The sequence below is a fragment of the Cobetia sp. 10Alg 146 genome, from assembly GCF_029846385.1.
Classification (GTDB): domain Bacteria; phylum Pseudomonadota; class Gammaproteobacteria; order Pseudomonadales; family Halomonadaceae; genus Cobetia; species Cobetia marina.
The window spans coordinates 230,687-288,357 of sequence record NZ_JARWKT010000002.1; the positions used below are offsets into that span (position 1 = coordinate 230,687).

The 57,671-nt window shown below is 63.1% G+C and carries 53 protein-coding genes (2 of these 53 running past the window's edge); 21 read left to right on the plus strand and 32 right to left on the minus strand.

Annotated features, from left to right (window positions below; translation table 11 throughout):
- The 8 genes from QD172_RS03960 to QD172_RS03995 form a co-directional block, all read right to left on the minus strand.
- Positions 1-54: the 5' end (the start) of an NAD(P) transhydrogenase subunit alpha gene (locus QD172_RS03960; RefSeq protein WP_279855068.1), read on the minus strand. Its footprint begins 1,179 nt before the window's first position; the window shows 54 of its 1,233 coding nt (coding positions 1-54); it begins with the start codon at positions 52-54; the stop codon falls past the left edge of the window.
- A 607-nt stretch (positions 55-661) separates the two neighbouring features.
- The gene (locus tag QD172_RS03965; RefSeq protein WP_279855069.1) at positions 662-2,308 is read right to left on the minus strand and encodes a protein adenylyltransferase SelO family protein; all 1,647 of its coding nucleotides are present in this window, start codon (positions 2,306-2,308) and stop codon (positions 662-664) included.
- Between the two features lie 34 nt (positions 2,309-2,342).
- Entirely contained in the window at positions 2,343-4,436 is a 2,094-nt protein-coding gene (locus QD172_RS03970; RefSeq protein ID WP_279855070.1) for an ATP-dependent helicase, read from the minus strand.
- A gap of 69 nt (positions 4,437-4,505) precedes the next feature.
- Positions 4,506-5,420, minus strand: coding sequence for a glucosaminidase domain-containing protein (locus QD172_RS03975; RefSeq protein WP_279855071.1), 915 nt, complete (start codon positions 5,418-5,420; stop codon positions 4,506-4,508).
- A gap of 350 nt (positions 5,421-5,770) precedes the next feature.
- Complete coding sequence (htpG, locus tag QD172_RS03980) at positions 5,771-7,654, minus strand: molecular chaperone HtpG (RefSeq protein ID WP_279855072.1); 1,884 nt, start codon at positions 7,652-7,654, stop codon at positions 5,771-5,773.
- Positions 7,655-7,940: 286 nt separating this feature from the next.
- The gene (locus tag QD172_RS03985) at positions 7,941-9,122 is read right to left on the minus strand and encodes a PaaI family thioesterase (RefSeq protein WP_279855073.1); all 1,182 of its coding nucleotides are present in this window, start codon (positions 9,120-9,122) and stop codon (positions 7,941-7,943) included.
- Positions 9,123-9,124: 2 nt separating this feature from the next.
- Positions 9,125-9,511, minus strand: coding sequence for an MAPEG family protein (locus QD172_RS03990; RefSeq protein ID WP_084209092.1), 387 nt, complete (start codon positions 9,509-9,511; stop codon positions 9,125-9,127).
- A gap of 180 nt (positions 9,512-9,691) precedes the next feature.
- Positions 9,692-10,030: a DUF1232 domain-containing protein gene (locus QD172_RS03995; protein ID WP_279855074.1), complete on the minus strand. Its 339-nt coding sequence runs from the start codon at positions 10,028-10,030 to the stop codon at positions 9,692-9,694.
- Positions 10,031-10,251: 221 nt separating this feature from the next.
- Between QD172_RS03995 and QD172_RS04000 the strand changes: the two genes are divergently transcribed.
- Complete coding sequence (locus QD172_RS04000; protein ID WP_279855075.1) at positions 10,252-12,246, plus strand: transglycosylase SLT domain-containing protein; 1,995 nt, start codon at positions 10,252-10,254, stop codon at positions 12,244-12,246.
- A gap of 110 nt (positions 12,247-12,356) precedes the next feature.
- Here the strand turns inward: QD172_RS04000 and QD172_RS04005 are convergent, their stop codons facing one another.
- From QD172_RS04005 to QD172_RS04040, 8 genes are all read right to left on the minus strand, one after another.
- On the minus strand, positions 12,357-13,304 hold the full coding sequence (locus tag QD172_RS04005) for a hypothetical protein (protein WP_191236714.1): 948 nt from the start codon (positions 13,302-13,304) through the stop codon (positions 12,357-12,359).
- A 154-nt stretch (positions 13,305-13,458) separates the two neighbouring features.
- Positions 13,459-13,995, minus strand: coding sequence for a hypothetical protein (locus tag QD172_RS04010; protein WP_077372307.1), 537 nt, complete (start codon positions 13,993-13,995; stop codon positions 13,459-13,461).
- A 96-nt stretch (positions 13,996-14,091) separates the two neighbouring features.
- On the minus strand, positions 14,092-14,736 hold the full coding sequence (locus QD172_RS04015) for a LysE family translocator (protein WP_077372304.1): 645 nt from the start codon (positions 14,734-14,736) through the stop codon (positions 14,092-14,094).
- A gap of 233 nt (positions 14,737-14,969) precedes the next feature.
- Positions 14,970-15,554 (minus strand): exopolysaccharide biosynthesis protein, encoded by a 585-nt coding sequence (locus QD172_RS04020; protein WP_084209094.1) that lies wholly within the window; start codon positions 15,552-15,554, stop codon positions 14,970-14,972.
- Between the two features lie 97 nt (positions 15,555-15,651).
- On the minus strand, positions 15,652-16,368 hold the full coding sequence (locus QD172_RS04025) for a divalent cation transporter (protein ID WP_240499571.1): 717 nt from the start codon (positions 16,366-16,368) through the stop codon (positions 15,652-15,654).
- Positions 16,365-16,790 (minus strand): hypothetical protein, encoded by a 426-nt coding sequence (locus QD172_RS04030; protein ID WP_077372298.1) that lies wholly within the window; start codon positions 16,788-16,790, stop codon positions 16,365-16,367. Before QD172_RS04030 ends, QD172_RS04025 begins: the two co-directional genes overlap by 4 nt.
- A gap of 109 nt (positions 16,791-16,899) precedes the next feature.
- Positions 16,900-17,304 (minus strand): TM2 domain-containing protein, encoded by a 405-nt coding sequence (locus tag QD172_RS04035; RefSeq protein ID WP_279855076.1) that lies wholly within the window; start codon positions 17,302-17,304, stop codon positions 16,900-16,902.
- A 169-nt stretch (positions 17,305-17,473) separates the two neighbouring features.
- Positions 17,474-18,313: a 2OG-Fe(II) oxygenase family protein gene (locus tag QD172_RS04040; RefSeq protein WP_077372292.1), complete on the minus strand. Its 840-nt coding sequence runs from the start codon at positions 18,311-18,313 to the stop codon at positions 17,474-17,476.
- Between the two features lie 248 nt (positions 18,314-18,561).
- Here QD172_RS04040 and QD172_RS04045 point away from each other — a divergent pair, with 248 nt between their 5' ends.
- Positions 18,562-18,765, plus strand: coding sequence for a cold-shock protein (locus QD172_RS04045; protein WP_043335501.1), 204 nt, complete (start codon positions 18,562-18,564; stop codon positions 18,763-18,765).
- A gap of 228 nt (positions 18,766-18,993) precedes the next feature.
- Here QD172_RS04045 and QD172_RS04050 read toward each other — a convergent pair whose 3' ends face one another.
- The 6 genes from QD172_RS04050 to QD172_RS04075 all read right to left on the minus strand — a co-directional run bounded on the left by QD172_RS04050 (position 18,994) and on the right by QD172_RS04075 (position 24,274).
- Complete coding sequence (locus tag QD172_RS04050; RefSeq protein WP_065392582.1) at positions 18,994-19,542, minus strand: hypothetical protein; 549 nt, start codon at positions 19,540-19,542, stop codon at positions 18,994-18,996.
- A 212-nt stretch (positions 19,543-19,754) separates the two neighbouring features.
- Positions 19,755-20,213 (minus strand): nucleoside deaminase, encoded by a 459-nt coding sequence (locus QD172_RS04055; RefSeq protein WP_077372290.1) that lies wholly within the window; start codon positions 20,211-20,213, stop codon positions 19,755-19,757.
- A gap of 118 nt (positions 20,214-20,331) precedes the next feature.
- The gene (locus QD172_RS04060; RefSeq protein ID WP_077372286.1) at positions 20,332-21,357 is read right to left on the minus strand and encodes an SPFH domain-containing protein; all 1,026 of its coding nucleotides are present in this window, start codon (positions 21,355-21,357) and stop codon (positions 20,332-20,334) included.
- Positions 21,358-21,460: 103 nt separating this feature from the next.
- Positions 21,461-21,898: an NfeD family protein gene (locus QD172_RS04065; RefSeq protein ID WP_141392150.1), complete on the minus strand. Its 438-nt coding sequence runs from the start codon at positions 21,896-21,898 to the stop codon at positions 21,461-21,463.
- Positions 21,899-22,040: 142 nt separating this feature from the next.
- Entirely contained in the window at positions 22,041-22,952 is a 912-nt protein-coding gene (yegS, locus tag QD172_RS04070; RefSeq protein ID WP_084209096.1) for a lipid kinase YegS, read from the minus strand.
- Positions 22,953-23,041: 89 nt separating this feature from the next.
- Complete coding sequence (locus QD172_RS04075) at positions 23,042-24,274, minus strand: multidrug effflux MFS transporter (RefSeq protein WP_176502746.1); 1,233 nt, start codon at positions 24,272-24,274, stop codon at positions 23,042-23,044.
- A 132-nt stretch (positions 24,275-24,406) separates the two neighbouring features.
- On the opposite strand from QD172_RS04075, the gene QD172_RS04080 reads away from it, so the two are divergent.
- Both QD172_RS04080 and QD172_RS04085 read left to right on the plus strand, forming a co-directional pair.
- Positions 24,407-25,426 carry a LysR family transcriptional regulator gene (locus QD172_RS04080; protein ID WP_279855078.1) on the plus strand — a complete coding sequence of 340 codons (1,020 nt, stop codon included), beginning with the start codon at positions 24,407-24,409 and terminating at the stop codon, positions 25,424-25,426.
- Between the two features lie 171 nt (positions 25,427-25,597).
- On the plus strand, positions 25,598-25,993 hold the full coding sequence (locus QD172_RS04085) for a glutathione S-transferase N-terminal domain-containing protein (protein ID WP_084209099.1): 396 nt from the start codon (positions 25,598-25,600) through the stop codon (positions 25,991-25,993).
- A 107-nt stretch (positions 25,994-26,100) separates the two neighbouring features.
- Here the strand turns inward: QD172_RS04085 and QD172_RS04090 are convergent, their stop codons facing one another.
- The 3 genes from QD172_RS04090 to QD172_RS04100 all read right to left on the minus strand — a co-directional run bounded on the left by QD172_RS04090 (position 26,101) and on the right by QD172_RS04100 (position 28,962).
- A complete protein-coding gene (locus tag QD172_RS04090) occupies positions 26,101-27,303 on the minus strand; it encodes a COX15/CtaA family protein (protein ID WP_279855237.1) in 1,203 nt (400 codons plus the stop codon).
- 301 nt (positions 27,304-27,604) lie between these two features.
- On the minus strand, positions 27,605-28,201 hold the full coding sequence (locus QD172_RS04095; RefSeq protein WP_279855079.1) for a hypothetical protein: 597 nt from the start codon (positions 28,199-28,201) through the stop codon (positions 27,605-27,607).
- A gap of 35 nt (positions 28,202-28,236) precedes the next feature.
- Positions 28,237-28,962 (minus strand): SURF1 family protein, encoded by a 726-nt coding sequence (locus QD172_RS04100; RefSeq protein WP_279855080.1) that lies wholly within the window; start codon positions 28,960-28,962, stop codon positions 28,237-28,239.
- Positions 28,963-29,062: 100 nt separating this feature from the next.
- Between QD172_RS04100 and QD172_RS04105 the strand changes: the two genes are divergently transcribed.
- A complete protein-coding gene (locus tag QD172_RS04105) occupies positions 29,063-29,254 on the plus strand; it encodes a DUF2909 domain-containing protein (protein WP_077372262.1) in 192 nt (63 codons plus the stop codon).
- Between the two features lie 27 nt (positions 29,255-29,281).
- Here QD172_RS04105 and QD172_RS04110 read toward each other — a convergent pair whose 3' ends face one another.
- Genes QD172_RS04110 through coxB form a run of 4 tightly spaced genes read right to left on the minus strand, consistent with a single transcriptional unit; the run spans position 29,282 to position 33,531 of the window.
- On the minus strand, positions 29,282-30,142 hold the full coding sequence (locus tag QD172_RS04110) for a cytochrome c oxidase subunit 3 (protein WP_279855081.1): 861 nt from the start codon (positions 30,140-30,142) through the stop codon (positions 29,282-29,284).
- A complete protein-coding gene (locus QD172_RS04115; protein ID WP_279855082.1) occupies positions 30,139-30,732 on the minus strand; it encodes a cytochrome c oxidase assembly protein in 594 nt (197 codons plus the stop codon). Before QD172_RS04115 ends, QD172_RS04110 begins: the two co-directional genes overlap by 4 nt.
- Before the next feature lie 27 nt (positions 30,733-30,759).
- Positions 30,760-32,424, minus strand: coding sequence for a cytochrome c oxidase subunit I (gene ctaD, locus QD172_RS04120; protein WP_279855083.1), 1,665 nt, complete (start codon positions 32,422-32,424; stop codon positions 30,760-30,762).
- 30 nt (positions 32,425-32,454) lie between these two features.
- Positions 32,455-33,531: a cytochrome c oxidase subunit II gene (gene coxB, locus QD172_RS04125; protein WP_240665568.1), complete on the minus strand. Its 1,077-nt coding sequence runs from the start codon at positions 33,529-33,531 to the stop codon at positions 32,455-32,457.
- Between the two features lie 481 nt (positions 33,532-34,012).
- Between coxB and QD172_RS04130 the strand changes: the two genes are divergently transcribed.
- The 8 genes from QD172_RS04130 (at position 34,013) to QD172_RS04165 (ending at position 46,282) form a co-directional block, all read left to right on the plus strand.
- Positions 34,013-35,761, plus strand: a complete 1,749-nt coding sequence (locus tag QD172_RS04130; protein WP_077372250.1) for a carbon starvation protein A — start codon at positions 34,013-34,015, stop codon at positions 35,759-35,761.
- The gene (locus tag QD172_RS04135; RefSeq protein ID WP_279855084.1) at positions 35,751-36,071 is read left to right on the plus strand and encodes a cory-CC-star protein; all 321 of its coding nucleotides are present in this window, start codon (positions 35,751-35,753) and stop codon (positions 36,069-36,071) included. The genes QD172_RS04130 and QD172_RS04135 overlap by 11 nt, the downstream gene beginning before the upstream one ends.
- Positions 36,072-36,148: 77 nt before the next feature.
- The gene (locus QD172_RS04140) at positions 36,149-37,246 is read left to right on the plus strand and encodes an ArsA family ATPase (protein WP_279855086.1); all 1,098 of its coding nucleotides are present in this window, start codon (positions 36,149-36,151) and stop codon (positions 37,244-37,246) included.
- Positions 37,247-37,676: 430 nt separating this feature from the next.
- Positions 37,677-38,972 (plus strand): efflux RND transporter periplasmic adaptor subunit, encoded by a 1,296-nt coding sequence (locus QD172_RS04145; protein ID WP_279855087.1) that lies wholly within the window; start codon positions 37,677-37,679, stop codon positions 38,970-38,972.
- A 103-nt stretch (positions 38,973-39,075) separates the two neighbouring features.
- Complete coding sequence (locus tag QD172_RS04150; protein ID WP_279855088.1) at positions 39,076-42,207, plus strand: efflux RND transporter permease subunit; 3,132 nt, start codon at positions 39,076-39,078, stop codon at positions 42,205-42,207.
- A 309-nt stretch (positions 42,208-42,516) separates the two neighbouring features.
- Positions 42,517-43,944, plus strand: coding sequence for a paraquat-inducible protein A (locus tag QD172_RS04155; protein WP_084209107.1), 1,428 nt, complete (start codon positions 42,517-42,519; stop codon positions 43,942-43,944).
- Entirely contained in the window at positions 43,941-45,575 is a 1,635-nt protein-coding gene (pqiB, locus tag QD172_RS04160; RefSeq protein WP_084209108.1) for an intermembrane transport protein PqiB, read from the plus strand. Before QD172_RS04155 ends, pqiB begins: the two co-directional genes overlap by 4 nt.
- Positions 45,576-45,586: 11 nt before the next feature.
- A complete protein-coding gene (locus tag QD172_RS04165; protein WP_279855090.1) occupies positions 45,587-46,282 on the plus strand; it encodes an ABC-type transport auxiliary lipoprotein family protein in 696 nt (231 codons plus the stop codon).
- Between the two features lie 191 nt (positions 46,283-46,473).
- Here the strand turns inward: QD172_RS04165 and QD172_RS04170 are convergent, their stop codons facing one another.
- From QD172_RS04170 to QD172_RS04180, 3 genes are all read right to left on the minus strand, one after another.
- A complete protein-coding gene (locus tag QD172_RS04170; protein ID WP_279855092.1) occupies positions 46,474-47,013 on the minus strand; it encodes a glycine zipper 2TM domain-containing protein in 540 nt (179 codons plus the stop codon).
- A 309-nt stretch (positions 47,014-47,322) separates the two neighbouring features.
- Entirely contained in the window at positions 47,323-47,931 is a 609-nt protein-coding gene (locus QD172_RS04175; protein ID WP_279855093.1) for a hypothetical protein, read from the minus strand.
- A gap of 97 nt (positions 47,932-48,028) precedes the next feature.
- Positions 48,029-49,333, minus strand: coding sequence for a GGDEF domain-containing protein (locus tag QD172_RS04180; RefSeq protein WP_279855094.1), 1,305 nt, complete (start codon positions 49,331-49,333; stop codon positions 48,029-48,031).
- 708 nt (positions 49,334-50,041) lie between these two features.
- Here QD172_RS04180 and QD172_RS04185 point away from each other — a divergent pair.
- The 8 genes from QD172_RS04185 to QD172_RS04220 form a co-directional block, all read left to right on the plus strand.
- Complete coding sequence (locus QD172_RS04185; protein ID WP_077372220.1) at positions 50,042-50,542, plus strand: hypothetical protein; 501 nt, start codon at positions 50,042-50,044, stop codon at positions 50,540-50,542.
- Positions 50,543-51,045: 503 nt separating this feature from the next.
- Positions 51,046-51,660, plus strand: coding sequence for a CBS domain-containing protein (locus QD172_RS04190; protein WP_065392490.1), 615 nt, complete (start codon positions 51,046-51,048; stop codon positions 51,658-51,660).
- Between the two features lie 219 nt (positions 51,661-51,879).
- Positions 51,880-52,500 carry a hypothetical protein gene (locus QD172_RS04195; RefSeq protein ID WP_176502757.1) on the plus strand — a complete coding sequence of 207 codons (621 nt, stop codon included), beginning with the start codon at positions 51,880-51,882 and terminating at the stop codon, positions 52,498-52,500.
- A 263-nt stretch (positions 52,501-52,763) separates the two neighbouring features.
- A complete protein-coding gene (locus QD172_RS04200; protein WP_077372213.1) occupies positions 52,764-53,963 on the plus strand; it encodes an MFS transporter in 1,200 nt (399 codons plus the stop codon).
- A 418-nt stretch (positions 53,964-54,381) separates the two neighbouring features.
- Positions 54,382-55,155, plus strand: a complete 774-nt coding sequence (locus tag QD172_RS04205; RefSeq protein WP_279855095.1) for a DUF969 domain-containing protein — start codon at positions 54,382-54,384, stop codon at positions 55,153-55,155.
- The gene (locus tag QD172_RS04210) at positions 55,152-56,063 is read left to right on the plus strand and encodes a DUF979 domain-containing protein (RefSeq protein WP_279855096.1); all 912 of its coding nucleotides are present in this window, start codon (positions 55,152-55,154) and stop codon (positions 56,061-56,063) included. Before QD172_RS04205 ends, QD172_RS04210 begins: the two co-directional genes overlap by 4 nt.
- A 78-nt stretch (positions 56,064-56,141) precedes the next feature.
- Positions 56,142-56,801 (plus strand): pyroglutamyl-peptidase I, encoded by a 660-nt coding sequence (pcp, locus tag QD172_RS04215; protein ID WP_279855097.1) that lies wholly within the window; start codon positions 56,142-56,144, stop codon positions 56,799-56,801.
- Between the two features lie 116 nt (positions 56,802-56,917).
- A protein-coding gene (locus QD172_RS04220; protein ID WP_279855098.1) for an asparaginase crosses the window boundary here: on the plus strand, positions 56,918-57,671 show its 5' portion. Its footprint extends 293 nt past the window's final position; only the first 754 of its 1,047 coding nucleotides appear in the window; it begins with the start codon at positions 56,918-56,920; its stop codon lies beyond the right edge, outside the window.

Sequence of the window (57,671 nt, forward strand, 5' to 3'; positions counted from 1 at the left end):
CTGCGAGACAATATCGGGCGCACGCATTTCACGCACGACAAGAATATTCAGCATCGCGCACCTCGTTTCACATCCATGTTCATGCCAGAGGCTGCCAGCCTTGAAAGGTTCATGGCGTCGTTCCTGTTGAGCGCTGATTCGCGTCATCCCTGCCTGCCCGATGCGCTTTCAGCGACGTTATTGTCTGTCACAGGTGAGGCGTGCCGGAATCGCAAGCCGCGGGTCACGCACGGCCAAGAGGCCTGACATCCCCTGTGACACGATGAGTGTCCAGTATCAGTCTTTTCTCGTCGGTGTATCAGGGTCAAGCGCTGCATTGCAAAAAAGGCAATAAAATCAATCATAAAGCTAACGTTATGCGCGACATAACAGTGAGCTTATGCCTGAACGACACTCCACATATCGCCAAGCGACTGATTTCCAATGGATTTGTGAATCAGGCCCTTCCAAGAATAGCTCAGCTTTGTGTTATGCATCGCATAATCTCGAGCTTATGGCTGTTGCCGACATTGCCACGGGAAACGGGATGCCGCCGAAGCAGCCTCCCCTCGTGATGGTGCCGACGTGAGTGCCAGCGCGTGATCCCGGCATTGCGCCCAGCGGATGCTCGGCCAGCGCTTGCACTGTCAGAAAGCGGTCCAGCCCTCTCGCCAGGCGCGGCTCAGGAAGAGCAGCTCATGCAGATCGGCGCGGCATTCGCCGCCGGCGGGCGTGTCCAGTCATCGGCGAGTTCCGCCTCGACACCCTGCGCCTGACCGAGTGCCTGCGCCGCCTCGAGACTGCCCTCTTCAGGACGATGGAACGGGGCACCCAGGCGCTCACGGAACGCTTCGAGCGTCGTGTCATCGCCCTGCTCGACCCGCGCGATCACTTCCAGCAACAGATGCGTGCGCGGCACGTAGAGCGGGTTCACACCCAGCATGGCGAGGCGCCGCTGGCGCTCATCATCGGCGGAGAGCCCGATGGCCATGACACGTGTCTGATAGCGTGCAAGCCAGGCCGAGGATTCATCGCGCGCCTGTGCCGAGTTGCCGTGCGGCCCACGCTCGCCCGCCAGGCGCACGACCAGCGCTTCCGGAGCGGCCTGCGTGACATCCCAATGGCTGAGCAGACGATAGGCGTGGGTGTGATCCACCTTGCCGGCCGCCAGCAGTTCACGCCATTGCTGCACCAGTGTCATGTCCTCATCCCGGGAATCCGGCAGCCCGAGACGCGCGCGCATCAGGCGAGCATATTCGCGCTGCAACTCGCCTTCATAGGCGCCCAGCGCAGCGGAGAGCGCTTCCACATCGATCAGCGGCGACAGCGCAATCCCGAGGCGCTCCAGATTCCAGAGCCCGATGCCCGGCTGCTGGGCAAACCCATAGCGCCCGGCCTGGTCGGTATGGTTGGGTATCAGATTCTCTTCGTAGCCATCGAGGAAGGCATAGGGGCCATAATCGAAGGTCAGCCCCAACAGCGACATGTTGTCGGTGTTCATCACGGCATGCACGAAGCCATACGCCTGCCAGGCCGCGATCAGTTTCGCGGTACGAGTGATCACTGTCTCGAACATCAAAAGCGCGGCGGCGATGCGCGTCTCATCCGCCAGCGGCGCGCTGGGCGCTTCACCTGCGCGCGATGCCCCTTTCTCCGTGTCGGGCAGACACTCAGGGAAGTGCTCACGCAGAGCGTGGTCGATCAGCGTCTTGAGGTCGGCGTGACGGCCGGAGTGCGCCAGCCACTCGAAATGTCCGAAACGCAGATGACTCTCGCAGACCCGCAGCACGGTGGCACCGGGCTCGAGCGTCTCGCGCTGGACCTGCTCGGCATTCACCGCCAATGCCAGCGCGCGACTGGTCGGGATGCCCAGCGCCGCCATGTACTCACTGGCCAGATACTCGCGCACGCTGGAGCGCACCACCGCCTGCCCATCACCGAAGCGGGAATATGGCGTACGCCCGGCTCCCTTGAGATGCAGGTCGAAGACGCTGCCGTTCTCGGTCTGAAGCTCACCGAGCAGCATGCCGCGCCCATCGCCCAGCTGCGGGTTGTAATGACCGAACTGGTGCCCGGTGTACTTCTGGGCCAGCGCGTCCATGCCCGGCAGCAGGCGCTCCCCCGCCATCAGCAGGCGAAGTGACTCGCGATCCTCCCGGCTTGACGCCATTTCCGCCACCAGCGAGTCCAGGCCCAGCAGGCGGGCGCAGTCAGGACTCACATCGGCCAGGCGAGTGCCTTGACGTGACTGCGGCGCAACACGACTGAAGAAGTGCTCCGGCAGACGGGCGTAGCGGTTGTTGAAGCTCAATGACATCAGATCAGGCACGTTATCTCCGACAGCCGGGCTGTCTTCGCTGGATTCATTCATCGGAAAGCGGGTCGCGCGGACGCGGGGGCGTGACGACCCCATCCGGGGATTCACGGGAGCTACGCTCCTCGTCACTGCCAATCCCAGGGGCTGTCGCGGGGGGCGCTTCAGGGGTCAACAGGCTACGCAGCCCCCCTGGCGGACGCCCCGGCGGCAACTGGCTGGCCATGTCATACAGCTTGCGCGCCGTGCTGTCCCTGTGCGCCTGACGCTCCAGCGCCTGGAGGCCGTCGTCGTGACGAGGCCGGGTCTGCACGTCGGGGGCCAGCTCGGCACCGGTCTGTCGGTGCTCGGCGGCGGCCCGAGTCGGTCGCACTGGTTCGTCGACGGCCTGATGAGCCCGCTTGAGCATCAGACGCTTGCGGGGCGTCAGGGCCAGTTCGGCCAGCCGCGCACGCCCCCACCAGGGGTGAGGAGCACGGCTGCCATGGGCAGCCCCCGCCGCCTGCCCCCCCACGCCCGGACGCCACATCGCCAGCATCTCGGCGGGCAACTCCTGGATCAGAGGGAAGCGCTCACTCTCGGCCTGCGCCTGCCACCAGTGGCTCAGCCGCTCGTTGAGCACCAGTAGCTGTCGTGCCCGCGTGGCAGCGGTGTAGGTCAGATTGGTGACCAGCACCTGATTGGCAAGCTGCTGTCGTTCACCGGGCAACATCAGGTCATCCGCCAGCACGACGCAATCGAACTCCAGGCCCTTGGCGCGGAAGACGGTCCCGAGCATGACGCAAGGCAGCATGACGGTCTGGTCGGCCAGGATGGCGGCCTGCAGATCACCATCCTGCCTGCGCAGCTCACCGATCCATTGATCCAGCGGCGCCTGCGCGTACCAAGAGGCCAGCTCGTGCAGGCTGCGCGCCTGATGATCATCGAGACGCGCGAGAGCCCCCAGCACCTGTGCCGGGGTCTGGCCAAGCCGCGTCAGTGTTGGCGGCAACTGACGCCACCATTGCTGCTGCTCGTGCCTGTCGCCCTGCTCCGCCAGCTGGTGGCAGCGCCACAGGCGCCAGTGGTCCAGCAGACCCGCCAACGGATAGCCTTCGATGCCGTCCAGCCATGCCACCGCGATGCCACGCTGATGCAGTGCCAGCGCTTCACCCAGCGCCGCGATGGGCCCGGCACTGATCACGGCATGTCGCGCGCCGGCGGTCAGCAAGGCCTCACGCACACCTGGTGCCGCCAGACGCGTGGCAGGCCCGAGACCGCTCATGGCCTGCTCACGCGAGGTCGGGGAACAGGCCGCCAGACGCGTTCCCAGCGCGGCCAGTGACGGCCCGAATCGCCAGGCCCCCGGCAGGGAGTAGACGGTGGCATCGCCAAGCAGCGGCGAATCCAGCGAGCTCAGTCCCTCGGCCTGGCGTGCCAGACTCTGGTGTGGGTCGCCGATCAGCAGCAGATCACAGCGCTGACGTCTCAGCATGGCCAGCAGCGCCGGCGTGGCGTCCTGGGCCTCATCCAGCATGACCAGATCGGCATCGAGCGACTGACCATGCTGGGACCACAGCTTGAGCAAGGCATTGAAGGACAGCGCCTGCTGATGGTCCGCCGGGTCCAGCAGGCACTCCCACACCAGTCGCATGCTCTCGACCAGCTGGCGCAGCTCATTGGCGCTCAAGCGGTCGGCGCAGCCCTCCGGCAGATGCTCCGGCATGGGCACGGCATCACTCAGCGTGAAGAAGGTATTGAGCCCCTGGGCGATCAGGCTGCGCGACTGACTGGACAGGCTGCCCAGCCAGTTGAGGCTCTGGGGCGATAGTCGGCGCGTGATGTCCGGCTGCCGCTTGAGCTTGTCGCCGTACTCCTCCTGCAGCGCCTGACGCGCCAGCTGGTGCAACGACAGGGACTGGACATTGGCCGGCAGCTGGCTGGCCGTACGTCCCGCGACCGCCGGGTTGAGTGAGGTATAGATGAGGATCTCATCGGCATAGGTCCGCGCCAGCTCCACCATCAGGACGGTCTTGCCGCTGCCGGCACAGGCTCGCACCACCACGCAATCGCTGTTCTCGGCACTGGTGGCCGGCGTGCGATCGCGCAGTCGCGAGGGAAAGGGGTGGGCGAGAATCCGCCGTTGATCATTGCTCAGATGCATCGGGGCATGATCCCTTCTGTCAGACCGTGGGACAAGCGATTCACGCAGGACGATATCCAGCACCAGGGCTCACGACAAGACACCATTGGCCGCCAGGCGCTCACGCACGGTACGGATCAGGCCGCGATTCCAGCGCAACAGCTCATTGAGCGTCGCGAAGTAGGCCTCGCCCCGGGTCGAATAGGCGCCCAGCATCGGGATGAGATCCTCGGCGCGCACCCGCTCGCCGGCATTGCGCAGGCGGGCCCGCAGCTGGCGCATCCTGGCATAACGCGGGTTGGCATTGAGGTTCTGGTAATAGCCCGCCAGCCCCGCCTCCAGACTCTCGAAGCGCTGATATTCACGCCCTGCCCGGCCGGTACCGCAGCCGGAGGTGAAGCAGCGCATGCCGAACAGATTGTTGGCGTTGCGGGCGTGACCGGACGTCCCCCAGCCGGACTCCTCGATGGCCTGCACCATCACCATGTCCAGTGGCAGGGTATCGATGCTCGCCAGCAGGTCGTCCCAGGGAATGCCGATGTCCGCGGCGCTGACGCTGCAGCGCTGCTGCGCCTGCTCGCACAGGGCATTCAATCGCTCCTGCTCACGCTCGCTGTAGTCTCTGCCGGCCTCGCCTGCTCGCCGACGCATCGCCTGCAGCCAGTCACGCTGCTCCGAAAGACGCTGATTCTGGGCCACCACCAGCGGGATCATCAGCTCGAAGAAGGCGACCTTGCGTGGATTGCCGGCAGCAAGGACACGCAGGTCCGGCATCTGATGGGTGGTGTCCCTGACCAGCAGCTCGTCATCCAGGCGTGCCGCCTCGGCGACCGAGCACACGGCCATCACCACCATCAAAAGGCAGAGGCCGGATCGACGTTGCATGCGTGACCTGGCAAAACGGCGCAGGAGTCGTTCGCCGGCGGCCAGCAGGCCACGAGCCATCGCGAGAGGCTGCAGGGACTGACGGCGGTTCGGGAGTCGACAGGAAAGCAGGTAGGTCATGCGCGGCGCTCATGTGATGAGACATGTGATGAGAATGGACACATCCAAGACGCATAATCACTGGCAGCGTATCTCATGAGGCTGCATGAAACCCCAAAAATGCCGTCTGGAGAAGCCCATCTCATCGCCAGCGACACGAAAGACTGACAGGCTGACAGGCACGGTTGCTGAAATACACGATGCCTGAAACACACGATGTCTGAAGCGCACGATGCCTGAAACGCACGATGCCCCCGCAGCCGGGGCTGCGGGGGCATCACGTCAAGTATGGCCGGTCACGAATGACCTGTCACGAATGACCTGTCACGACGGGCACTCGAGCCTCCACGTGACGTGTTCGGTCAGTCGTCTCAGGCGCTGAGCATGCCGTTCAGGCGACGCACGTAGGCGGCCGGGTCTTCCAGCGCGCCACCTTCGGCGATGATGGCCTGATCGAGCAGCACGTGGGCGAGGTCGGTGAAGTAGTCGCCTTCGCCGCCTTCCAGACGCGAGACCAGGGCGTGCTCCGGGTTCAGCTCGAGAATCGGCTTCACTTCCGGCAGCGGCTGGCCAGCGGCTTCCATCATCTTGCGCATCTGGTAGCCCATCTCGTGCTCCGGCAGCACCACGCAGGCCGGGGAATCGGTCAGGCGGTGCGTGATACGCACTTCCTGAACGCTATCAGACAGCGCTTCCTTGACACGCTTGACCAGATCTTCCTTGGCCTTGGCAGTCTCTTCCTGAGCCTTCTTCTCTTCCTCGTTCTCGACATCGCCGAGATCGAGATCGCCCTTGGCGACGTCGGCGAAGGACTTGCCGTCGAACTCGGTGAGGTGGCTCATCAGCCACTCATCGATACGGTCGGTCAGCAGCAGGACTTCGATGCCCTTCTTGCGGAAGATCTCGAGATGCGGGCTGGACTTGGCGGCGTTGAAGCTGTCGGCGACCAGGTAGTAGATCTTGCTCTGACCTTCCTTCATGCGTTCGACGTACTGGGCCAGCGACTGATCCTGAGTGGCGCTGTCGGTATGCGTGGTGGAGAAGCGCAGCAGCTCGGCGATCTTCTCGCGGTTGGCGTAGTCTTCCGCCGGGCCTTCCTTGAGCACGGAGCCGAACTGGTTCCAGAAGGTCTGGTACTGCTCGGGGTCCTTGGCAAGCTTCTTGAGCATGTCCAGGCCACGCTTGGTCAGCGCGGACTTGAGCTTGTCGACCTGCGGGTCCTGCTGCAGCAGCTCACGCGAGACGTTCAAGGACAGGTCATTGGTGTCCAGCACGCCCTTGATGAAGCGCAGGTACAGCGGCAGGAACTGTTCGGCGTCGTCCATGATGAAGACGCGCTGCACGTAGAGTTTCAGGCCACGCGCGGCATCACGCTGGTAGAGGTCGAACGGCGCACGACCCGGCACGAACAGCAGGCTGGTGTACTCGAGCTTGCCCTCGACCTTGTTGTGGCTCCAGCTGAGCGGGTCGGAGAAGTCGTGAGAGACGTGCTTGTAGAAGTTCTTGTACTCCTCGTCGCTGACCTCGGACTTGGAGCGCACCCACAGCGCAGTGGCGGAGTTGGCGGTTTCCCAGTGGATCTGCTCGTTGCCTTCTTCGTCCTTCTCGACACGCTGCATGCGCACCGGCAGTTCGATGTGATCGGAGTACTTGGTGACCAGGTTGCGCAGGCGATGCTCATCGGCGAACTCGAGGGCATCGTCCTTGAGGTGCAGCACGATCTCGGTACCGCGCTCGGCGCGCTCGATGTCCGCCACGCTGAACTCGCCCTCGCCACGGGACTTCCACTCGACGCCCTGGTCGGCATCGAGGTCGGCGCGACGGGTACGCACGGTGATCTCGTCGGCGACGATGAAGCCGGAATAGAAGCCGACACCGAACTGGCCGATCAGACGCGAATCCTTCTGCTGGTCACCTGACAGGTTCTTCATGAACTCGGCGGTGCCGGAGCGCGCGATGGTGCCCAGATTGGCCACCACGTCATCGCGGCTCATGCCGATGCCGTTGTCACGCAGGGTGATGGTCTTCGCGTCGGCATCGTGCTCGATCTCGATGCGCAGCTCGCTGTCGTTGCCGTAGAGGGCATCGTTGTCCAGCGCCTGGTAGCGCAGCTTGTCGCAGGCATCCGCGGCATTGGAGACCAGCTCGCGCAGGAAGATCTCGCGGTTGGAGTACAGCGAGTGGATCATGAGGTGAAGCAGCTGCTTCACTTCTGTCTGGAAGCCATGTGTTTCGGTGTGGGTGGCGGTGGTCATCGTGAAGGACCCCTCTATGTCTGTGCCTGATGTGGAAACCGGCGGCAACCTGCGTCACCGCTGCAAGGTGGTGGCGAAGGCTCGCCCGTCATTCTCGGGGACGGGTCGAGTCACGCTCTCGTGGACCAGATATGGGGCAAGGATGAACGATTTCAAGGCACTAGAGGCAGCATATTGCGCTCGGCGTCGCGCTGATTCCTTCAGCAGGTTCCGTCAGGCCAGGCGTGAGACGACAGGGCACCCGCGCGGGGTACCCTGAGGTGTCGCTGACGAAGGTGGCTGAGGATCAGGCCTCTTCATCTCTTGCCAGAGGTTCCAGCACGAAATGCATGCGCGCACTGGCGACCGGCCGTTGACTGGAGTGCTGCCAGGCACTGACGCGCACGTTGGCCATGCGCCGCCCCTCGCGCAGCACCTCACAATCGATGCGCGTGACACTGTCACCCCGCGCCGTGGCCAGATAATCGATGGAGAAATCGATCAACTTGGGCAGACGCGCCTGACGCCCTCCACGGCCATTCAAGCGCAGCACCTCGAGCGTGGCGGCCGTCTCCATCGCGGCCGCCAGCACGCCTCCATGCACGGCGGGCAACATGGGGTTGCCGACGTTCTCGGGCATGGCGGCCATCGCATAGCGAAGCGGGGTGGTCGGCAGCGGGTCATCCTCTGCCAACGAGGAGGGCGCCAGGGAGCACAGGCCCAGTCCGATGGCTCTGGCGTAGGGCAGGCTTGCCAGCAGGTCGGCAAGATCCCCTCGGGTGCGCTGGCCTTCGACGAAACGCCGGGCATGCTGCAGCCCGTTCCCCGGACGGCTGACGAACGGCTGCGACACGGCAGGGAGCGCCTCGTCGTCAGCGGTCTTCTGCGGGTCATCGATGACAGAGCCGGCCGCCCCCGCCGATGGGTGTCCCTGCGCGGCGGCCATCAGCGCTTCGCCAAATCCTGGAGGCGTATTGCGCGCCCCCAGGCGAACGAAGTTGCCGATGGCGCGACACAGAAGCTTGCCCGGTTGCTGCCAGATCTGCGCTTCGGTGAAGACCATCGACTCGGTGACACGCAGGACGCGTGCCTCGCCGATCAACGCCATGCCTTCCACCCCGGGACGATAATGATCGAGGCGCAGATCCAGCGTCGGGCAGACTTCCGGACGCTCAAGGCCCGTCAGGACGGCACTGCCGCACAGGGTGTCGGCGAACATCGTCAGCACGCCGCCGTGCACCAGGTGGCGATGCGGGTCCCCCACCAGTGCCGCCTGCCAGGGTAACGTCATGCGCACGGCTGGCGCGGCGACCTCATCGACACTGACCTGCAATCTCGCGGTATGCGGAATGAAGCTCACGAACCCCGTCAGCGCCCTCACCCAGCTGGCGTCATCCAGCCCTCCTCCCGCCGCCGGCACGTCAGCGCGATTGACGGCCAGCCCCAGCAGACTGTGCGGCCCGTCTTCCGTCGCCTCCGACGCCGTCACCGTCACATCCATAGCGGTATCGCGATCAGCGCGAGGGAGACCAGATAGCCGACGCCCCACAGCAGGGAGCGCAAGAGCGCGATATTGGCCAGATAGCAGCCCCAGTACCCCAGACGCGCCAGCACGAAGATCACCGCCAGAGTGGTGGCGATCGGCGCGCCGGGTGCGACGATGACACTCACCAGCACCCCGGCGGCAAACAGCGGGAATGCCTCGTTGCTGTTCTGATGCGCGGCGAGCGCACGCGCCCCGAAGCCCGTGAGTTCGCGCTGCTGCGCGCGGGGGTCATGGTTGTCATAGCGTCCGGTACGTTGCTGGGCCCAGGCGACGGGCGCCTTGGTCAGCACCAACATCAGCGCCGCGAACAGCAGACAGGCATAGATCAGCATGCAGGATTTCCTCGAGACTCGTCATGAAAGGCATCGTCCGCCAGGGCGCGTGTGCATGTCACCGGCACGACGCGGTTCAAACTGGTGTTTGATGATCCCTCACGAGCATGACAGGTGATCCTCATCGCCGCCATGCGGCCAATGGGCAGTGCCCTGCCACCGCATGATCCGCCAGCGCCGTCAGGGTGCCGAGGGATCGGAAGGCTCGGGGTCAGGGACCTCGCCGCGCCACAGGCGATAGTCGGCCAGCGCATCATCGAGCTTGCCGAGCAACCAGGTCACGATCACCAGATCATCCAGAATCCCCAGCCCCACCAGCATGTCGGGGATCAGGTCCAGCGGCGAGACCAGATAGAGCAACGCACCTGCGGCCAGTCCCAGCGCCTTCCACGGCACCGGACGATAACGTCCACTGATCACGTCACGGCACAGCGGAACGAGTGTACGCAATGCCGCTCCGGCCTTGCCCAATACGCGTCGGCGACCAAACAGGCGGGTCAACCACATTGCCTTGCCCATGGGAACACTCCTCGTACATTGCCTGTATCGCAGGTATTGCATGTATTGTGACTGTCAGCATCCATCGACACTGTCATTCCTCGTCATCGGCTGCCACGATAGCCCTCAATGGGTGCTATCTCTGCAACCCCTGATACACGACATCGGGGCACTGGGGCGTCTACGCAAGATGCGGGCGACGCCTCAGCCCTCTTCACCTCGTTCATCGCAGGAGTCTCCAGGTGACACTAGGCAAGTTCGTATCCCCACCGGGCCGCGGCGCCCGCGCCATGCGCCGCTTCACATCGTTGCGCCATTTGACAAGCCTGAGTCTGCTGCTGGGCCTCAGCCTGCCGCTGCAAGCGGCCACCCCCAGTGATCAGAGCTTCCGCGCTGCGCTGGAGGATGCCCGAGCCAAGCGCTTCCAGGATATCCAGCAGGTCGCCGTCAACGGCCATGTGCTGGAAGGCTATATCGAATATCACCAGCTCAAGGCACGCCTGCCCTACGCAACGCCGGCGGAAGTCCTGTCCTTCATGGAGCGTCACGCCGATTCCCCCCTGGCGGAGTGGATGCGCGGCCAGGCCATCTCGGCCTACGGGCGCACCGGACGCCATGATGCTTTGCTCGAGGTCAGCGATGGCGTGCCGGCCGGCGCTAGCCGTCAGTGCCATTACTACACGGCACAGCTGAACAATGATTTCGCCAGCGCCTCGCAAGGCGGCCTGAAACTCTGGCATGTCTCGGGCTCGCAGGATTCCGCCTGTGACCCGCTGTTCTCGACGCTGCGCGAACGTGGCGTGATCGATGATCAGGCCGTCTGGGAACGCATGATGCTCGCCTGGGCCGCCGGTCAGGGCAGCATGGTCAGCTACCTGGAACGCCAGCTGTCGGGCAACTGGCAGCAGGCCATCGCCGCACGTGAGCAGCTGGACGGCAACTTTGCCGCCATTACCCGGATTCCGACCGATCTGGGTCACGGTGGGCATGCCTTTGCCGCGCTCAGTGTCGCTGCCATGCATGGCTTCGTGCGCGCGGATACCGAGGCAGCCCTGGAGGCCTGGCGCAAGGTCAGCCCGCACATGCCGCTGAGCGATGAGCAGCGTCATGAGGTCGAGCGTGATCTGGCCTGGTATTCCCTGGTGCGTGACATTCCCAACAACCAGGGCTGGGTGGATGAGCGCCTGGCCATGCTCGATGATGAGGAGCTGTTCGACCTGCGCATGCGCAATGCCATTCGCGATGGCGCCTGGGGCGAGGTACGCGAATGGGTCCTCAAGATGCCGGAACGCTTCAGTGGCGAAGCCCGTTATCAGTACTGGCTGGGCCGTGCGGATGACAGCCTGGGACGCCGGGATGAGGCACGCGCCGCCTGGGCACGCGCCAGTGGCGAACGCAACTTCTATGGTTTCCTCGCCTCGGACCGGATCGGCAAGGCCTATTCGCTCAATCGCGATGACCAGACCTTCGATGATGCGCAACTGGCAGAGATTGCCCGCACCCCGGCCGTCAGGCGTGTCAGGGCACTGATGGAGATCGATGAGATCGGTCTGGCGCGTTCGGAATGGTTCAATGCCGTGAGCCAGGCCGATGACGCCGGCGCGCGTCGCCTGGCGGCTTACGCCCTCAAGCAGCAATGGTATGACCTGACCGTGTTCGCAACCATTCGCGGCAAGCTGTGGGATGGCCTGTCCTGGCGCTTCCCGCCCGCCTGGCAGCAGGACTTCCAGCGCTATGGGGCCAACGCCGGCGTGGACCCCTGGATGCTGATGGCACTGGCGCGTCGCGAGAGTGCCTTCAATCCTACCGCCACCTCGCCCGTGGGTGCCCGTGGGCTGATGCAGCTGATGCCGGGCACGGCGGCCAAGGTCAGTCGTGACCTGGGGCTTGCCACGCCCAGCCATGCCGCGCTCGGAGACCCGGACACCAACATCCGCCTCGGCAGCACCTATATCCGCGAGATGCTGGACCGCTACTCCGGCAATCGCCTTGCGGCAGCGGCGGCCTACAACGCAGGCCCGGGCCGCGTGGATCGCTGGCTGGCCGATACCCCGCGCGAATATGACCGCTTCGTGGAGCGCATTCCCTTCAAGGAAACCCGTGAGTACGTCAAGGCAGTACTGGCGTATCGCGTCATCTTCGAGTCGCTGGCCAAGGGCACGAGCGACGGCGTCAGAGTGGTCAGTGAGCGCGAGGTCAATCAGCCCTACACCACCGCGCTGGTGGACCGCCGCTGAAGAGAATCATGCCGAACGTCCAGCGCACGCGCTGACAGACCACTCATGACGTCACACACGACAACGCCAGCCTCAGGGCTGGCGTTGTCGTCGTGCGTCTCCGCTACGGCTCAATCATCGCGTCGGGCATGGATTCCCGATAGCGGTGGCGTCTGGCCGTCGCCCTGTCGGGGGGCTTCCTCATGCTGGGGAGCGTAGCGATTCAGCGCCTCGGCATAGCTCAGCGGACGCCCATCACCGCTGTCGCGCTGACTGCCCTTCCAGTTCTCGTCCTTGCGGGCGAGAGAGGGATTCGCGGGAAATGTCGAGGGCGAGGTCTCATGGGGTATCTGGCGAGCCCCATCCGAGTGACGAGCCGAATGGCTGACGCGAGGGCGGCGCCACAGGCGCCAGGCCAGTATCAGCCCCCCTGCCCAGCTGACGCTCCCCAGCAGCCCGTAGGCGATCATGCTCCAGACATTGCCGGGACGATGGCCCGCATTGATGATGATCACCCGCGACAGGTCGATGTCCGGCCAGCGTTCACTCAACAGAGCGCGCTCATCGCCGGGCAGGTCGGTCTCGGCATGCAGCACGGTACCGAATAGGCCATCCGGGAACTCGATGAGCGGCGGGACGTTCTTCAGACTCTGGACGGAATCGGTACGCACCAGCACGCCCATGCGCTCGATGCGCGGCCACTCGTCCGAGGGAATGCCATCGATGCCACCGAAGGCGCGTGACAATCCTGCCAGCTCCAGCAGATAGGGGTTCATGTCCGAGATCACCGGGTAATAGAGCGTCTCGATACGCTGCCCACCTTCGGCAGCCGCATCCAGACGAAAGGTCTCGGCATGTTCGCGATAGACCGCCCAGTGATCGCGTAGCGACACGAACTGATTGACCGGTAGATTGCCCTGTTCGACGGCTTCCAGGTTCAAGGTCTCAGGCCGGGACGTGACACGGCCCACCCAGCGTCCCTCCTCGAAGGCAAACAGCCAGGCCGCCAGCCCCACGAGCAGCAAGACGACGATACCCGCCCCGGCCAGCCGGCGACGCAAGGTGTAGGAAGGACTCATTGGTTAGCATTCCCTGCTTCTGCCAGCCTGACGTGCGGCCGGTCTTGATGTAATGACGACACGAACCATCGTGATCTTCACGACAGCATACCTCATCCACTCACGCGACCTTTCCACACTCGGCCGGCCACGCGACAGCGGTGAGCGTCCGGACTCAAGGGCCCTTGAGTCGCGAGGACAGACGCTCACTTTCACGACAGTAGCGCTGACGCAGACGCAGCACCTCAAGTGAGTTGCTCGACAGCGCATCCAGCACATAACGATTGCAGGCGCGTTCCGCACGTTTCTGGGCAGCTTCCAGCGCCTTCCGCGCCTCACGCTGGGCAGGTGTCATCCCGGCATAGGGGTCGCGCAGGGGCTTGTAGGTGGCGGCCGCCTTGCAATACATGGTGCGAGTGTCGAGATGGGCAGCACGCCCCCTCTGCTGCAGGGCGTGACAGGTCTCGACGAACAGACGGCTGGCCATGCGTGAACAATCACGTTGCTCCGCCGCGCTGCCGGTCTTGCTCAGCCGGGCACACACCGACTCCTCCTGGATACGCCACAACTGATGACGGAAGTCGACGGTGTAGCCGTGATAGAGCACCTGTACCTGCTGGACACGCGAATCGTAGACATCGCTGATATCACGAGACTCAAGATGGGTCACGATCTTGAGGAAGGAGGCAAGGGTCAGCGTAGCAGGATCCATGTGGCGTGAGGGATAAGGCGTTCATCCCCGGCTTCTCCGTCGCAGTGAGTGCTCTCGTGCCCGCAAAGGGCCGCGTGCAGATGTCAGACGCCGCCGTCAGCGGCTCAGGGCCAGGCGCGCGCCGAGTGCCACCATCACGGTGCCGGTGATGCCTTCCATCCAGCTGGCGACACGGGGTCGAGCCAGCCAGCGCCCGGCACCGCCCACCATCACCGCCACACCGATCTGCCACAGGTTGGCGATCACGAAGTGGACACCTGCCAGCCACAGCGACTTGAGAATGGCCGGGTCGGTCGGTGCGATGAACTGCGGCAGGAACGCCATGTAGAAGACGACGGTCTTGGGGTTGAGCACGTTGGAGAGGAAGCCTTCGCGCAACGGTTGCCAGAGAGAGACTCGCTGACGCGCGACATCGGCCTGGATATCCAGCCCGCGAGTGCGGCGCGCGCTGAGCAGACTCTTGATCCCCAGCCATACGAGATAGGCAGCACCGACCAGCTTGAGTGCCGAGAAGGCCCAGGCGGATTGCAGAAGAATCAGCGAGATCCCCGCCGACGACACCAGGGCATGCACGAAGAGTCCGGCACAGATGGCAACACTGGTGAGCACCCCGTCACGCAGGCCGCCACGCAGGGTGTTGCGAATCACCAGCAGGGTGTCCACTCCGGGGGTCACGGTGAGCAGCGTGATGGCCACCACGAATGACCAGAACGCGGTATCGAACTGAATGAAGTCAAACATGCCGCATATCCTTGTGACGGACTTCTCCACGCCCTGCGGCATGAACGGATGTCCAGTCTAAGCGAGGGATGCGAGCCTGAAAAGTCATCGCTGACAACCTTCAGACCGCCAGCCCATCCTCATCGCTCAACTGCCGCCCTCGCCCCCACCTCGGCGTGATCCCTTCCACTGAGACTCACTCATGCCTTCGGGGGAGCCGCCCCGGGCGCCGAGGCGCCGCAGGGGCAGCGCCTTCAACCGACCAGCCACAATCCCGCCACCACATCGGCAAGCAGCACCGCCAATGCCAGCAGAATGACGACGCCATCCTCACCGATCAGCCCCAGCCCGAGCAGCAACAGCGTCGCGGCGGGCAGTGCCGAGGCAAACGGCACCAGCTCCAGCGGCACCATGGTGGCCGCCAGCAGAATGGCCAGTGCAGCGATCAGACGATAGGCGATACCACGTGTCATGAAACCGAGCCGCGGCTTGAGCAATCGGTCGATGCGCCGTGTCCAGGGACGCGCTCGCTGCACGCCATGGGTGAGGCGCTCATGCTCGAAACTGAAGCTGGCCAGCCGTCTGGGCAACCAGGGAGTGCGATGGCCCAGCAACAGCTGGAAGGCGATCAGCCCGATGAACAGCGCACAGGTAGTCGGCACGCCCGGAATGGCCCCGGTCGGCAGCAGAACCAGCAGCGCCGGCAACACCAGCAAGGGGCCGAAGCCGCGTGAATTGAAATGTTCCAGTATGGCACCCAGCGAGATGTCGCCTTCTATCTCGCGGTCCAGCTCTTCCAGCAATGCGGTGAGACCGCTGTCCTTGGCGTGTTCGCTCATGAGATATCCGTGGTGAGACGTGACAGGGAAGAAAGAGCAGACACATGGCAATACCGATGTCGGTGAGTCCTGCTGTCGGCAAGCGGATCGCCTGCCATCAGCCGACCAGACGTTCACCGAGCATGCCGATCATGAATCCCAGCGTGGCCCCCAGCGGTGGAGACCAGTGATGCACCACTCGCGCCTGGGGGGCGATGTCCTGAAAGATCAGATACAGGATGCCTCCCGCCGCGAAGGCCATCAGCCCGCCCAGCAACCGGGGGGCATCCGCCAACCACAAATGGCCGGAGAAGGCCGCCAGCGGACCGAGCAATGACAGCAGCAGGAAGGCGCCCAGCCCCTGTCGCGCGGTGAGGCCAGCGCCTTCCAGCTCCCGATAGGCATTGAAACCTTCTGGCAGGTTCTGCACGGCGATGAACAGCGCCATCAGCATGGCCGCCGCAGGTGAGGCGGATGCCAGGGCCCCGAGAGCGATCGCCTCGGGGATGAAGTCCATCAACATCGCCAGCAGCTGTCCCCTGGCGTCGCCGCTGCGAGCCAGCCAGCGATCCAGCTGCATGAAGACGAGCGCCCCGAGCAGAAACAGCCCGAGAAGAGGCAGGACGGACAGGGATTCCATGGCGCGAGGCACCAGCACCAACGCGACCGCTGCCAGCAGGATGCCTCCCCCCAGCGCCGTGATGCCAGCCAACCAGCTGCGCTTGACGTGGGTTTCGTGGCTACGCTCCAGTTGCGCGATCACCCCGCCCAGCGGGATGCACAACCCGGCCGCCCAGGCCATCGCCAACATTTCCCAGGGGAGGTCTGCCATCATGCTGCCGGGCGGCCACCAGGGGCCGGACGTTCACCCAGCACGCGCATCAGCAGGCTGGTACCGAGCCCCCAGGCACCATTGAGAATCAGCCCGCCGATGATCATCATCGGCACCACGGCGATGCCCTTGAGCGGGAAGACGACCAGCATGGCCACTGCCGTCGGACCGACGGCACCGAATGCCAGACTGATCAGCCAGTGGCTCATGCCGGTGCTGCGGCGTACCAGCGCCCATAGCGGCAGTCCCCATAGCCCGCCCCAGAAGGCCAGCGAGAGCACTGACGGAACGCCCAGTGGCCCGGCAGGGGTCATGTTGTAGGGCGCCTTGGGCAGGATATCGGCCAGATAGAAGAGCCCGAACAGCCCCTGATGGAAGATCAGGGTCGCCAGAAAAGCCGCCACGAAAGCCTTGAGCCAGATCATGTGAACATCCTTGTGATTGAGGCCGCCTGCACTGAAGGGCGGCGGCGTCCGGACAGCCCCGGAGCCACCTCCGGGGACCGATGCGGCACTGACGCTTGCCGAAGGTGGATCAGCCGGCCTGTTCCTGGGAGATCTGCTCGTTGAGCGTCCAGAAATCATAGAGCACGCCGATGAAGAACAGCCCACCGGTACACAGATAGATCAGCCCGGTCAGCCACTTGCCCATGTACATGCGGTGGACGCCGAATACGCCCAGGAAGGTGAGCAGAATCCAGCTCAGCGAGTAGTTGATTGGCCCTTCACGAAAGCGGAAATCCGCCTCGCGGTCCATGGCGGGAATCAGGAACAGGTCGATCAGCCAGCCGATCCCCAGCAGGCCGAAGGTGAACAGCCAGATGGTGCCGGTGACCGGTTTGCCATAGTAGAAACGATGGGCGCCGAGGAAACCGAAGATCCACAGCAGATAGCCCATGGTCTTGGAGTGCGTGTCCTGTACGACGGGCGATGCGGTCATCTGTAAAGCCTTAGCCGTGAAACGGCAGATCATGATTGCGAATACAGTCAATGCGGTCTTGGCGGGCGGGAATCAAGCCTCTCGTGCCCGCAAGCCCTGTCCAGACGCGACAACGCCACCCACGCAGCCGCGCGGGTGGCGTTGAAGCCTGTCGTGTCGTCACCGAAGCCTAGATCACGCCCAGTTCGCGCAGACGTTCCTTGAGATAGGAATCCGCGGTGTGCTTGTCAGACAGCACCACTTGTGGACGCGGATGCAGGAAAAGCGGCAGGGACAGACGCGACTGACTGCACCCTTCCCCCGTCGGATTGATCACGCGATGCGTGGTGGAGGGGAAATAGCCGCCACTGGCTTCCTGGAGCATGTCGCCGACATTGATGACCAGCTGACCCGGATCACAGGGCACGTCCATCCATTCACCATCGACATCCATCACCTGCAGCCCCGGCTCATTGGCGGCAGGCAGCACGGTCAGCAGGTTGATGTCCTCATGGGCAGCGGCACGCACGGCACCCGGCTCTTCCGAACCGGTCATCGGCGGATAGTGCAGGACGCGCAAGAGCGTCTGCCCACTGTCCTTGATCATGTTGGAGAGCGGCTCACGATAGAGCTCGGCCACTTCAGCGGGCGAATGCGCTTCCACCCAGCTCAGGAGCTCCGCGGCGAAGGCTTCTGCCTGACGGTAGTACTCCATGGCATTCTCGCGCAGGCTGTCCGGAATCTTTCCCCACGGATAGATGTGGTAGTACTCCTTGAGGTCCCGCGCCGTATGACCCTTGGCGGTTTCGGAGACATCCGCCGGGAAGAGACCATCCTGAGTCTTCGGGTCGTAGCGCCACTCCAGCTTGTCGGCACTCGCGAAGAATTCCGCCCATTCAGCGTAGATCTTCTCGACCAATTCATGAGAAATCGGATGATTGCGAATCACGCCGAAGCCTGTCGTGCGCAGGGATTCGACAAATTTTTCGGCAGCATCGGCCGAGCGGTAATCTACGTTCTGGACCTTCATGGCATTTCCATCTATGTTGGCTCTGTGTACGCATCCTACTTGAGCAGGCAGACGTCGCCAATACGACGACTGACTATTCGGTCAAGATGCGAACATGTGCAGTTTCTACTGCAGGCGTAGGTTAAGCAGGAAAGGATGTCGTCGCAGGACGTAACGCGTCTCTCTGGTGGAATTCCCCCTAGCCGCACCAACGCAATCCGGTCTGATGGGCAGACCACCAACATCATCACGTAAGCAAGGAAAGAATCATGGCAACTGGCACAGTCAAGTGGTTTAACGACACCAAAGGTTTCGGCTTCATTTCTCCGGACGACGGCGGCGACGACCTGTTCGCGCACTTCTCTGAAATTCAGGCAGAAGGCTTCAAGTCCCTGCAGGACGGCCAGAAGGTTTCCTTCGACGTCACCCAGGGCAAGAAAGGCCTTCAGGCCGCAAACATCAAGCCGGTCTGATCACCTGATCACTCCGGTCAGTCCACCCTCACCGGTGGCCTGATGATGGCAAGACACAGAAACGCCCGCCAATAGGCGGGCGTTTCTGTGTCCGCTGCCTCCGCCAGAGCGATGGCACTACATCGCTTCAGGACGGCATGAGAGCAAGACGCACAACGCCGCAGCACGGGGCCGCGGCGTTGCAGGCAGGACATTCACTCACATGAGTGATGGCATTGCCTCAAACGATCACTGCTGAGCGTCATCAACGGATTCGTTGGCCGCCTTCTGAGCTTCATTGATCTCGGCGTTGGCTTCTGCCGCAGCGTCATCACCCTGCTGTTCAGCGGAGTTGGTCAGTTCAGCAGCCTGCTCCTTGGTGGAGTCGTAGGCGTTCTTGGCAGCATCGGCGGTGGCGTCAGCGGCATCGTTCACACCCTGCTTGGCGGACTCGTAAGTCTCGCTGGCGGCGTTCTTGGTCGCATCGAGGGCATCATCGCTCTCGGCGGCAGCTTCGTCACCCATGGCGTCAGCGGACTGCGCTGCGTCATCGGCCATGTTGTCAGCCTTGTCAGCCGCGTCGTCCATTTCAGCAGCAGCTTCATCTGCAGCCTGGTCCATCTCGGCAGCAGCGGCTTCAGCAGCCTGATCGGCACTCTGCTCAGCCTGCTCTGCGCTTTGCTCTGCAGACGTCTCGGCTTGCTGGGCGGCCTTGTCGGTATCGCCATTGTCACAACCGGCGATGGCCAGGGACAGGCCAGCGGCCAGTGCGGGAATCATCCATTGCTTGAGCTTCATCGTCTTCTCCTTGATAGGTGGGGAGTCATCAGCCCCTTGTTTCCTGCGCAAAGCATTGCAACAAAGGTCGAGTATTCATGCAAGCGAAAGCGTGTTCAAACGCTTGGATGACTTCAACATGGTGCTCGCTTGGCAGCTTTTCAAGCAAATCGCCCTTTCAGTAGCATGAAAATGTTAACGAACACCATTTCTTTTCTCTGACGACTCTCTGATCACTCTCCGATATCTTCGTTCCATACTTCCGGCTGTTCGCGGATGAATGTCTCCATCAGCTCCCGACAACGCGCATTGTCCACGACGTCCACCTTGACGCCTTGAGCGCGCAGATGGTCTTCCGCGCCCATGAAGGTCCTGTTCTCACCCACGACGACATGGGGAATCCCGTAGAGCTGGATGGCGCCACTGCACATCGGGCACGGTGACAAGGTAGTGTAGAGCACGCACTCGCGATAGACCTTCGCCGGCAGACGTCCGGCATTCTCCAGCGCATCCATCTCACCGTGCAGTACCGTGCTGCCTTTCTGCTGACGCTGGTTGTGGCCACGCCCGATGATCTTGCCATCGTGGACCAGTACCGAGCCGATCGGTACGCCACCTGCGGCATGGCCCTTCTCGGCCTCCTCGATGGCCGCTTGCAGGAAACCTTCGTGATCCTGAGTCTGCGCTGACATGGTCTTGCTCCTGAATATTCAGTAAGGGGGTTCAGTCATGAAACATCGGCGATGACGACATGGGGAGGCCACCCTGCAGGCACGCCCCTGTGAGCGAACCTGGCGTGAACGGCGAGCATCACCCGAGTCCCGCTTCCCCTGTCATCATCTGACGGGCTCGTCTCAGCCCTTCATTGCCGGCATTGGTGGGCTCACCGACTTCATTGGCAAGCTCGCGGAAGCTGCCCATCGCACCGAGCAGCGCCGAGGCTTCATAGGGGATGAAGACTCGATCACCGTCACGGGCCATGTCCGGCAGCATCTGCAGGTATTTCTGTCCCAGCATGTAGCCCACCACCAGCTGCGGATCTTCCGCCCCGATGGCATCACGCAGCTGGTAGATGGCCTGGCGCTCACCTTCGGCACGCAGGATGGAGGCCTGCTTGTCGCCCTCGGCGCGCAACACCGCGGACTGTTTCTCACCTTCCGCCGTGGCGATGGCCGCCTCGCGCTGACCATTGGCCTCGGTGACGGTGGCACGACGCCGGCGCTCGGCCGCCATCTGCAGACGCATCGCATCCTCGACTTCATCGGGCATGCTGATGTCCTGGATCTCGACTCGGGTGACCTTGACGCCCCACTTGTCACCGACCTCATCCATGGTGACCTGCAAGGCATCATTCACTTCCTTGCGACTCTCGAACAGCTTGTCGAGCTCCATTCGTCCGATCTCGGAACGCAGACTGGTCTTGGCGAGCACCTCGATGGCCTGGGTGAAGTTCTCCACTTCATAGACCGCACGCTTGGGGTCGACGATCTGGAAATAGAGAGCGCCATTGACGGTCACCGTCACGTTGTCCGTCGTCACCACGCTCTGCCCCGGAAAGTCCATCACCGTCTCACGACGGTCGATGCGCGTCTCCTCGACCACCAGCGGCAGGTTGTCGCCCTTGATCTGGCGATAGCGGCGAATGGTAATCGAGCGCGGCTTGTCGATGAAAGGCACGACCAGATTGATACCGGATTCCAGAGTACGGCTGTAGCTGCCGAGCCGTTCTATCACGACGGCTTCGGACTGCTGGACGATCATCAATCCCTTGGCCAGCAGAATGACGACAAGCGCCACGATGAAGAGAATGATGATGAGACCCGGACTGATGATCATGTTGCTCAACTCCCTTGAACTGGGCAGCTTCCTGCCGCCCGAATGAATGGTGATATCACCACTTGCCCGACCGTCAGGACGGCGAGGCGGACCTTGAGACAGATTACTCGACGCGCTCCACGCAGAGCGTGATGCCTTCGACGCTGAGGATCCTGACCGTGTCCCCCGCTGCCGGCTTCGTCTCCCCCTCCCAGCGTAGCGGATACTCATTGCCTGACACGCGCACGGCAAGTTTGCCGCCGTTGCCGATGATCACCTTGGCCAGCTGCCCGGTCTCCGCGCCACTGCCCAGGGTACCGTAGGGCGTCTTGGGCAACAGATAGGGATGGATCTTGCGGACGAACAACGGCACGACCACCAGCGCCGTGATCGCCACGCTGATCAGCTGGACGTTGAGCCCCGCCCCGAGAACGGATGCCAGAGCGCCACTCAGCGCACTGACCCCCAACGCCAGCAGCACGAATTGCGCTCCCAGCAACTCAAGCCCCGCCAGAATCAACCCGAGAATGACCCAGAGATGCCACGCTGCCACACCTGTCATGCCATCGTTCTCCCAAGCGTTTCTCTCGTCCATTGCGGTCAAGAGACTGAAGAAATCTCGTGCTGAAAATGCCACGAGCGCAGCCCGAGTAAACCTCAGACTGCGCTCGTGTACCAGACTGGCATCGATGATGAGAGGAGCGCTAGCGATTCGCCTGCAACAGCTCGGTATCCGCCGGCGCCACCAGTTGCAGTGCCTGTGGCGCGATACTGAACTCGCTGTCCTCGATCAGATGACTCTCGCCGTCCAGATTGACCGGCAGCGGCTCCCCTCGATAGCGCAGCGTATCGGTACGCACATAACGCACGAAATGACCGTTCTCAGGCAGGGATTCCAACTCTTCCACCACCTCACCGATGCGCGCGATGGGGAAATCACGAATCACCAGCACATCGAAACCGGCATCATCGAGCAAGGCCCGTGGCGCCAGCTCCTGCCCGCCACCGGCCTGCCGACCATTGCCGATGGCCAGCACGAACAGCGCAAGCTCTTCCTCGACCCCATCGAGCGTGAGACGTCCTCGATAGGGACGGAAATCCCACGCCTTGAGCACGCCCATCAGCGAATAGGCCCCACCCCCGAACAGCTTCTTGAGTCCGGCCGGGGTCGAGCGGGTCACCTCCGCTCCGAAACCGGCCGAGGCGACATTGAGGAAGTAGGCATCATCGAGCTGCACCAGATCCACCGCTCGTGATTGCCCTTCACAGGCCAGTGCCAGAGCCTCGGAGATACCGGGCGGTATCCCGAGCGAGGTCGCCAGGTCATTGGCCGTCCCCAGCGGAAGAATGGCCAGTTCCGGACGTTGAGCCCGTGGATGCGTCATCAGCGCATTGGCCAGCAGGTTGAGCGTGCCATCCCCGCCCCCGGCAATCAGGCGTGTGACGCCTTCCGCGATCGCTTCATCCACCAACCTCGCGACATCCTGTGCTTCGAAGGTCAGACGTATCTCCAACCCCTGGGTGCGCTCACGCTGGGCGAACAAGGCATCACGCAGCTCAGGCTGCTGTGCCTTCTCACCGTTGAGTATCACGCGCACACGCGCCGCTGATTCCATGTGGTGTCTCCTTGGCGACATGCGGATCGAGCGACAAGCATACTCCCGTCAGGCCTCAGGAATGAACCACCCACGCGAGCCCACATCGGTTAGCTGCCCTGAGGTGTCTCATCGACGCCAAGCCCCGGCTGACGGCGCGCGCCCAGCAACAGCAAGGGAAGAATCATCACCACGCTGATCAGGAGCAATCCCTGTTGCGGCGCCAGCGGGGTACTGAGCAGCGCGGTGGCCACGATGGCCGAGCCCCCCAGCTGAATGCTGCCCAACAGCGCAGCCGCCGTACCGGCACGCTCACCGAAGGCTTCCAGCGCCAGACTGGAAGCGGCGCCCAGGGCCAGCGAGAAACCGACTGACAGCACTCCCACCGGCACCATGAAGGCTGCCGCCGACAACGGCAACCAGGCCATGGCGGCCCCTTGCATCAGCCCGGAGACCAGGATGATCGCCAGTCCCAGCCGAACCGTCGGCTGGCGTCCCAGCCGGGTGATCACGCGCGGTGCGAAGAAGAACGTCAGGATATTGATCACGGCGTTGCCCCCAAACATCGCGCTGAAGGCAAGCTCGGAATGGCCCAGCGTTTCCACCAGCAACTCGGAAGAGGAGGAGACATACAGCAGGATCGCACTCATCGCCGACATGGCCACCAGCGCCTGATACAGGAAGCGCCAGCTGGTCAGCACCGGGCGATACCGCGCCCAATTGTAGAGCGGACGCTCCACCACCGTGTTGGCGGGGCGCGTCTCGGCGAACAACCGCCAGGCGGCTGACCCGACGCACAGCGCGAAGAACCCCATGAACAGGAAGTTGGATCGCCACCCGAACTGCACCGCCAGCAGGCCGCCCAGAACCGGCGCCAACGCCGGAATGATGCACAACGCGCCGTTGAGGTAGCTGTACATCCTGGCACCCTGCTCCGGCGTATAGCAGTCACGCACCGCCGCGAAGGCCACCGTGACGGTGGCACAGGCCCCCAACCCCTGCAGGATGCGCCCGACATACAACATGCCGATGTCCTGGGCCAGCGTCGCGACCACGGCACCTGCCAGATAGACCAGCGCGCCGCCCAGCAAGGCGGGACGACGGCCATAGAGGTCCGTCAGCGGCCCGACCAGAATCTGGCCGACCCCCACCGCACCGAGAAACAGGGTCACCGTCATCTGCATCACGTCGGTGGGCTGCGCAAACTCGCGCGCCATCGCCGGCAGCGATGGGAGATAGATATCGATCGCCAGCGGCGAGAACATCACGCAGCCGACCAATAGCAGCAACAGTTGTCGGGCACTCGGCAGGGGCCGTGCGGTAGCGGAGGAAGACGCGGACATGGAGTCTCTCATGGAGTCGGAAGGCAGCTCAGCGGCGAATGGCGAGCGAGTCGGAAGCTGCAGAGACTAGCGCCTGTGACTTATGCTGCAAAATGATATTATTTCAGCCCTGATATTCCACTGGCGAAATTCATGACCTCGACTTCCCGCCATGCTCCCTCCAATGCTGGCATACGGTCACCCGGCCCCCTCAATCCGCGCCTGGACCTCAATCTCCTGCAGGTGTTGCAGGTGCTTCTGGAAGAATGCAGCGTCACGCGGGCCGCGGGCCGTCTGCACCTTTCCCAGTCGGCCGTCAGCAAGAGCCTGGCTCGCCTGAGAGCGATGTTCGATGACCCCCTCTTCATTCGAGAGCGTCATGGCCTGCGACCCACGCCACGTGCGCTCGGGCTCAGGGGTGAGCTTGCCGAGCTGCTCTCGCGTCTCGAGCATCTCAGCGCACCGCCGACCTTCACGCCCGCCACCAGTCGCCGACGCTTCCAGCTGGCCGTGCTGGAGAGCGCCTGGGCGACGCTGATGCCCTCCTGTACCCGCGCCCTCACCCAGGCCCTCCCGCTCGGCAGTCTCGAGATCAGTCGCTGGCAGGCCGACTGTCTCAATCTGATGGAAAGAGGCCTGCTGGATATCGGCCTCGGGGCACACGACCATCCGACCGACACGCCAAGCGAGCCCCCGGCGCTACCGAGAGGCTTCCACTCGCACACCCTGTGGCGCGATGATCACGTGATGTTGCTGCGCTACGGCCATCCACTGCTCGAGCGTTCGGTGCCGCTGACTCTCGAGGAGTTCGCCACGCTCGATCATGTCCAGGCCACCTGCGAGGGCCGCTCTCGCTGGTCGCTGGATGAGCGGCTCGAACGGCATGGTGCTCCGCGTCGCATCAAGGTACTGGTGCCGGACTTCCGGGATGCCTTGAGCATCGTCGCGCACAGTGAGCTCATCTTCTGCGCACCCAGAAGCTTCGCCCAGGCCAGCCGCCAGCAACACGGACTGGTCATTCGCGAACTGCCGCTGAAACTGCCGGCCCTGAGTTATCGCCTCATCTGGCATGCCAGCCACGAGCAGGACCCGGGCCATCGCTGGCTGCGTCAATCGCTGATGACCCACATTCGCAACGCCCATGGGGAAGACGCAGCCGCCGACGAACACTAGAATGGCCGCACACTCTGCAACCCACCGCTTTTGCGAGCGCTGACCGAGGGTGCTGATCGAGAGCACTGATCGCAAGCGCAGTGCAAGCGTCGTCAAGCCCGTCACCAGGGCTTGACCCGACGCGCAAGCACTCACCTCATATCACCATCCGCCTGTACACGAGGTATTTCCATGCGCCCCATCATCCGCCTGTTCTTCCGCACTCTGCGACTGGTACTGGCCCCCTTCATGCTGATCAGCGAAAAGCTGACCCGTGGCAGCGCGCTCGAGCGTAGCCCCGCCCAGCAGGCCGAGGTGGACGCCGAGACCGCCAGGCTGGCGCTGTATCAGTTCTCGACCTGCCCGTTCTGCATCAAGGTGCGCAAACGCATGCATCAGCTGAACCTGAACATCGAGCAGCGCGACACCCAGCACAACGCCACTCACCGCCAGGCCCTCGAACAGGGTGGCGGTCGCGTCAAGGTGCCGTGCCTGCTGATCACCCATGACGATGGCCACGAGGAATGGATGTACGAATCCGACACCATCAATGCCTATCTGCAGGAACGCTTCGGTCGCGCCGCCTGAGACTCTCGCAAGCCTCGAGTCCGCCCGAGGTGCGCCTTGGCAAACAAAACGACGCCGCTCTCATGAGCGGCGTCGTGGCGTCAGCGGGACAGTCATCAGCATGCCGTTCAGGCCAGCGTCTGACACATTCCCGTCCGCTTAGCCCGGTGAGCCTGGCTCATCCGATCCATCGCCCACACCATCGCCAATGTCAGCATGACGGCCCCCAGGGTGTGCGCCAGCGCCAGGTCCAGTGGCAGCCACCACAGCACATTGGCGATCCCCAGCCCAGCCTGCAGGCCCCAGGCTCCCAGCGCCCAGCCCCAGGGGTTGAGCGTCCCCGTGGTCATGAAGCGCCTATCGCCCGCCAGCCTCGCCAGCGGGCGTGCCAGTGAAGAGGAAGGTCGCGATGGAATGACGGCCTCGGGATGCCCGGATTGCACATGACGCCGCTGACGCCAGTAGAGCATCAGCAGCACTGCGCCCAGCAACACCGCTCCACCGCGATGCGCCAGATGGATGGCGGTACGCGCCTCCCCATGCAGCTGTCCGTGCAGATAGCTCGGGCCGACATCCTGAGACAGATGGAAGCCCTCTCCCCAATCCATCGCCGGCCATAGCGAGCCATTGCAGGTGGGGAAACCCTCGCAGGCGAGTCCGGCATAATTGCTCGAGGTCCAGCCTCCCAATGCCAGCTGTCCAAGCAACAGTGCCGCTGCCAGCGTGGCCAGCCACGGCTGACGCAAGACACGATGCCCGTGATCGTCCGCCGCCTTGGGCAGCGTTGCTCTCGCGTCACGCGCCGCCAGTCGTCGCGTCAGTGACAACCACAGCAACAGCAGCAGACTCGCCACGCCCAGGCCGCCCAACAGATGCAACGTCACCACCTGTGGCCAGAGCTTCAGCGTGACGGTAAAGGCGCCGAAGGCACCTTGTATCAGCAATGCCGCCAGCAACAGCCAGCACCCTGCCAGCGGGAAACAGGTAGCCATGTCCAGCGCCCGATGACGCATGCCTGCCGCCGACCGGGCGAGCCGCAGACGGCGCTCACGCCGCCGGACACGCCAGCCCAGCACGAGCAATGCCAGTGACGCCAGGCCGAGCAGGCTCGCCGCATAGCGGTGAATCATCTCAGCCCATGCCTTGTAACCCTCCAGCGGGTGGTGAGGACTATGCAAGCTTGCCGTGTGCGCATCCGGCACCACCAGGGCGCCATAACAGCCAGGCCAATCGGGGCATCCCAGGCCGGCATCCACCAGGCGCGTCCAGGCCCCGAGACCGATCACGAGAATGACCAGTCCCAGCATGCCGGCGACCAGCTGCCGAGCCATCCGCCACACACGCAGGATGTCTGTCTGACTGACTGCCTGCCGGGCCATCGAGTCATCAGCAGCGGCCAGCGGTGTGATTCCCGGCACACTCCCAGGCAAAGGATGCCCTGTCAGCGAAGTGGCAGAGGTTGAGTGACGCAGGAACGGCGGCGGGGGTATCAGCGCGGCACCGCGCTGACGGGCGCGCGCGCTGACACGGGGACGCAGAGGGTAGCGCGGGTGCGAGACAAGGCGAGACATGGCGTATCTCCCTGCTGGAGAGCTAGGGGTGAGCGAGTGATCGACGCATCACACGCTCAGCTCAGCGCGGCGCAGCCGGATTGCGCTTGAGCAATCGGCGCACATCCTTCATGACGGCCTGCGGTGTGATCTCGGGGCCATATGCCACCACGACTCGCCCCTGTGGGTCGATCAAGCGCAACGGCTGTGGCGAGGCCGCTGGGCCATTCGCCGAGGGCCAATGGCCCAGCGCACGCTGCTCCCCCGGTACTTGGGGATGCTGAAAGGACTGCTCGGCCACCACCAGACGCCCCAGCCGCGGCGCCTCCTTGCCAAGGGCGCGGTGCAGACGCCACCAACGTTCGGCCTGCGCCGTGGCCAGCTCCGACCGACTCGGCTCCGGCCAGCTGAGCCAGAAACGCTGCTCATCCGCGCCCCGAGCGGCTCTGGGCGGCATGCCACTGTCATTCTCGGGCTGTCGCGGGGCTGATGCACTCACGAGATACTCCAGTGACCAGTCCTGCAGCGGCATCACGTCCGGCAGCAAGGCGCCGTTCGCCACCCGCCCTTCGGGTATCCCCACCTGCACACTCAGCATGGCCCACGCCAATGGCAACGGGGCAGACAGCAGCCCCAGCAATGCCACGAGTTTCAGACGCTGTCGCATCACGTGTGTCATACCACCTCCTCCAGAGCAAGACGTCCCTTGACTCGCTAGACCTGGCGCTGACGCAGCGCGGCCTGTCGTTGGCGGCGCGCGCCCACGATCATCACCACCGCCGCACCGAGGCTGAGCCCCAGCCACTGCAGGGCATAGGCGTAATGGCGCTCAGGCGTCATGTTGCTCGGCTGCCACCAGGGCAAGAACCTTCCCGCACCGCCGGTCTGGTGCACGATGCCGGCAAACGCCGGAGCGCCAAGCGTCTTCCAGGCACTCAGATCCACCTGCTGCAACCGCTGCCCCTCCCGGTTGGGGCCGAACAGTGGCCCACCGCTGGTCCCCTGGCCGTTCAACCACTGCCAGCGACCCCTGATCACCTGAGAGCCATCAGGGGTGGTGAACTCCGGGTCCGCACGTGGCGCTGGCGATGCCACGAAGCCCCGCTCCACCAGCCACCAGCGGCCATCCCGGGACCTGAAAGGCGTGAGCACCGCCACGCCATGGCGCTTGTCCAACGTCCGGTTATCCAGCAACAGGCTGTGCTCCGCGAGCCATTCGCCCTGCAGCTCGATCAGGCTGGCACTCGCTGGCGGTGCCGTCGGCATCACCAGTTCCGGCGCTCTGGCCGTATCTTCCAGATGCTGGGCTCGCGCCTGGCCACGCATCACCTGCCAGCTGCAAAGACACAGGCCCAGCACGATCAGGCATCCCCAGAACAGCCACCAGCCTCGCCCGACACATCGCTCCTGCGGCGCCTCCGGTGACGCCAGCGCTGTCATCGCCGACTTGCTCTTGTCCGTCGGATGGGCTCGACTGTCAGATACGGGGCGAGCGAGAGCCTTGCCCTCGCCTGACAACGTCTGCGCCCCGGGAGGTGACATGCTGCTCAAATCGCTGATCGCGCTGGTCTTCGTCGGCATGCTGGCAAGTCTCATCGCCGGAGCCGGCTTTCTGTTGCACGACGGCAGCCGCAGTCGGCGCCTGCTGACGTCTCTCAAGTGGCGAGTGGGCCTGGCGGTCTGTCTGGTGATTCTGCTGGTCATGGGCTTCTCCACCGGAATGCTGAACTGACTCGCGCTCGACGCTCTTCGGCCTGCCTCAGAACACGTAGACGAACAGAAACAGGCCGATCCACACCGCATCGACGAAGTGCCAATACCAGGCTGCCGCCTCGAAGGCGAAATGGCGCTCGTGGGAAAAATGACCGCGAATCACCCGAACCAGCATCACGATCAGGATCACGGTGCCGATGGTGACATGCAGGCCATGAAAGCCGGTCAGCAGGAAGAAGGTACCGCCATAGACACCGGCTTGAAGCGTCAGCCCCAGGTGATGCCAGGCCTCGTAATATTCGAGCCCCTGCAACAGCAGGAAGCACACCCCAAGCGTCACGGTACCCGCCAGCCAGTTGCGCGCCGTGCGGCGATATCCCATCTTCAGCGCCTCATGGGCCACCGTCAGGGTGACACTGGAACTGACCAGCAGCAGCGTATTGGCCAGCGGCAACTGCCAGGGGGACAGCACTTCCTTCGGTCCGGCAATGCTGGCATCCGGCGGATTCATCAAGGGCCAGCTGGCCGTGAAATCAGGCCATAACAGGGCCGTCACGCCCTTGGCACCCTCGCCATCCAGCCATGGCAACGCGAAAGTTCGTACGTAGAACAACGCGCCGAAGAAGGCAGCGAAGAACATCAGTTCAGAGAAGATGAACCATGCCATGCCCCAACGAAACGAGCGGTCCATCTGATCGTCGTAAAGGCCGCCCATCGACTCGCGAACGACATCGCGAAACCATCCTGCCATCACCAGCACCACGGCCAGCATGCCGATGCCTGACAACCAGGCGGCGCTGCCATGCACCATCCAGATTCCCGTGCCGATCATCATCCCCCCCACGGCCAGCACACCGAGGATGGGCCAGGCACTGTGTGCCGGAACGTAATAGCTGCCACCGCTCATCGTTCACCTCCTGCAGAGTTCTCTGCCAGGTCGCCCGCCGGCATCGACGGCATCGTGACCGGGTAAAGGGTATAGGCCAGCGTCAGGTCGCGAATGCCCTCGGGGAGATCCGGGTCCACCTGGAAGACCAGCGGCAACTCACGCCGCTCTCCCGCCGCCAGCGTCTGTTCCTGAAAGCAGAAACACATGATCTTGCGCAGATGCAGCGATCCCTCGGCAGGACTGACGCTGGGGACCGCACGACCACGCACCGGATGATCGGCGTGATTGGTGAACACGAAGCGCGCGCTGTACTGGCCACCGGGGTGGATGCGGAACTGCTCATCCAGCGCCTCGAGTGTCCAGGGCAGACCCTGTCCCTGCTGGGTGATGAAGCGCACCGAGACCCAACGGCTCTCGTCGATCTCCATGGCCACCGCAGCCCTGGCCTGACTGGCGGCCTTGCCATTGAGGCCCGTGAGATTGCAGAAGACGTCATAGAGCGGCACCAGCGCGAAGGCGAAGCCCAGCATCCCGACCAGCGCCAGCAGCGTGCGCCGCACGGTACGTGCCACCGCCTGTTGCTGTGCTGCGTGATCGCGTGAGGACATGTCACTCTCCTGGCCGCTGGCTATCGCTCAGCGGATGATCTGACCATCGCGGGTCTGCGGCGGTATCTCGAAGGTATGCAGCGGTGCCGGGCTTGGCACGCTCCACTCAAGATCCACCGCCCCTTCCCAGGCCTTGGCTGGCGCCCTGATACCGCCGCGCGCGCACTTGATGATCACGACCAGGAACAGCAGCTGCGAGATACCGAACAGGAAGGCCCCGATACTGGACAGCATGTTGAAGTCGGCGAATTGCAGCGCGTAATCCGGAATGCGCCGTGGCATGCCGGCCAGCCCCGAGAAGTGCATCGGGAAGAAGGTGAGATTGACGCCGATGACCGACATCCAGAAATGCCATTTCGAGAGCCCCTCGTGGGGATAGAAGCCAGTCCACTTGGGTAGCCAGTAATAGGCCCCGGCGAGAATCGCGAACAACGCGCCGGGCACCAGCACGTAATGGAAATGGGCCACCACGAAATAGGTGTCGTGATACTGGAAATCCGCTGGCGCGATGGCCAGCATCAACCCCGAGAAGCCGCCGATGGTGAACTGGACGATGAAGGCGATGGCAAACAGCATCGGGGGCTCGAAGCTCAAGGAGCCACGGAACATGGTGGCGATCCAGTTGAAGACCTTCACGCCGGTCGGCACCGCGATCAGCATCGTCGTGTACATGAAGAACAGTTCCGCCACCAATGGCAGGCCGACGGCGAACATGTGATGCGCCCAGACCAGGAAGGACATGATGGCGATGGAGCCGGTGGCGTAGACCATCGAGGCGTAGCCGAACAATCGCTTGCGCGAGAAGGTCGGCACGATGGCGGACACGATCCCGAAGGCCGGCAGGATCATGATGTAGACCTCGGGATGGCCGAAGAACCAGAACAGATGCTGGAACAGCACCGGGTCTCCCCCGCCTGCGGCATTGAAGTAACTGGTGCCGAAATTGATGTCGAACAGCATCATGGTGATGGCACCCGCCAGCACCGGCATCACCGCGATCAGCAGGAAAGCGGTGATCAACCAGGTCCAGACGAACAGCGGCATGTCCATCAGGCGCATGCCCGGCGCACGCAGATTGAGGATGGTGGCGATGATGTTGATGGCGCCGAGAATCGAGCTGATGCCGGCGATGTGCAGCGAGAAGATGAAGAAGCTGGTCGAGGGCGGCGCATAGGTGGTGGAAAGCGGTGCGTAGAAGGTCCAGCCGAAGTTGGGACCCCCGCCCTCCATCAACAGGGTGGAAAGCAACAGCAGGAAGGCGACCGGCAACAGCCAGAAGCTGAAGTTGTTGAGACGCGGAAGCGCCATGTCAGGGGCGCCGATCTGCAACGGAATCATCCAGTTGGCCAGTCCCGTGAAGGCCGGCATGATGGCACCGAACACCATGATCAGCCCATGCATGGTGGTCATCTGGTTGAAGAACTCCGGCTGCACCATCTGCAGGCCGGGCTGAAAGAGCTCGGTACGGATCACCAGTGCCATGATGCCGCCGATGAACAGCATGCTCAGCGAGAAAATCAGATAGAGCGTGCCGATATCCTTGTGGTTGGTGGTCAATAGCCAGCGCAGCATGCCGCGCGGCGCGGTGCCATGGCCTCCTCCCGCATGGGAGCCGCCTGCGGAATAGCCGCCGGCTGCCCCCTCGCTCTCGCTGGCCTGAAGTACCGCCTTGCGTGGCTGTTCACTGGCCATGACACGCCTCCTGAATGCGTCGCTTGCACGCTATTGAGACAGCTGTTCCTTGATGACGGCTGGCTGTACCAGCTCGCCGGTATCGTTGCCCCAGGCATTGCGCTCATAGGTGATGACAGCCGCAAGCTCGACCGGACTGAGCACATCGGCGAAGGCCGCCATGGGCGTGCCTGCCTTGCCGTTCACCACGATATCGATGTGCGCCTGCATGTCCTGCGTGACGATGGCACTCCCCACCAATGAGGGGAATGCCGGGGGCATGCCCTGTCCATCCGGCTGGTGGCAGGCGGAGCAGATGGTGGCGTAGGTCTTCTCGCCCTTCTCCATCAACTCCTCGAGACTCCAGTCGCGTCCGGCATCATTGCGTGACGCTTCGGCCTCGGCCTTGCGTGCGATCAGCCACTCATCGAATTCGGCCTCCGGCAGCGCCTCGACCACCACCGGCATGAAACCGTGGTCCTTGCCGCACAGCTCGGTGCATTGGCCGCGATAGGTGCCGGGTGTCTCGATGCGGGTCCAGGCCTCGTTGATGAAGCCGGGGATGGCGTCCTTCTTGACGCCGAAGTCCGGCACCCACCAGGAGTGGATGACATCGGAGGACGTCGTCAGGAAGCGCACCTTGCGATTGATGGGCAGCACTAGCGGATTGTCGACTTCCAGCAGGTAATGCTCGCCCTTGGCGGCGGTGTTGTTGATCTGCTCGCGCGGGGTCGCGAGACTTGAGGTGAAGGCGACATCCTCGCCCAGATACTCATATTGCCAGCGCCATTGGTGCCCGGTGATCTTCACGTCAAGCGCCGATTCGGAGGCGTCGTACATGTCCTTGAGGGTGGCGGTGGCGGGGACTGCCATAACCACCAGGATCAGCAACGGGATGGCGGTCCATAGAATCTCGATGCGAGTGTTCTCGTGGAAGCTGGCCGCGACCGCACCACGTGACTTGCGATGCTTGACCATCGCGTACCCCATCACACCGAACACCACGATCCCGATGACCACACAGATCCAGAAGATGATCATGTGCAGGGAGTGGATCTCGCGACTGACGGCCGTGACGCCGACCGGCATGTTGTATTCGACTCCCCATGCCGCGGGAACGAGCCCCATCAGTGACACCGCCGTCAACGGGCGCCACGAGCGCCGCCACCGGAGTGCGGTGACACGGGAAAGGCATTCCGCGATCCACGACATCGGCGCCTCCTTGTCATTGTTATCGAGAGCCTCATCCGGATGACGGCAATGAGCGACTCCCTGTGCTCCGACTTGCTTGGAGTATAGAAGAGCTGGGCGGAACACAAGGTCGCGTGGATCAACCCACTGATACTCCTTGGTCGCAAGGCGAGGAAGTGCAACAGCGGCTACGCGGTTCCACCAGACAAGCGCCGACAGGGCCCCGGGCGACTTCCGCGATGTCTCCACGCACCGCGCGCATTCCACCTGCTTGCCTGCGCTTGCAGACAGGGGCCACGTCGGGTCAGCCCGGGGCGACCAATGGCGAAGTTATATGCGCAAATATAGATGTTAGCGTCACGCCGATGACACGCCACGCATTGCCGTCGCCCCACTCACACGCCTACTGGAACGCCCCATGAACGCCATCTGGCTCGCCCTGTTCGGCTGTCTCGCCTTTGCCATCGGTTATCGCTTCTACTCGCGCTTTCTGGCGGAACGCATCTTCCGTCTCGACCCCGATTACGTGACTCCCGCCCATGCGCTGCGCGATGACACCGACTACCTGCCGACCAATCGCTGGATACTCTGGGGCCACCACTTCACCTCGGTCGCCGGTGCAGCGCCCATCGTCGGGCCGGCGATCGCCGTCTACTGGGGCTGGCTGCCGGCGGTGCTGTGGGTCGTGCTGGGCAGCCTGTTTGCCGCGGGAGTCCATGACTTCGGTACCTTGACGCTCTCGGCGCGTCATCGCGGCCAGTCCATCGGCACGCTGGCGGACAAGCTGATCGGCAAGCGCGCCAAGCTGTTGTTCCTGTTCATCATCCTGATTCTGGTGCTGATGCTGAACGCGGTGTTCGCCTGGGTGATCGCCAACCTGTTCATCAACTTCCCGGCCAGCGTGCTGTCGGTGCTCATCCAGATTCCGCTGGCGGTCTGGATCGGCCATCGTGTCTATCGGCGTGGCGGCAAGATGCTGTTGCCCTCGATACTGGCGCTGCTGGTGATGTATGCCGCTGCCCTGCTGGCCGGCCAGTACGAATTCTTGCAGATTGATCTGGCCGGCACCTTCACCGCCATGGCAGGCGGCGAGGATGGCACCTTGCTGTTCGGCCTCTCACCGATCTCCAGTGCCTTCCTGGTGTGGATCGTCGTGCTGATGGCCTATGTCTACATCGCCTCGGTGCTGCCGGTGTGGAAGCTGCTGCAACCGCGCGACACCATCAATTCCCATCAGCTGGTGGTCGGGCTGGTGCTGCTGTACCTGGGGCTCGCCGTGGGCGGCCCACATCTGACGGCGCCGGCCTACAACACCGAAGCCGAGATGTCCTTCTATCCGCTGCTGTTCATCACCATCGCCTGCGGCGCGATCTCGGGCTTCCATGGACTGGTCGCCTCAGGGACCACTTCCAAGCAGCTTGCCCATGAGCCGGATGCACGCATGATCGGCTACACCGGCGCACTGGGCGAAGGCATGCTGGCGCTGATTTCCATCATCGCGGTAGCGACCCTCTTCGGGACCCAGGCCGATTTCACCGCCACCTATTCAAGCTTCGCCGCCGCCGGTGCCAACGGGCTCTCCAGCTTCGTGGAGGGTGCAGGACAGCTGATCTCGCACCTTGGCCTGCCGGCCAGCATCGGCAGTACCCTGGTGGCGGTCATCGTGGTGAGTTTCGCGGCCACCACACTGGATTCCGCGGTACGTCTGATGCGCTACATCATCGCGGAGCTGGGCAGCGAGTACGGCATGCCGGCACTCAGCCACAAGCACGTCGCGACCAGCATCGCGGTCATCTCCAGCGCCGCGCTGGTCATCCTGCCGCAGGGGCCCAAGGGCTTCGGTTCCGGCGGCTATCTGCTGTGGCCGCTGTTCGGGACCAGCAACCAGCTGCTGGCAGGGATCTCGCTGATGCTGATCTCGGTCTGGCTCAAGCGTCAGGGACGCCCGGTGATCTACACCCTGGCTCCGATGGTCTTCCTGATGATCATGACCCTGTGGGCGATGGTGCAGCAGGTAGTCCTGGACTGGTCAGGCATGGGCAGCAACGACCCGCAATGGCTGCTGTTCACCTTCGGCAGCCTGATCATGGTATTCGCGCTGTGGATTCTGCTGGAGGCCAGCCGCAGCCTGAAGGCACCCGCCCAGGTGAGCGCCCATGAGAGCTGATGACGACTCCCGCGTGGCGCGCTCGCCACGCCCCCCCGGACTGACGAGGCGCCTGCTGACAGGTGCCGCAGGGCTGCGGGATGGCTGGGAGGCCATGCTGCGCGTCAATCAGCAACGTGACCTGGCGCAGCTCGCCCGCGAGGAGGAAGACATCTTCATGATGATGAGCTTCGCCGAGCTGATGGGCATCCCCAATCCGGCACCCGCCGTCTCACTGGAAATGCTGCCGCTGATGCTGGAGCGCATGCACGACTGGCACCTGCGCCAGGGGCTTGAGCATTCACCGCTGGAAGGGATCAAATGCTGCTGAACTGGCTCAGGCGGCGTCGCCGACAGGATGGGACTCGACGCACGCATGCAGCCGAAGGCCGCTCCGATCCCGGCAGGGTGCGTGATACCCAAGAAGAAGGCGCCATCCCTCGCCCCGAGATCTGGTTCTTCGGCGGCAAGGGCGGTGTCGGCAAGACCAGCTGCGCGGCGGCGCAGGCATTGGCGCTGGCAGAGAAAGGCGAGCCGACACTGCTGGTGTCGACGGACCCGGCGCACAATCTGGGCGATCTGTTCGGGGATCTGGGAGGCAGACCGCGCGCCATCGCGGCGTGCCTGGATGTGATGGAGCTGGACCCCGAACAGGAGTGCGAGCGCTATCTCGAGGAGGTACGCCAACGCATCGCGCCACTGGTCAGCGGAGAGCGCAGCGCCACGGTGATGCGCCAGCTGGCACTCGCACGCCATGCACCGGGCACCAGTGAAGCGGCGCTCTTCGATGCGCTGGTCGAGATCATCCTCACCCCGCCGGCCCCACTGGCACCGGACAACTCATCGTATCGACACATCCTGTTCGATACGGCTCCCAGCGGGCATACTATCCGACTGCTGAGCTTGCCGGAGGTACTGGGCGGCTGGCTGGAAGGCATGCTGGGCCAGCGCCGGCGAGCCGTCGCGGAGCGCAGCCTGTGGCTGGACAGCCAGCAGACAGCCACCGCCAGCGAGACCGGATCCTCTGCCCCCGAAGACCCGATCAGCGAAGCGCTGGAGCAACGTCGTACCCGCTACAAAGCGCTGCGTCGGTGCCTGACGGATGCCAGCCGGGCGCGCGTCATCCTGGTCAGTACGCCAGAGAAGCTGCCCTGTCTGGAGACGCTCCGTACGCGCGAGGCACTGGAAAGCCATGGGCTCTGCGTCGGCGGCCTGATCATCAATCAATGCCTGCCGGATGCCCCGTCAGAGGTGTCGGGCGCAAGCTCGCCCTCCTCCGGGGAAGCACAGGCCGACTGGATCACGAGCTGGCGTGAGCAGCAGTTCCAGTGGGCGGCCAGACTGGAGAACGCCTTCGCTGATCGCCCCTGCCTGCGCCTGTCACGTCAGTCACGTCTGCCGGAAGACAGGGAGAGCCTCGGTCCCCTGATCACGGCACTCTCGTCGTTCCGCCCGTGGTCTCACAACTCCTCATCGACACCTTCCTGGCACTGCCTCCCTGAATGAGATGCTCGATCACCGCGCCACGCCCTTCGGGCAAAATTTCTTCCCGGTGCGCAGTGGTTCAGCATTCATACACCTCTATCTGCTAACTTATGCACCATTGACGCATAGGATGGGCTGTCACCGCCTCATGTCTCACGAAGCTAGAGTGGGGCAATGCATGAGAACGATCCACATGATGGCAAGAGAAAGGTATTGCCAGGATCATGCAAGCCTGAACATAAGGTGCTGATCACCTGGCAACAATCTGTTGCAGCACGATGCGCAATAACTGCACAAAACAACCATACAGCCGCCTCGCCATTCCGATAGAATAGCTGGCTAAATATTTTTCTCATCATGACACCATTGCCTTGGCGTGCCGCACCCGCGGCGGGCCAGGGTGTGACGATTGAAACGCACCTCAGCCCCTGAACTTCGTAAAGGACGCTCCATGGCCCCGACTTCCCTCCGTCTACCCCGCCTGCAGAGACAACCCTTGGCCGTCAATGCCCGCCGCCTTGGCTTGCTTCCGGCAAGCCTGCTGCTGATCGGTGCCCTGTTGGCCGGTTGTAGCGGCGACAAGGAAGAGGCTGCCCAAGGCCCCGCCGCAGGTGCAAGCCAGGCCGCTCAGGTCGATGTCATTACCGTCACCACGCAGGATGTGCCTATCACCACCGAGCTGCCGGGCCGCACGCGCGCCTATCAGATCGCTGAAGTACGTCCGCAGGTGGGAGGCATCATCGAATCGCGTGACTTCACCGAAGGCAGTGACGTCAAGGAGGGGCAGGCGCTTTATCACATTGATTCACGCACCTATCGCGCCGATGTCGAGAGTGCCAAGGCGAGTCTGGCGCGTGCCGAGGCGAGCCTCAACACCTCCAGCCTCAAGGCCAAGCGCTTCAAGAACCTCGTGGCACGCAAGATGGTCAGCCAACAGGATTATGATGATGCCGTGGCGACCGTCGGCGAGGATCGCGCCGATGTCGCCTCTGCCAAGGCTGCCCTAACCAGCGCCCAGATCAATCTGGATTACAGCGTGGTGAAGGCCCCCATCAGCGGTCGTATCGGCAAGTCGAGCGTCACCAAGGGCGCATTGGTCACGGCAAGCCAGGACACCAGCCTGGCAACGGTCCAGCGGCTCGACCCCATCTATGTTGACGTGACCCAGTCCGCTACCGAAGTTCTGCGCCTCAAGCGTGAACTGGCCGAGAATCGCGATGCCGCCGCAGCACCGGCTCAAGCATCGGTGGAACTGGTAATGGAAGATGGCAGCGTATACGGCACTCAGGGCAAGTTGCAGTTTGCGGATATCACCGTCGATGAAGGTACCGGCATGGTCACGCTGCGCGCTCTGTTCCCCAACGAGGACGAGCTGTTGTTGCCCGGCATGTTCGTGCGTGCCCGCCTGACGGAGACGGTGGCCAGGGATGCCATTCTGGTTCCGCAGAAAGCCGTGAGTCGTGACAGCAAAGGCAATGCGAGCGTGATGACGGTCAATGCTGACAACAAGGTCGAAGCCAAGCAGGTAGTGATCGGTCAGGCCATCGACAATCAGTGGCTGGTGACCAATGGCCTCGATAACAATGACAAGGTCATTGTCAGCGGACTGCAGAAGATCAAGCCGGGTGCCACGGTCGAGATCGCTGCCAACGAGACGAGCACTGACCAGAATGGCTCGGCTCAGTCCGAGACTGCGGTCAGCGACTCCTCGGAAAGTGAACCGGCCGGGACTGGCAATCGCCAGTAAGCCTGCCGCCTCTTTTCGCGCCACTGTCGCCAGTCACTGAGCTATGCGTATCACGCCTGACTGGCGGCACGTCCCGAACGACGTTCCAGGAGCCTCAAACGTCATGGTCAGATTCTTCATCGATCGCCCTATCTTCGCCTGGGTGCTCGCCATCATCGTGATGCTGGGGGGTATCTTCAGTATCCTCAAGCTGCCGATCGAGCAATATCCCTCGCTGGCCCCGACCAGCATTACCATTCAGGCCACCTACTCCGGCGCTTCAGCCCAGACGGTAGAAGATACGGTGACTCAGGTCATCGAGCAGCAGATGAACGGCATCGACAATCTGCTGTACATGAGTTCGAGTTCAGACTCCCAGGGCAATGCCAGCATCGAGCTGAGCTTTGACACTGGCACCGATCCCGACATCGCTCAGGTGCAGGTGCAGAACAAGCTGCAGCTGGCTACCCCGCGCCTGCCGCAATCCGTCCAGAACCAGGGTGTCTCGGTCACCAAATCGTCCGGTAGCTTTCTGATGGTGGCAGCTTTCGTCTCTGACGATGGCAGCATGACCAAACAGCAATTGACCGACTATGTCGCCTCCGATATTCAGGACGAGGTAGCTCGCGTTCAGGGCGTGGGCGAAACTCAACTGTTCGGCGCACCGGGGGCCATGCGCGTCTGGCTTGACCCGCAGAAGCTCAACAACTTCAAGCTGACCACCAGCGATGTCACCACGGCCATCAGCACGCAGAACAACCAGATCGCCTCGGGCCAGCTTGGCAACCTGCCGGCAGTGAAGGGTCAGCAGCTCAACGCTACCATCGTGGCTCAGACACTCTTCGAGACACCGGAACAGTTCGGCAACATTCTGCTCAAGACACAGGAAGATGGCTCTCAGGTCTATCTGCGCGATGTCGGCCGTGTCGAGAAAGGGGCGGAAAGCTACAGCACCGTCAGCCGCTACAATGGCAAGCCTGCTGCAGGGCTGGGCATCAAGCTCGCCTCGGGTGCCAACGCACTGGACACCGTACAAGCCGTCAAGAATCGTCTCGGTGAGCTGTCCGACTACTTCCCCCCGGGCATGAGTTTCAAGGTACCTTACGACACCTCGCCCTTCGTCAAGATCTCCATTGAAGAAGTGGTGATGACGCTGCTGGAAGCCGTGGCGCTGGTCTTCCTGGTAATGCTTCTGTTCCTGCAGAACTTCCGGGCCACGCTTATCCCCACCATCGCCGTCCCGGTCGTTCTGCTGGGCACCTTCGGGGTGCTGGAAGTGATGGGCTTCTCCATCAATACCCTGACGATGTTCGCCATGGTGTTGGCGATCGGGCTGCTGGTCGACGATGCCATCGTGGTGGTGGAGAACGTCGAGCGCGTGATGCATGAGGAAAAGCTCTCGCCGCTCGAGGCGACGCGCAAGTCAATGGGACAGATCACCGGCGCTCTGGTCGGCATCGGTCTCGTGCTGTCTTCCGTGTTCATCCCGATGGCCTTCTTCCCCGGCACCACAGGGGCAATCTTCCGTCAATTCTCGGTGACCATCGTCTCGGCCATGACGTTGTCCGTGCTGGTGGCGTTGATCCTGACACCGGCCCTGTGCGCCACGTTGCTGAAGCCGACCAAGGAGAAGACCACCGGCTTCTTCGGGCTGTTCAACCGGGTCTTCGACCGCTCCAACGCGCGCTACCAGAAAGGCGTCAGTGGCATGCTCAAGCGCACTGGCCGTTCCATGCTGGTCTACGCCTTGATCGTGGTCGGCTGCGGGGTACTGTTCACTCGCATCTCCACGGGCTTCCTGCCCGATGAAGACCAGGGCTATCTGTTCAATCAGGTCATCCTGCCGGTGGGCTCCACTCAGGAACAGACGCTCGAGACGCTGGAAAAGGTCGAGCATCACTTCCTCGTCGATCAGGAAGATGCCGTTCAGGAAATGTTCGACGTCGCCGGCTTCAGTTTCGCCGGCCAAGGCCAGAACATGGGCCTGGCGTTCATCAACCTCAAACCCTGGGATGAACGTACTCGTGACTCCTTCAGCGTGGTCGGACAAGCTCAGAACTACTTCAACACCTTGAAGGAAGCCGTGGTCTTCGCCATCAACCCGCCACCGATCATGGAACTGGGCAACGCCAGCGGTTTCGACATGATGCTGGTGGACCGAGGGGGTATCGGCCATGAAGCACTGACCAATGCACGCAATCAACTGCTGGGAATGGCAGCTCAGAATCCAGCCGTGACCGGCCTGCGTCCCAATGGTCTGGAGGACAGCCCGCAGTTCACGCTCAACATCGACGAGCTCAAGGCGACAGCGATGGGTGTCTCGTTGTCAGAGGTCTACTCGACTCTCTCCACGGCGTGGGGCTCGAGCTATGTCAATGACTTCCTCGACAACGGCCGCACCAAGAAGGTCTACGTGCAGGCAGAAGCCAGCGCACGCATGCAGCCGGAAGATCTCAAGAAGTGGTACGTCCGCAACACCTCTGGTGAGATGGTGCCACTGAACGCCTTCATCCACGGTGAGTGGACCTATGGGTCTCCGCAGCTGGAACGCTACAATGGCGTCTCCTCGATGGAACTGTTGGGTCAGGCGGCACCGGGTTACTCCACCGGTCAGGCCATGCAGGCCATGGAAGACATGGTCGGCCAGCTCGATAATGGCGTCGCGCTGGAATGGACGGGCATTTCACTGCAGGAATCCCAGAGTGGCGGCATGGCTCCTTATCTGTATGCCATCTCGCTGGTCTTCGTCTTCCTGTGTCTGGCCGCGCTCTACGAGAGCTGGAGCATTCCGTTCTCCGTCATGCTGGTCGTCCCGCTGGGGGTCCTCGGCGCCCTGCTCGCCACCTGGCTGCGTGGCCTGGACAATGACGTCTACTTCCAGGTCGGCCTGGTGACCACCATCGGGCTCTCGGCGAAGAATGCGATCCTGATCGTCGAATTCGCCAAGGACCTCGAGGTCCAGGGCCGCTCACTGATCGACGCCACCATGGAAGCGGTACGCATGCGTCTGCGCCCGATCCTGATGACCTCCATGGCCTTCACCCTGGGGGCCGTGCCACTGGCCATCTCAACCGGTGCCGGTGCGGCCAGCCGCCATGCCATCGGCAACGGCGTGATCGGCGGGATGATCTCGGCCACGGTACTGGCGATCTTCCTGGTGCCGGTCTGCTATGTGGTGGTTCGCCGCGTGTTCGGGGAGCCGAAAGAGCTCAAGCGGGCCCATGAAGCCGCAAGCCAGGAAGACGATCTTGTCTGAGCATTGATCGCACGCTTCCTCATTGCCGTCACCTCGCGTGATGGCCCTGCACGCCGCCCTCTCCGGGCGGCGTGTCGGTTCATGCGTCTGGTGGATCGATGATGGCACGGGTGCCCGTGATGTCTCGTGAGCGATGCTTCGCATTGGCGGGCATTGAGTGCGAGGCGAGTTTTGCGGCATCATGCAGGTATCGAACAGTGTTTGCCTGCCGCCGGGGCAGGCGCCAGTCACCCGGACTTCGCCCTCGTCATTCTCGCCACTCGCCCTTATCCGGCATGGCGCCAACGCGCCCCTTCATTCAGGAGAGACATGCCTCGTCCTCTAGCTGCCTTGCGTCGTCTTGCGCGCCATACCCTGGAAAGACGTGACCCGCCGACACTGTTCGCGCCTGTCACGCGCAGCGTCTCACGGCGGCGACTTCGCGCATGCGAATGCTGTGACCTGGTCGTGGCCCTTCCGGCGCTCAAGACCGGCGAGCGGGCGCGCTGCCCACGCTGTGATCATCTCTTCGCCCAACGCCACGCCCATTCCGTCCAGCGCACCCTGGCACTGGCGACGGCGTGCCTAGTGATGCTGGGGCTGACGCTGCCCTTCGAGTTCATCGCCTTTGCCACCCGCGGCATCTCCGCCAGCCTCAGTCTGGTGGACACGCCAGCGGCGCTGACGGCAGAGTCGTATCCGTCGCTGGCGGTGCTGCTGATTCTGACCATCGTGCTGCTGCCGGCGCTCTACCTGATCGGGGTGATCTACACCCACACGGCCATCGGCCTGAAGGTGGCGTTGCCCGGCATTCGCGGCATTGCCAGAACGCTCAGCCATCTGCGCCCCTGGATGATGGCCGATGTCTTCCTTGTGGGCGTGATGGTGAGTCTGGTCAAGATCGCCGGCATGGCCGATATCAGCTTCGGCCCGTCGTTCTGGGCCTTCTGTGCCTTCGCCCTGCTGATGACCAAGACCCTGGCCAGCATCGACGGTGATCGCATGTGGTTCGCTCTGGCGGGCGAGCCGCCGGCCCCGGAGACAGCCAGACCGGGGCTGGGGGCCGCGCTGCAGGGGCTGGGCAGCTGTCACAGCTGCGGGTTGATCAATGAATGCACGCAGGACCAGCACGTCAACTGCCGGCGCTGCGGCGACCCGGTCCATCAGCGCAAGACACATAGTCTGCAACGTACCTGGGCGTGGTTGATCGCGGCGCTGATACTGTATCTGCCGGCCAACCTCTTCCCGATCATGAGTACCGTGAGTCTGGGCGAGAGCGACCCGCAGACCATCGCCGGCGGTATCGTGGTGCTGTGGTCCCACGGAGACTGGCCCATCGCGATGGTCATCTTCATTGCCAGCATCCTGGTGCCGGCCTCCAAGATGATCGCCATCGCCTGGCTGTGTCTCAGTGCGCAACGCCCGCAGGTCCAGCATGCCCGCGCGCGCGTCACGCTGTATCGCATCACCGAGTACATCGGCCGCTGGTCGATGGTCGACGTCTTCGTGGTGGCGCTGCTGGCGGCATTGATCCAGCTGGGCGCCCTGATGTCCGTGCACCCGGGGCCGGCAGCGCTGTCCTTTGCCAGCGTGGTGGTGCTCACGATGCTGTCCGCCCAGAGCTTTGATCCACGTCTTGTCTGGGATACGCCACAGGAAGCGCGAGTCGCGACCAGCGGCCTTCTCCAGGCAAGCAAGGAACGTGAGGTCTCCCCCGCTTCCTCCCCTATCGATTCACCGTCACAGGATGACCTATGAGTGATGACTCTCGTGCGCGTCGTGAAAGCCGACGCCGTCTTTCGCCGATCTGGATCGTCCCGATCGTGGCATTGCTGATCGGTGCCTGGATGGTGTGGCACAACATCGCCAGCCGTGGCCCGCAGATCACCATCGAGATGGAGACGGCAGAAGGTATCGAGGCCGGCAAGACCTTGATCAAGACTCGTAACGTCGAGGTCGGCAAGGTCGAATCCGTACGCCTGTCGGACAACCTCGACAAGACCATCGTCACGGCACGCATGTCCAAGGACAGCGAGCGCATGCTCAATGAGGACACGCGTCTGTGGGTGGTCAAGCCGCGTATCGGACGCGAAGGCATCAGTGGTCTGAATACCGTGCTGTCAGGCGCCTACATCCAGCTGCAGCCCGGCGACAGTCGCGAGGAAGCCGACCACTTCGTGGCGCTGGAGCAACCTCCGGTCACGACCCAGGACGCCAAGGGGCTGCGCATCGACCTGACCAGCAATGATGGCAGCGTGCTGTCCGATGGCGACCCCGTCACCTACGAGGGCTTCGTCGTGGGGCGCGTGGAATCCAGCGAGTTCCGCCCCAGCGAGAAGGAAATGCATTACACCCTGTACATCGACTCGCCCTACAACGAGCTGGTGACCTCGACCACGCGCTTCTGGTCCACCAGCGGTGTCAGCCTGCGCCTGGACTCCCAGGGGCTTCAGGTGGACGTGGGGTCACTGGAAAGCGTACTGAGCGGCGGGGTCGCCTTCGGCATCCCCGAGGACCTGCCGCGTGGCCGCCCTGTGGTGGAGAACACCTCCTTCACCCTGTATTCCGATCAGGAAGAGGCCCGTGAAGGCAGCTTCCATCAGGCCATCGACTACGTGATCATGGTCGACGACACCGTGCGCGGCCTGTCGCGTGGCGCACCGGTGGAATTCCGCGGCGTGCGACTGGGCACGGTGGTCAGCGTGCCCTACCGCCTGACCCATCAGCGGGTACGCACGCTCTCCAGCTTCGAGATTCCCGTGCTGATTCGCATCGAACCGGAACGCCTCGAGGGTCAGGTCGATGATGAAGGCGTCAAGCAGTGGGAGAAGCGACTGGAGCGACTGTTCAAGCGTGGTCTGCGCGCGACGCTCAAGTCCGGCAACCTGCTGACCGGTGCCTTGTTCGTCGACCTGGACTTCTATGACAATCCACCGCCGTACAAGACCGATACCTTCGATGACATCGAGGTCATGCCCAGCGTGTCAGGCGGCCTCGCGCAGATGGAAGCCAAGCTCAATGCGCTGCTCGACAAGCTCAATGGCCTGGACATCGAGCCGGTGCTGGGCAATCTCAACAAGACCCTGTCGGCCTCCGAGAGCCTGGTGAAGCGTCTCGACAAGACCGCCGGCCATGTCGATGCCCTGTTGGGTTCCGATGAGGTACAGAAGCTGCCGAGCGACATCAGCACCAGCCTCGACAACCTCAATCGCACCCTGGATGGCCTGACACCGGAGTCTTCTGCCTATCGCAAGCTGGAGGGAGACCTCGAGCGCCTGGACCGCGTGCTCAAGAAGGCCGAGCCGCTGCTCGACACGCTGGAGAAGAATCCCTCAAGCCTGATCTTCGACAAACCGACGACCCGTGATCCGATTCCGAGGGCCCAATGATGACAACAGCCATGAGTCTCTCGACCCGCACGGCAGCCATGCCGCAAGCGTGCAGCGCGTCTGCCTCACTGCGCACTTCAACGTCGCACAAGGGCCGCTTCGGCGGCCTGATGGCAGGTTTGTTGATGCTCGGCACACTGGCGGGTTGCACGACCGCCGCCACTGGTGGCGCTTACCTGCTGCCACAGACGACACAGACCGCTGCCCAGCGCAGCGTTGCCGCCGATGCACCCCTGCTGGAAGTGATGCCGGTGCAACTGGCCAGCTATCTGGAAGGCGGCAGTCTGGTCTATCAGACGGACGACATCACCCTGGTACAGGCCAGCCAGAACCTGTGGGCCGATGACCTGCAGGACATGCTGACCCGCCAGCTGCTGAACCAGCTGAAAGCCAGCCCCGCCCAGCCGCTGAGCCAGTACCGTATCGCGGATACCAGCCTGAGCGGATTGAAGGGTGCTCGCCTGAGCGTCAGCCTGGATCGCTTCATCGGTCGCCATGATGGCCAGTCCGTCATCACCGGTCGCTGGCGCCTGCGCGGCGTGGATGGCAGCGTGCTGGAGGAAGGCGACATCCAGACGCTGACTCCACTGACGGATGACGGCTATCCGGCACTGGTCAACAGCCTGGGCGAAGGCTGGCGTGTGACCGGCGAGCAGTTGGCACGTGAGATCGCCAAGGCATTGCCGGCCACGGCAGGTGCCAGCTGACGGTCTGACAGGCTGACAGAACGGGGCACGGTATGATGCCCAGAAACCAGAAGACCCCCGACGGATTCCGTCGGGGGTCTTCTGGTCTGGCGGCTATTGCGCAGAGCGATCGAGGGAAACGTTTGAGAGAACTCATCGAGCCGCGCCTGTCGACGCTCTTCGTCTCCGCCTGACCGCTCGGCTATCTGGCCTCAGCCCTGCTGTGGCAGTACCAGCTCACCGTCACGAATCTCGAAGCGCTTCACGTCCGGCTTGTCTTCAAGACGCACGGTGCGAGTCTCGTCGCCCATGTCGACCTTGACGTCATAACCCACCACCTTGTCGCTGGCATCCTGCACTGTCTCGCAGCGCTGCTCGGTCGTGGTGTAGGTATCGCCCTTCTTAATCTGTCCCTGGATCTGATTGCCGGCATAGCCGCCACCCACGGCACCCGCGGCGGTCAATACCTTCTTGCCGTTGCCACCGCCGAATTGATTGCCCACCACGCCTCCGACGATCGCACCGACGGCAGTGCCGACGACATTGTGGGTATCCTTGCTGGGCGCCTGATGGGTCACGGTCTCGTTGTGGCATACCTGACGCGGGGTGGTCACGGTTTCCGTCACCGCATCCACCGCCACGATATCGGCGTATTCAGGGCCTGAGTTGCTGGCCGTATAGCTGCCGATCGCCACTCCACCACCAATGCCCAGTGCAGCAACGATCGCGCCAATCAGGATGGACTTGTTCATGCGTGTTCTCCTCACCGAATAGTGTTGCAGCCTGGCTCGTCGGCCAGTCAGCCATGCCCCTGGATAACACTTGAGGGGCGTGCCGCTGCGTTCGGAGAGTAATCTAACACTGTTCGATAAACTCGGTAATGTGGCAACTTCACCACCCGGCTGTCTCAAGAAAGCAACAACCAGCCCGATAACGGCGCATCGACGCTAGAAGATGCCGCTATTATGCAAATATTCTAAACAATTGAATATCCGGGCCTCGATTCGAAAGACTCAAGCAGCCAGGCATGCTCGGCCCCCTTCCAGCAGGGGTTCAGGTCGTCAGTCCCGCTGCGTCGCGGTGATGGAGACAGCCTCGTCATTGCAGAACTGGACACGAACATCTCCCCACCAGCTGAGCAGGCGACATGACTGATTGTCGGCGATGGTCTCGCTGACATCACTGGGCTTGCCCAGCAGGGACACCGCCTGAGACTCACTCATGCCTTCCACCAGATAGCCATCATCGATGGCCGAGCGAATCCGGTATTGGCGCTGACTCTCCTGACGGGCCGCCAGAGTCCGCTGCTTTTCGCGCTCGAGACGCTCCGCGGTGGCGTCTTCCTCCAGATCTGCCGGCCCGCGTTGCGCAGCGGGTACCACCGTCAGGGAGTCATCCAGCGCCACCGGCGCATCCCCTTGATGACAGGGCTGCTGCTGCCAGGTGGGGACACCGTCGAGCATGCAGCGATAGATGCTGTTGCCGGCCTTGGCAGCCGTTGGCAAGGCCGGCGCCACAGCTGGCGCGGCGGCATTGGCCTGGCCGGCCTTCACATCACCGTCCTGCGTCGTTGCAGGAGCCGCCAGTGTCATCTCTGCCGTCAACAAGGCTGCGGTCATGAACAGGCACTGCCAGAGACGCCCCGCGCGTCCACCACTCGTATCGATCATCAATCTCAATCTCCGGAATACGCAGAAAGGGTCTTGCCACCGGGCTGCCCGGGCACGGCCATGGAAGTGGCGCGACCGTCATCGAGAGCGGTGCGATTCAAGGACGTTTGTAGCCATAGCATCCAGTCCCGGCGACATGGGAGCTACCTTCGCCGTGAGTGTCCTGCTGTCGCGTCTCGCGCTGGGAGCCCTCCACACAGAGGCGCATCTCTGACGAGGATGACGCAGGACTCGGCATCGGGGCGGTGGCTTGTGCTGTCGCCGGGATATCGGCCGCGTCGGTCTGGCTGCGGGGTTCATCCAGCATGTCCCAGGCCGTCACCACCCGATTGCGACCGGTACGCTTGGCACGATACATCGCCTGGTCCGCACGACGGATCAGCTCCGGCAGCAAGGACTCGGCTGCCGTGGCCGGCCCTCCCTGGGCCACGCCGATACTGACCGTGACCCGCAGCAGCTTGCCATTGTTCAACACGAAGGCGCGTCCGTTGATGGACTGCAGCAGTCGGTCGGCCGCGTGTCGCAATCCCTGGCGATCATTGCTGGGGCACAATGCCACGAACTCCTCGCCCCCCTGGCGACAGAGCAGATCACTGCCGCGCAGGTGATGACTCAGACGCCGTGTCAGCTCCACCAGCACATCATCACCGCTGGCGTGCCCATGCGTGTCATTGATCGTCTTGAAGTGATCCACGTCGATCATCAACACCCCCAATCCGTCCTCCTGAAGCATGCGTGCGCCCTCCTCCCTGAGCGCAAGCCGCGAGAGGGCCCCCGTCAGCTGATCATGGCGCAACTCCCGCAGATAGCGCTTCTCGCGCCGCTCGGATTCCCACCCCATCTCGATGGCCACCAGGCCGATGAAGGTGACACAGATCACGAGATTGATGATGCTGGCCGTGGCCATGAACTCATAGGAGCCGATGTAGACAGGCCCCGGCAGGGATTGGGCGATCAGATAGAAGATCAGCAGGCCGCCACTGGTCAGGAGACGCGTGATCCGCGCCATCGGCGCGATGCAGATGAAGAAGATCGACAGGATGTGGTAGTACTCGAATCCCGCACCCACGCCGAACTGGTGTTCCCACCATGACGCCTTGAGCGATACCGGCACGACCAGCAGCAACAACGCGGTCTGCAGGTGTCCCCTGCGATGCAGGATGATGGAAGCCACGGTGAGCAAGGTCCCGACCACCTGGGCGACGACGGGCTGCGGGTAGGGCTGCATGCTGAGCAGGGCGAAATAGCCGATGTGGCAACCCAGCGCACTGATGTAGCACCACATGAACAATTGATAGAGCCCGGCATGCCGCTCAGCCAGCCCTCCTGGAGCCGGCCAACGCCACTTCACCCCAGCCAGACCGGTCCTCTCCCCGGCCCGACGGCGATCAGGTTTCGCCATGATTCCTTCCTCTTTGAACTGACACCTTCCATGTGTCCCGTGTGAGAATCTCATACCGTCTGAATGCTCCCAGTCTACCTCACGTTCGAGTGTGAAACGTGATGGCGACAGTCCATGCGCGTCATTCAAGGCATGCAGGAAAGGGGACATAACGTGACATAACGTCGCCGTTTGACGCGGGAAAGGCATATGGACGTGCCAAGTCTTCGTTGTTGGCGTTTGCGCCAGGGGCCACATCTCGTAGAAGATTTCAGGCAAGAGTGTGAGTGAGGTGCCATCACCTGCAAATGGCAGCCTGATACTCCTGCATGACAGCCAGCCTGATCACGTCTCGCCGACAGGCGCCGCAATCCGATGCCGCCCACCTCAAATGCCATCCCTCTTCCGCACGATGTCCATCCCCCTTCCGCACGATGTCCATCCCCCTCGACATGACCTGGCCGCGCATTGAATGCGGCCCATTATCCGGTGAGGCTGCATGGCGCATCAACCACGGTGGATGCCACGGGGCCGCGCAATGCTCGACGCTCATGCGCGGCGACGCTTGCCTTGGCAGCGCCCTTCGGATTAGGGATGATGAGGGCCATCAGTGATACGCCTGACTGCCGGGCCGGAGCAGCACGACCACAAGGTCCTGCCTCCCGCCACCATCCTTGTCCGTTTCCCCCGCCAAGGGGCAACGGCCTTCATGCAACAAGAGAGTATTCAATGGACGCGACCACTCTGACGCGCGATTTCCACCTGTGGCAGCGTTTCTCCAAGCAGGATCGTCTCGAGCGCGAACACCGTGCTGCCCGTCGCAAGATTGCCGAAGCCGGCACCATGGCGACCCGCATGATTCAGGCCTACCAGAGCATGGCGGCCAAGGGTGCCTCGGAAAACGCCTGCTACCGCACGATCTACAAGCACAAGGATGCCCAGGGGGATGTCCTGGTGCGCGAAGGTTGGCTGAAAGTCCGCAGAATCGTCGCCGAAGGCGGCACTACCCGTCTGCGTGGCACGCTGATCACCACCTTCAGTCTGGCAGATGGCGAGCGGGAGCCTGCCGATGCCGAGGTGGAGAAGCTGACGCTGGAGGTCTATGACGAGATCGTGGCCGGGACTCGCATGAAGCTCGCCTGCAAGGTCGATCGCTGCGATGGTGAGGGTCAGACGGACTTCATCACCTTCCTGGACTCGGTGCGCGGCGACCTGAAAGAGTGGCTGTGATGCCGTGAGCATGCTGGCATCAGGGTCCAGACATCAGGGCTTGGCATAAGGGCCCTGGCATAAGAGCTCTGGCATAAGGACTTCGACATGAGGGCTCTGAAACGGAGCCAGCGGCGCATTGTTGCCAATCCGGAACAACAGCTGGGCCTGCTGACGCGGTGATGAGCTCACTGCCCCCTGCATGAACAAGGCACGACGTGATTCCTGATCCGGGAGGACGCCGTGCCTTGTCACATCCGGCCGTCATTCAGCGCAGGATCTTTCACACCCCCCGCCCCATCCGGCTTTCTTGCCAGTCACTTCGCCTCTGTTCCATCTTGCTCGCCTGCTGCCAGACAGCGTCTTTCCGCGCGCCAGTCACACGCCCGCCTCTCGAGCGGGGCCTTGCATCAGTGGTTGCGACAACAGCAACAAGTCGTTACTCCTGGTGCAGGAAACTCCCTTGATCAGCGTGACTCTCATCTTGCAGACGCTCATCGTTCATCAAGTATCGGAGTCATTCCATGAATGCCATCGCCCCATCTGCCTATCACACCCTCGAAGTGAAACCGCTTGAACAGGTCACCACCTCACGCCTGCCTCTCCAGCCTCTGGGCGACATCAACATGGACAGCCCCGCCAGCGAACTGCTGACCGATTTCTCGGTGACCGCGGGTCGCAGCATCCAGGGGAGCGCCTCCATCGGTCAGGCGCTGGCGACCATGAAACAGGCAGGCGTGCGTCTTCTGCTGGTGCATGATCACGACGGCACCTTCACCGGCGTCGTCACCTCCCGCGAGCTGCAGGGCGGGCGCGTGGTGATGCGGGCCATGACACGCTTCGATGTGCAGCGTGATGAAGTCACCGTCGACATGGTACAGGTGCCACGCGCCGAGCTGCACGGCATTGCCCTGTCAGTGCTCAAGCGCGCCAGGGTGGGCGATCTGGTCGAGACCCTGCGTCAGAGCGGAGAATCCCACCTGCTGGTCACGGAAGAGGACAGCGATGGCCACCCCTGCATCCGTGGTTTGATCGCGGCATCTCGTGTCGGGCAGGCCCTCGGACTCCACCTTGAGCATCCCCCGGAAGCCCGCAGCTTTGCCGACATCTGCCGGGCGGTACTTGGCAAGTACGAGTGACATGAGCACTTGGCACCAGACGCCTCAGCCCTTGTCATCAAAGACGCCCATGAATCCAGCGACAGGTTGCATAGATCACTGCGCCAGGGCGCTGGATTCAGGAAATCCTCGACAGGACGGCGTATGATATAGTCGACAGATATCGCTTCAACGCCATCCAACCCGTCTGGCGACCCGCCACTGAAAAGAGGCCAGAAGCTGCCAGAGAGGATTCCCGCCATGCCCTTGAGCTCATTGCGTAATCAACTGTTCAAGCAACGCCACGTCGAGGTGCTTGTCATCAAGCAGATCGACGGCGAACTGTTGCACGTCTGTGGCGTGGGTGTCCTGGAAGGGTCTGGCAGCGTCAACCACAAGCGACGTGAACTGTCCCGCGACAACCACGCCTTCCCGGTGCGCATGCATGAAGGCAACCAGGTCCTTCAACCCCAGGACTTCAATCGTCTGGTGTTGCTGGAAGAGGTACAGCTTCATCCTCGGGGCTGCCGTCCCAGGGAAGCCGTATCGCTGGAGGTGGAAGGCCACCGCTACCGCGTCGCCCATACCCCGATGCGCTGCTGGCACTTCAAGGGCCTGTTGAAGATCGAGCGTACCCAGCAGGGCCTGCTGCTGAGTACCGAGGACATGTCCCTGATTCGTGCCAAGGCGCTGCGTCGTCCCGCTGCCTCGTCAACCAGCAGCGTCTCGTCTGATCGCACGTCGCCGCTTTCCTCATGGCGCAACGGTGACACCAGGTCACGTACCGGGCAGCAAGGGCAGGGAGCTGGCACCACGCCACGCAAGACACCGCTTGAGCTCTACCCCGGGGCTCGCGAGCTGGAGCTCGAGCCGAAATACTGAGCCCCTCTCTGCAACCCGCCTTATCTCACAAGACGCCCAGCCCCTGCTGGGCGTCTTGCGTCGTGGATGCCAGATCGTGAATGGCAGGTCGTTCATTGCACGGCGTGCCTTGCATCATGGGTATTGCATATTGGTCGGAACCCGCAAGACAGTGCCGGAGGATGACGGTATTCTCGCAGAACTGTCCAAGCGTTCAGGAGGTTCACTGCCCCTGTCCGCCCGCGTATTCATGACTCTCCTTTACTTCAGGATAGGCCTGCCTCATGCGCCGAATGTCCGTCCCGCTGTTTCTGCTCATCCTGATACTGGTCGCCCTCAATCTACGACCGGCGCTGTCCTCGCTGGCTCCCCTGCTGGATCGCATCACGCAGGACCTTGGCCTGAGCACACTGGCCGCCGGCCTGCTGACGACTCTGCCGGTGATATGCCTGGGACTGTTCGCGCCACTGGCACCACGCCTGGCGGGGCGACTGGGGGCGGAGCGTACCTTGAGCCTGGCGCTTGTCATCCTGGGAATCGCCTTGTGGCTGCGCGCCAGCGACCTGACCCTCCTTCTCTATCTGGGGACCTTGCTGTGCGGCGGCAGTATCGGTATCGCGGGCACCCTGTTGCCCGCCATCGTCAAGCGCGAACATCCCGAGCGCGCTGACCTGTTCACCGGTGTCTACACCATGGCGCTATGCCTTGGCGCCGCCCTTGCCGCAGGGCTCAGTGTGCCGCTGGCCAACTGGCTGGACAGCTGGCAGGCCTCTTTGAGCTGCTGGGCATTGCTGGTGGTGATCGCCCTACCGGTCTGGCGTCTGAGCATGCCGCACCCCTGGCCTCGGCGCCTGCCGGCCGGCCAACATGACGCGCCACGCCTGTGGCACCTGCCATTGGCACGACAGATCACCTTCTTCATGGGCTGCCAGTCATCACTGGCGTATATCGTCTTCGGCTGGCTTCCGTTTCTGTTGCAACAACGTGGCTTGAGCGATGTCGAGGCCGGCTGGCTGATGGCCGCCTCGGTGATGGCCCAGGTACTCACTGCCCTGCTGGCGCCGGTGATCGGGCGCATGGGACGGGATCAGCGTCCCGCCATCCTGCTGCTGCTTGCCTGTTCGGCGGTCGGCTTGCTCGGCCTGATGGTCGGACCGCTGTCACTGCGCTGGCTGTTCGCCGTACTGCTGGGCTTTGGTCAAGGAGGCAGCTTCTCGATGGCGCTGACCTTGCTGGTACTGCGCAGCAACGACGCTCGCCTGGCCGGGGCGCTGTCGGGAATGGCGCAAGGCACCGGCTACATGCTGGCGGCGCTCGGCCCGCTGGCGGTGGGCATACTGCTTGAATTCACCAATGACCTTGACGTGATCGCCTCGCTGTTCGCGCTGATTCTCATCGCCGCCGCAGCGCTGGGTCTCAAGGTCGGGAGACGTCAGCGCATCTGTCTGCGCGATGATGGCAGCCCCGAGGTCATCGACGGCTGAGTCCTATGCTGCGCATTCTTCATCTCTTCCCTGCCCCGCCCTTTTGCCCAAGCGGTTGCACGCGCTGACGTGATGTTCGAGCGTGCGCCCGGCGAGGCCTGTTGACGCGAGCGTCCCGCTCCGGCATTCACACGCTGACGTGCTGATGTCTGCCTGCCTGATATCGACCAGACCTGTCATGCACCTCAAAGTGATAGATTATATCGATTCAACAATTACGATTAATTTATATATTCCGAATGTCTCATTTGGATTATTCCTGCCTGACCCTACCCTCTGAGCTCGCGTAGTAAAACAACGTACTTCACGGTACCTACTTCGCGGCACGTACTTCACAACAACAAGCTCACACTCAGAGGTGTAAGCCCATGTCCTGCCCCCGCAACAGACTGTCCTCCTCAGGCTCGGGAGATATCACATGTTGTCATTGATCGGCGTCGCCATCATCGTGGTCGGTCTGGCACTGCGCTTGAACGCTCTGCTGGTGGTCCTGGTGGCAGGCTTTGCCTCGGGACTCGTGGCCGGCATGACGCCCACCGAGATCCTCGGCGCCCTCGGCCAGGCCTTTACCGACAACCGCGCCGTGTCACTCTTCATCATCACCCTGCCGGTCATTGGCCTGCTGGAGCGCAATGGCCTGCGTGACCAGGCCGAGCATCTCGTGCAGAAGCTGCGTGCCGCCAGTGCCGGCCGCATCACCCTGAGCTACCTGCTGCTGCGCAAGGTGACCAACGCCTTCGGGCTGCAGCTGGGTGGGCACCCGGCGATGATCCGTCCGCTGGTCGCGCCGATGTCGGTCGGTGCCGCCGAGCGCGACCTCTCCGAGGAAGCCGTGGCCTCCCCCCGCTTCAAGACCCTGAGCCAGCGCATCCGGGTACTCAATGCCGTCAGCGAGAACTTCGGCAACTTCTTCAGTCAGCTGATCTTCGTCGCCTCGGGCGGCCTGCTGCTGATCAAGAGCGTGCTGGACAAGAGCGGCACCAGCGTCAGTCTCGCGGACATGGCGCTCTATGCCATTCCTACCGCACTCGTCTCGCTGGTCGTGGTCTTCATCCTGTGTCGCGGGCTGGACAAGCGCATCCAGCAGGAGCATCGACTGCTGCGCGAGGAGTATCCCGCCTCCCCTTCGCAGGCAACCCCCGCGTCAGCCCCTGACAGCTACACCACTCCCATGACGGAGAGCCACTCATGAGCGGTATCGATGCCCTTTACCTGATCACCGGCTTCGCCGTCATGGTGTTTGCCCTCCTGACCCTGACCGACCGCGACCACCCGCGTCGCCTTGGCACCAGCGCCTTCTGGATTATCTTCGGGATCAGCCTGGCCTTCGGCCAGTGGCTGCCCAACGTCGTGGTCGGCCTCGCCATGCTCGCCATGGCGCTGCTGGCCGCCACCGGTCAGCTCGGCTTCGGCAATTACGGACAGCTCAGCGATGAAGCCCGCCAGCAGCGCCGCCAACGCCTGGGGTCTCGGCTGTTCATTCCGGCACTGGTGATTCCCATCGGCACCTTCCTCTACACCCTCACCACCGGGCAGAGCGCACTGGTCGGGCTGGGGCTTGCGACCGTGCTAGCGTTTGCCGTTGCCCTGCTGCTGCTGCGTGAGCGCCCCGGCACCGGCATGCAGGAAGGTCGTCGCCTGGCGGATGCCATCGGCTGGGCCGCCATCCTGCCGCAGTTCCTGGCCGCGCTCGGTCTGCTGTTCGATCAGGCCGGTGTCGGCCAGACCATCGCGGGGCTGGTCTCAAGCGTGGTTCCCGATACCAGTCTCATCGCCTGCGTGATCGCCTACTGTGTCGGCATGGCCGTGTTCACCATGCTGATGGGCAACGGCTTCGCCGCCTTCGCCGTCATCACCTCCGGGATCGGCTATCCGCTGGTCATCGCCCTGCATGGTGGCAATCCCGCCATCGTCGGCGTGCTGGGGATGCTGTCGGGCTATTGCGGCACGCTGATGACGCCCATGGCCGCCAATTTCAACATCGTGCCGGCGGCGCTGCTGGAGCTGGATGATCGCTATCACATCATCCGCGCCCAGATCATTCCGGCGCTGGTGATGCTGATGGCCAACATCAGCCTGATGCTGCTGCTGGCCTTCTGATTCGTTCTCATGCTTACCCGCGCATCGATCACCGCCAGCAGTGGCCTGCGGTGATCGATGCCAGTCAAGGAGTCTCCCATGTCCCGTCTGCTTCTCTGTGGTTTCGAGCCCTTCGGCAACGACAGCGTCAATCCGGCACTCAAGATCATCGAGCAGCTGGAGGGTCAGACCCTGGCCCTGCCGAATGGCTCATCGGACAGTGTCGAGATACGCACCTGCCGCGTGCCGGTGACGCGCTACGCCGCGATCGAGAGCGTGGTGGAGGCCATCGAGCGTCACGCCCCCGATACCGTGATCATGCTGGGCCAGGCGAGTGGTCGCAGCGCCATCACGCCGGAGCGCGTCGCCATCAATCTGGATGACTACCGCATCAAGGACAATGGCGGACACCAGCCGGTGGATGAACCCATCGAGACCGGTGGCCCGGATGCCTGCTTCACGACTCTGCCCATCAAGGCGATGGTCAATGATCTGCAGGCAGCGGGACTGCCGGCCAGCGTCTCCTATACCGCCGGCACCTTCGTCTGCAACCATCTGTTCTACGGCGTGCAGCGCCATCTGGCGGACAGTCCGATCCGCTCCGGCTTCGTGCATATTCCGGCACTCCCCGAGCAGAGCCTCGATGGCCGACTGCCGACCATGAGCCTGGAGAGCCTGCTGGAAGGCGTGCGCGTCCTCTGCATCAGCGCCATGACCCATCAGCAGGATGTGCGCATCGGCGGTGGCAACATCAGCTAGCCCTTCCGCCACCACCGCACTCGCTGCTGACCTGGTCATCCCCTTGGCAGCACGTCTCACCCGCCAGCCGGCATGCGTTACAATGCCGGCTTTCCCATTTCTGGCAGGTGGATACGATGACTCCCGAGACACACATCCTGGTGCTATATACCGGCGGTACGCTGGGCATGGTCGAAAGCGAGCAGGGCCTGGTGCCGGCCGGAGACTTCGATGCGCGTCTGCGAGCAGCGCTGGAGGATCTGCCGCCCAGTCGTCGTGGCCGTCTGCCCGCCTTCACCCTGCGCGAATTCCCGCAACTGATCGACTCCTCCTCGGCGACGCCCGCTGACTGGCAGCAGATCGCGGGCGAGATCGCCGATGCCTATGACAGCTTCGATGGCTTCGTGGTGCTGCAGGGCACCGACACCCTCGCCTGGACGGCGTCAAGCCTCGCCTTCCAGCTCAAGGGCACCGCCCGCCCGGTGATCGTCAGTGGTGCCCAGCTGCCACTGGAGGCCGACGGCAGCGATGCTCTTGCCAATGTCGAACTGGCCCTCACCGCCGCCGCCCAATCGACCCTCAATGAGGTGGTGGTCGCCTTCGGCGGTCAGCTGCTGCGCGGCGTGTGCACCCGCAAGTGGTATACCCAGGATCACCGCGGCTTCACCACTCCCAATGCCCCCCTGCTGGGCGAGTGGGTCGATGACCGTGTGGTGGTCTATCCAGGCCGCCTGATGGATGACCAGGGGCCGGCCTTCGAATTGCCGGATTACGCCTGCCTCGGCCAGGATGCCGTCATCCGCCTGCCGCTCTACCCCGGCATCAGCGCCGAGAGCGTACGAGTGCAGTTGCTGCGCAGCGAAGTGAAGGGCGCGGTGCTGGAATTGTGGG

Bases quoted from the DNA above. Each gene is read 5' to 3' on its own strand.
- QD172_RS03970 (WP_279855070.1), bottom strand. From the start codon at position 4,436: ATGCATCTGAGCAATGATCAACGGCGGATTCTCGCCCACCCCTTTCCC.
- QD172_RS03975 (WP_279855071.1), bottom strand. From the start codon at position 5,420: ATGACCTACCTGCTTTCCTGTCGACTCCCGAACCGCCGTCAGTCCCTG.
- htpG (WP_279855072.1), bottom strand. From the start codon at position 7,654: ATGACCACCGCCACCCACACCGAAACACATGGCTTCCAGACAGAAGTG.
- QD172_RS03990 (WP_084209092.1), bottom strand. From the start codon at position 9,511: ATGCTGATCTATGCCTGTCTGCTGTTCGCGGCGCTGATGTTGGTGCTG.
- QD172_RS03995 (WP_279855074.1), bottom strand. From the start codon at position 10,030: ATGGGCAAGGCAATGTGGTTGACCCGCCTGTTTGGTCGCCGACGCGTA.
- QD172_RS04005 (WP_191236714.1), bottom strand. From the start codon at position 13,304: ATGAGTCCTTCCTACACCTTGCGTCGCCGGCTGGCCGGGGCGGGTATC.
- QD172_RS04010 (WP_077372307.1), bottom strand. From the start codon at position 13,995: ATGGATCCTGCTACGCTGACCCTTGCCTCCTTCCTCAAGATCGTGACC.
- QD172_RS04015 (WP_077372304.1), bottom strand. From the start codon at position 14,736: ATGTTTGACTTCATTCAGTTCGATACCGCGTTCTGGTCATTCGTGGTG.
- QD172_RS04020 (WP_084209094.1), bottom strand. From the start codon at position 15,554: ATGAGCGAACACGCCAAGGACAGCGGTCTCACCGCATTGCTGGAAGAG.
- QD172_RS04025 (WP_240499571.1), bottom strand. From the start codon at position 16,368: ATGATGGCAGACCTCCCCTGGGAAATGTTGGCGATGGCCTGGGCGGCC.
- QD172_RS04030 (WP_077372298.1), bottom strand. From the start codon at position 16,790: ATGATCTGGCTCAAGGCTTTCGTGGCGGCTTTTCTGGCGACCCTGATC.
- QD172_RS04035 (WP_279855076.1), bottom strand. From the start codon at position 17,304: ATGACCGCATCGCCCGTCGTACAGGACACGCACTCCAAGACCATGGGC.
- QD172_RS04040 (WP_077372292.1), bottom strand. From the start codon at position 18,313: ATGAAGGTCCAGAACGTAGATTACCGCTCGGCCGATGCTGCCGAAAAA.
- QD172_RS04045 (WP_043335501.1), top strand. From the start codon at position 18,562: ATGGCAACTGGCACAGTCAAGTGGTTTAACGACACCAAAGGTTTCGGC.
- QD172_RS04050 (WP_065392582.1), bottom strand. From the start codon at position 19,542: ATGAAGCTCAAGCAATGGATGATTCCCGCACTGGCCGCTGGCCTGTCC.
- QD172_RS04055 (WP_077372290.1), bottom strand. From the start codon at position 20,213: ATGTCAGCGCAGACTCAGGATCACGAAGGTTTCCTGCAAGCGGCCATC.
- QD172_RS04060 (WP_077372286.1), bottom strand. From the start codon at position 21,357: ATGATCATCAGTCCGGGTCTCATCATCATTCTCTTCATCGTGGCGCTT.
- QD172_RS04065 (WP_141392150.1), bottom strand. From the start codon at position 21,898: ATGACAGGTGTGGCAGCGTGGCATCTCTGGGTCATTCTCGGGTTGATT.
- yegS (WP_084209096.1), bottom strand. From the start codon at position 22,952: ATGGAATCAGCGGCGCGTGTGCGCGTGATACTCAACGGTGAGAAGGCA.
- QD172_RS04075 (WP_176502746.1), bottom strand. From the start codon at position 24,274: ATGTCCGCGTCTTCCTCCGCTACCGCACGGCCCCTGCCGAGTGCCCGA.
- QD172_RS04080 (WP_279855078.1), top strand. From the start codon at position 24,407: ATGACCTCGACTTCCCGCCATGCTCCCTCCAATGCTGGCATACGGTCA.
- QD172_RS04085 (WP_084209099.1), top strand. From the start codon at position 25,598: ATGCGCCCCATCATCCGCCTGTTCTTCCGCACTCTGCGACTGGTACTG.
- QD172_RS04090 (WP_279855237.1), bottom strand. From the start codon at position 27,303: ATGGCTCGGCAGCTGGTCGCCGGCATGCTGGGACTGGTCATTCTCGTG.
- QD172_RS04095 (WP_279855079.1), bottom strand. From the start codon at position 28,201: ATGACACACGTGATGCGACAGCGTCTGAAACTCGTGGCATTGCTGGGG.
- QD172_RS04100 (WP_279855080.1), bottom strand. From the start codon at position 28,962: ATGACAGCGCTGGCGTCACCGGAGGCGCCGCAGGAGCGATGTGTCGGG.
- QD172_RS04105 (WP_077372262.1), top strand. From the start codon at position 29,063: ATGCTGCTCAAATCGCTGATCGCGCTGGTCTTCGTCGGCATGCTGGCA.
- QD172_RS04110 (WP_279855081.1), bottom strand. From the start codon at position 30,142: ATGAGCGGTGGCAGCTATTACGTTCCGGCACACAGTGCCTGGCCCATC.
- QD172_RS04115 (WP_279855082.1), bottom strand. From the start codon at position 30,732: ATGTCCTCACGCGATCACGCAGCACAGCAACAGGCGGTGGCACGTACC.
- ctaD (WP_279855083.1), bottom strand. From the start codon at position 32,424: ATGGCCAGTGAACAGCCACGCAAGGCGGTACTTCAGGCCAGCGAGAGC.
- coxB (WP_240665568.1), bottom strand. From the start codon at position 33,531: ATGGGGCTCGTTCCCGCGGCATGGGGAGTCGAATACAACATGCCGGTC.
- QD172_RS04130 (WP_077372250.1), top strand. From the start codon at position 34,013: ATGAACGCCATCTGGCTCGCCCTGTTCGGCTGTCTCGCCTTTGCCATC.
- QD172_RS04135 (WP_279855084.1), top strand. From the start codon at position 35,751: ATGAGAGCTGATGACGACTCCCGCGTGGCGCGCTCGCCACGCCCCCCC.
- QD172_RS04145 (WP_279855087.1), top strand. From the start codon at position 37,677: ATGGCCCCGACTTCCCTCCGTCTACCCCGCCTGCAGAGACAACCCTTG.
- QD172_RS04150 (WP_279855088.1), top strand. From the start codon at position 39,076: ATGGTCAGATTCTTCATCGATCGCCCTATCTTCGCCTGGGTGCTCGCC.
- QD172_RS04155 (WP_084209107.1), top strand. From the start codon at position 42,517: ATGCCTCGTCCTCTAGCTGCCTTGCGTCGTCTTGCGCGCCATACCCTG.
- pqiB (WP_084209108.1), top strand. From the start codon at position 43,941: ATGAGTGATGACTCTCGTGCGCGTCGTGAAAGCCGACGCCGTCTTTCG.
- QD172_RS04165 (WP_279855090.1), top strand. From the start codon at position 45,587: ATGAGTCTCTCGACCCGCACGGCAGCCATGCCGCAAGCGTGCAGCGCG.
- QD172_RS04170 (WP_279855092.1), bottom strand. From the start codon at position 47,013: ATGAACAAGTCCATCCTGATTGGCGCGATCGTTGCTGCACTGGGCATT.
- QD172_RS04175 (WP_279855093.1), bottom strand. From the start codon at position 47,931: ATGATCGATACGAGTGGTGGACGCGCGGGGCGTCTCTGGCAGTGCCTG.
- QD172_RS04180 (WP_279855094.1), bottom strand. From the start codon at position 49,333: ATGGCGAAACCTGATCGCCGTCGGGCCGGGGAGAGGACCGGTCTGGCT.
- QD172_RS04185 (WP_077372220.1), top strand. From the start codon at position 50,042: ATGGACGCGACCACTCTGACGCGCGATTTCCACCTGTGGCAGCGTTTC.
- QD172_RS04190 (WP_065392490.1), top strand. From the start codon at position 51,046: ATGAATGCCATCGCCCCATCTGCCTATCACACCCTCGAAGTGAAACCG.
- QD172_RS04195 (WP_176502757.1), top strand. From the start codon at position 51,880: ATGCCCTTGAGCTCATTGCGTAATCAACTGTTCAAGCAACGCCACGTC.
- QD172_RS04200 (WP_077372213.1), top strand. From the start codon at position 52,764: ATGCGCCGAATGTCCGTCCCGCTGTTTCTGCTCATCCTGATACTGGTC.
- QD172_RS04205 (WP_279855095.1), top strand. From the start codon at position 54,382: ATGTTGTCATTGATCGGCGTCGCCATCATCGTGGTCGGTCTGGCACTG.
- QD172_RS04210 (WP_279855096.1), top strand. From the start codon at position 55,152: ATGAGCGGTATCGATGCCCTTTACCTGATCACCGGCTTCGCCGTCATG.
- pcp (WP_279855097.1), top strand. From the start codon at position 56,142: ATGTCCCGTCTGCTTCTCTGTGGTTTCGAGCCCTTCGGCAACGACAGC.